The organism is Dactylosporangium maewongense, assembly GCF_039531485.1.
Classification (GTDB): Bacteria; Actinomycetota; Actinomycetes; order Mycobacteriales; family Micromonosporaceae; genus Dactylosporangium; species Dactylosporangium maewongense.
In genome coordinates this window covers 1-57,671 of sequence record NZ_BAAAQD010000041.1, presented here as the reverse complement: position 1 = coordinate 57,671, position 57,671 = coordinate 1, and the positions used below count along the sequence as shown (strand labels likewise).

Annotated in this window: 42 protein-coding genes and 1 pseudogene (1 of these 43 running past the window's edge); 25 read left to right on the top strand and 18 right to left on the bottom strand. The window is 72.2% G+C overall.

Translation table 11 applies throughout. The features are described from left to right. The 10 genes from ABD332_RS53865 to ABD332_RS53820 all read right to left on the bottom strand — a co-directional run. On the bottom strand, positions 1-729 hold the 5' portion of the coding sequence (locus ABD332_RS53865; protein WP_344513855.1) for an MBL fold metallo-hydrolase. It extends 675 nt beyond the left edge of the window; the window shows 729 of its 1,404 coding nt (coding positions 1-729); its start codon is at positions 727-729; the stop codon falls past the left edge of the window. 203 nt (positions 730-932) lie between these two features. Continuing rightward, entirely contained in the window at positions 933-1,628 is a 696-nt protein-coding gene (locus tag ABD332_RS53860; RefSeq protein WP_344513853.1) for a response regulator, read from the bottom strand. Continuing rightward, positions 1,625-1,867: a sensor histidine kinase gene (locus ABD332_RS53855; RefSeq protein ID WP_425552446.1), complete on the bottom strand. Its 243-nt coding sequence runs from the start codon at positions 1,865-1,867 to the stop codon at positions 1,625-1,627. The genes ABD332_RS53860 and ABD332_RS53855 overlap by 4 nt, the downstream gene beginning before the upstream one ends. 144 nt (positions 1,868-2,011) lie before the next feature. Then, positions 2,012-2,701 carry a hypothetical protein gene (locus ABD332_RS53850; protein ID WP_344513849.1) on the bottom strand — a complete coding sequence of 230 codons (690 nt, stop codon included), beginning with the start codon at positions 2,699-2,701 and terminating at the stop codon, positions 2,012-2,014. Between the two features lie 370 nt (positions 2,702-3,071). Further along, complete coding sequence (locus tag ABD332_RS53845; RefSeq protein WP_344513847.1) at positions 3,072-7,070, bottom strand: glycoside hydrolase family 38 N-terminal domain-containing protein; 3,999 nt, start codon at positions 7,068-7,070, stop codon at positions 3,072-3,074. Next, positions 7,067-7,930 carry a carbohydrate ABC transporter permease gene (locus ABD332_RS53840; protein WP_425552447.1) on the bottom strand — a complete coding sequence of 288 codons (864 nt, stop codon included), beginning with the start codon at positions 7,928-7,930 and terminating at the stop codon, positions 7,067-7,069. Before ABD332_RS53840 ends, ABD332_RS53845 begins: the two co-directional genes overlap by 4 nt. Before the next feature lie 26 nt (positions 7,931-7,956). Further along, a complete protein-coding gene (locus ABD332_RS53835; RefSeq protein WP_344513843.1) occupies positions 7,957-8,937 on the bottom strand; it encodes a carbohydrate ABC transporter permease in 981 nt (326 codons plus the stop codon). A gap of 18 nt (positions 8,938-8,955) precedes the next feature. Continuing rightward, positions 8,956-10,221, bottom strand: a complete 1,266-nt coding sequence (locus tag ABD332_RS53830) for an ABC transporter substrate-binding protein (protein WP_344513841.1) — start codon at positions 10,219-10,221, stop codon at positions 8,956-8,958. Positions 10,222-10,756: 535 nt separating this feature from the next. Next, positions 10,757-11,836 carry a hypothetical protein gene (locus tag ABD332_RS53825; RefSeq protein WP_344513838.1) on the bottom strand — a complete coding sequence of 360 codons (1,080 nt, stop codon included), beginning with the start codon at positions 11,834-11,836 and terminating at the stop codon, positions 10,757-10,759. Positions 11,837-11,991: 155 nt separating this feature from the next. Next, entirely contained in the window at positions 11,992-12,438 is a 447-nt protein-coding gene (locus tag ABD332_RS53820; RefSeq protein ID WP_344513836.1) for an anthrone oxygenase family protein, read from the bottom strand. 90 nt (positions 12,439-12,528) lie between these two features. Between ABD332_RS53820 and ABD332_RS53815 the strand changes: the two genes are divergently transcribed. Then, positions 12,529-13,107 carry a TetR/AcrR family transcriptional regulator gene (locus tag ABD332_RS53815; RefSeq protein ID WP_344513834.1) on the top strand — a complete coding sequence of 193 codons (579 nt, stop codon included), beginning with the start codon at positions 12,529-12,531 and terminating at the stop codon, positions 13,105-13,107. A 65-nt stretch (positions 13,108-13,172) separates the two neighbouring features. On the opposite strand, the gene ABD332_RS53810 is transcribed toward ABD332_RS53815, so the two are convergent. After that, a complete protein-coding gene (locus tag ABD332_RS53810; RefSeq protein WP_344513832.1) occupies positions 13,173-14,423 on the bottom strand; it encodes an amidohydrolase family protein in 1,251 nt (416 codons plus the stop codon). A 127-nt stretch (positions 14,424-14,550) separates the two neighbouring features. On the opposite strand from ABD332_RS53810, the gene ABD332_RS53805 reads away from it, so the two are divergent. After that, the gene (locus ABD332_RS53805) at positions 14,551-15,120 is read left to right on the top strand and encodes a MarR family winged helix-turn-helix transcriptional regulator (RefSeq protein ID WP_344513830.1); all 570 of its coding nucleotides are present in this window, start codon (positions 14,551-14,553) and stop codon (positions 15,118-15,120) included. A 25-nt stretch (positions 15,121-15,145) separates the two neighbouring features. Here ABD332_RS53805 and ABD332_RS53800 read toward each other — a convergent pair. Then, positions 15,146-15,802 (bottom strand): annotated as a pseudogene (locus ABD332_RS53800) (NADPH-dependent F420 reductase); the annotation flags it as partial. 102 nt (positions 15,803-15,904) lie between these two features. On the opposite strand from ABD332_RS53800, the gene ABD332_RS53795 reads away from it, so the two are divergent. After that, positions 15,905-16,339 carry a winged helix-turn-helix transcriptional regulator gene (locus tag ABD332_RS53795; protein ID WP_344513828.1) on the top strand — a complete coding sequence of 145 codons (435 nt, stop codon included), beginning with the start codon at positions 15,905-15,907 and terminating at the stop codon, positions 16,337-16,339. A gap of 28 nt (positions 16,340-16,367) precedes the next feature. Here the strand turns inward: ABD332_RS53795 and ABD332_RS53790 are convergent, their stop codons facing one another. Next, positions 16,368-16,979: a TetR/AcrR family transcriptional regulator gene (locus tag ABD332_RS53790; RefSeq protein WP_344513826.1), complete on the bottom strand. Its 612-nt coding sequence runs from the start codon at positions 16,977-16,979 to the stop codon at positions 16,368-16,370. 190 nt (positions 16,980-17,169) lie between these two features. On the opposite strand from ABD332_RS53790, the gene ABD332_RS53785 reads away from it, so the two are divergent. The 9 genes from ABD332_RS53785 (at position 17,170) to ABD332_RS53745 (ending at position 29,528) form a co-directional block, all read left to right on the top strand. Further along, on the top strand, positions 17,170-18,747 hold the full coding sequence (locus ABD332_RS53785) for an amino acid permease (protein WP_344513824.1): 1,578 nt from the start codon (positions 17,170-17,172) through the stop codon (positions 18,745-18,747). Beyond that, entirely contained in the window at positions 18,744-19,541 is a 798-nt protein-coding gene (locus ABD332_RS53780) for an urea amidolyase associated protein UAAP1 (protein WP_344513822.1), read from the top strand. Before ABD332_RS53785 ends, ABD332_RS53780 begins: the two co-directional genes overlap by 4 nt. Beyond that, positions 19,538-20,176, top strand: coding sequence for an urea amidolyase associated protein UAAP2 (locus ABD332_RS53775; protein ID WP_344513820.1), 639 nt, complete (start codon positions 19,538-19,540; stop codon positions 20,174-20,176). The genes ABD332_RS53780 and ABD332_RS53775 overlap by 4 nt, the downstream gene beginning before the upstream one ends. 4 nt (positions 20,177-20,180) lie before the next feature. Next, complete coding sequence (locus ABD332_RS53770) at positions 20,181-23,675, top strand: 5-oxoprolinase/urea amidolyase family protein (RefSeq protein WP_344513818.1); 3,495 nt, start codon at positions 20,181-20,183, stop codon at positions 23,673-23,675. Next, the gene (gene atzF / locus ABD332_RS53765; protein WP_344513816.1) at positions 23,672-25,345 is read left to right on the top strand and encodes an allophanate hydrolase; all 1,674 of its coding nucleotides are present in this window, start codon (positions 23,672-23,674) and stop codon (positions 25,343-25,345) included. The genes ABD332_RS53770 and atzF overlap by 4 nt, the downstream gene beginning before the upstream one ends. Before the next feature lie 90 nt (positions 25,346-25,435). After that, the gene (locus ABD332_RS53760; RefSeq protein WP_344513814.1) at positions 25,436-26,239 is read left to right on the top strand and encodes a TIGR02569 family protein; all 804 of its coding nucleotides are present in this window, start codon (positions 25,436-25,438) and stop codon (positions 26,237-26,239) included. Positions 26,240-26,432: 193 nt separating this feature from the next. Beyond that, on the top strand, positions 26,433-27,431 hold the full coding sequence (locus tag ABD332_RS53755; RefSeq protein ID WP_344513812.1) for a S66 peptidase family protein: 999 nt from the start codon (positions 26,433-26,435) through the stop codon (positions 27,429-27,431). 232 nt (positions 27,432-27,663) lie between these two features. Then, the gene (locus tag ABD332_RS53750; protein ID WP_344513810.1) at positions 27,664-28,719 is read left to right on the top strand and encodes a polysaccharide deacetylase family protein; all 1,056 of its coding nucleotides are present in this window, start codon (positions 27,664-27,666) and stop codon (positions 28,717-28,719) included. Positions 28,720-28,859: 140 nt separating this feature from the next. After that, positions 28,860-29,528 (top strand): hypothetical protein, encoded by a 669-nt coding sequence (locus ABD332_RS53745; RefSeq protein WP_344513807.1) that lies wholly within the window; start codon positions 28,860-28,862, stop codon positions 29,526-29,528. A 64-nt stretch (positions 29,529-29,592) separates the two neighbouring features. Here the strand turns inward: ABD332_RS53745 and ABD332_RS53740 are convergent, their stop codons facing one another. Then, a complete protein-coding gene (locus ABD332_RS53740; RefSeq protein WP_344513805.1) occupies positions 29,593-29,892 on the bottom strand; it encodes a hypothetical protein in 300 nt (99 codons plus the stop codon). Positions 29,893-29,917: 25 nt separating this feature from the next. Here ABD332_RS53740 and ABD332_RS53735 point away from each other — a divergent pair, with 25 nt between their 5' ends. Beyond that, entirely contained in the window at positions 29,918-31,414 is a 1,497-nt protein-coding gene (locus tag ABD332_RS53735; RefSeq protein WP_344513803.1) for a cellulose binding domain-containing protein, read from the top strand. A gap of 87 nt (positions 31,415-31,501) precedes the next feature. Here ABD332_RS53735 and ABD332_RS53730 read toward each other — a convergent pair whose 3' ends face one another. After that, positions 31,502-33,355, bottom strand: coding sequence for a hypothetical protein (locus tag ABD332_RS53730; protein ID WP_344513801.1), 1,854 nt, complete (start codon positions 33,353-33,355; stop codon positions 31,502-31,504). A 326-nt stretch (positions 33,356-33,681) separates the two neighbouring features. Here ABD332_RS53730 and ABD332_RS53725 point away from each other — a divergent pair, with 326 nt between their 5' ends. Further along, positions 33,682-35,187 carry a hypothetical protein gene (locus tag ABD332_RS53725; RefSeq protein ID WP_344513800.1) on the top strand — a complete coding sequence of 502 codons (1,506 nt, stop codon included), beginning with the start codon at positions 33,682-33,684 and terminating at the stop codon, positions 35,185-35,187. Between the two features lie 212 nt (positions 35,188-35,399). Next, positions 35,400-40,823: an AAA family ATPase gene (locus ABD332_RS53720; protein WP_344513798.1), complete on the top strand. Its 5,424-nt coding sequence runs from the start codon at positions 35,400-35,402 to the stop codon at positions 40,821-40,823. A gap of 86 nt (positions 40,824-40,909) precedes the next feature. Here ABD332_RS53720 and ABD332_RS53715 read toward each other — a convergent pair whose 3' ends face one another. Both ABD332_RS53715 and ABD332_RS53710 read right to left on the bottom strand, forming a co-directional pair. Then, positions 40,910-42,520 (bottom strand): hypothetical protein, encoded by a 1,611-nt coding sequence (locus ABD332_RS53715; protein WP_344513796.1) that lies wholly within the window; start codon positions 42,518-42,520, stop codon positions 40,910-40,912. A gap of 65 nt (positions 42,521-42,585) precedes the next feature. Further along, a complete protein-coding gene (locus tag ABD332_RS53710) occupies positions 42,586-44,262 on the bottom strand; it encodes a TOMM precursor leader peptide-binding protein (protein ID WP_344513794.1) in 1,677 nt (558 codons plus the stop codon). 135 nt (positions 44,263-44,397) lie between these two features. Here ABD332_RS53710 and ABD332_RS53705 point away from each other — a divergent pair, with 135 nt between their 5' ends. The 6 genes from ABD332_RS53705 (at position 44,398) to ABD332_RS53680 (ending at position 52,912) form a co-directional block, all read left to right on the top strand. Then, positions 44,398-44,577 (top strand): thiomuracin/GE37468 family thiazolyl RiPP peptide, encoded by a 180-nt coding sequence (locus ABD332_RS53705; RefSeq protein ID WP_344513792.1) that lies wholly within the window; start codon positions 44,398-44,400, stop codon positions 44,575-44,577. 4 nt (positions 44,578-44,581) lie between these two features. After that, positions 44,582-47,185, top strand: a complete 2,604-nt coding sequence (locus ABD332_RS53700) for a lantibiotic dehydratase (RefSeq protein WP_344513790.1) — start codon at positions 44,582-44,584, stop codon at positions 47,183-47,185. After that, positions 47,182-48,123, top strand: a complete 942-nt coding sequence (locus tag ABD332_RS53695; protein ID WP_344513789.1) for a lantibiotic dehydratase C-terminal domain-containing protein — start codon at positions 47,182-47,184, stop codon at positions 48,121-48,123. Before ABD332_RS53700 ends, ABD332_RS53695 begins: the two co-directional genes overlap by 4 nt. Beyond that, positions 48,120-50,642 carry a thiopeptide maturation pyridine synthase gene (locus ABD332_RS53690; RefSeq protein ID WP_344513787.1) on the top strand — a complete coding sequence of 841 codons (2,523 nt, stop codon included), beginning with the start codon at positions 48,120-48,122 and terminating at the stop codon, positions 50,640-50,642. Before ABD332_RS53695 ends, ABD332_RS53690 begins: the two co-directional genes overlap by 4 nt. Beyond that, entirely contained in the window at positions 50,633-50,962 is a 330-nt protein-coding gene (locus ABD332_RS53685; protein WP_344513785.1) for a hypothetical protein, read from the top strand. Before ABD332_RS53690 ends, ABD332_RS53685 begins: the two co-directional genes overlap by 10 nt. A gap of 219 nt (positions 50,963-51,181) precedes the next feature. Further along, positions 51,182-52,912, top strand: coding sequence for a vWA domain-containing protein (locus ABD332_RS53680; RefSeq protein WP_344513783.1), 1,731 nt, complete (start codon positions 51,182-51,184; stop codon positions 52,910-52,912). 24 nt (positions 52,913-52,936) lie between these two features. On the opposite strand, the gene ABD332_RS53675 is transcribed toward ABD332_RS53680, so the two are convergent. After that, positions 52,937-54,400, bottom strand: a complete 1,464-nt coding sequence (locus tag ABD332_RS53675; RefSeq protein ID WP_344513781.1) for an Hsp70 family protein — start codon at positions 54,398-54,400, stop codon at positions 52,937-52,939. Between the two features lie 246 nt (positions 54,401-54,646). On the opposite strand from ABD332_RS53675, the gene ABD332_RS53670 reads away from it, so the two are divergent. The 4 genes from ABD332_RS53670 to ABD332_RS53655 all read left to right on the top strand — a co-directional run. Then, positions 54,647-55,021: a hypothetical protein gene (locus ABD332_RS53670; protein ID WP_344513779.1), complete on the top strand. Its 375-nt coding sequence runs from the start codon at positions 54,647-54,649 to the stop codon at positions 55,019-55,021. Beyond that, complete coding sequence (locus ABD332_RS53665; protein ID WP_344513778.1) at positions 55,021-55,437, top strand: hypothetical protein; 417 nt, start codon at positions 55,021-55,023, stop codon at positions 55,435-55,437. The genes ABD332_RS53670 and ABD332_RS53665 overlap by 1 nt, the downstream gene beginning before the upstream one ends. Next, positions 55,434-55,832 carry a hypothetical protein gene (locus ABD332_RS53660; RefSeq protein WP_344513776.1) on the top strand — a complete coding sequence of 133 codons (399 nt, stop codon included), beginning with the start codon at positions 55,434-55,436 and terminating at the stop codon, positions 55,830-55,832. Before ABD332_RS53665 ends, ABD332_RS53660 begins: the two co-directional genes overlap by 4 nt. Positions 55,833-55,914: 82 nt before the next feature. Further along, positions 55,915-57,671 (top strand): AfsR/SARP family transcriptional regulator (locus tag ABD332_RS53655; RefSeq protein ID WP_344513774.1); only part of this gene is annotated, 1,757 nt, incomplete at its 3' end.

Genomic DNA, 57,671 nt, shown 5'->3' with positions numbered 1-57,671 from the left:
GTCGGCGCCGTCGGCGTTGCGGGCGCCCATGTGGGCGTAGTACGCGGGGTAGGCGTCCAGCCCGGCAAGGGTCGTGGTGACGAAGTCGTCGGCCTCCAGCCGCAGCACCGGGTTGGCGGACCGCTCCCTGCCGATGGTGGACTCCGACGCGTCGGACTGGGTGGCCGAGCAGAAGCTGCCGAACCCGTGCGTGGGCCACACCTGCGCACCGTCGGGCAGCAGGTCGGCCAGCCGGCGGGCGGAGGCGTGCTGATGCCGGGCCAGGGTGTGGGCGTGCTCCTTGCCGAGCAGGTCGGTCCGGCCGGTGGTACCGAACAGCAACGATCCGCCGGTGAACACCCCGACGGGTCCGGTCGGGCCGTGCAGCACGTACGACAGGTGGTGGAACGTGTGTCCCGGCGTTGCCACCACGGCCAGCCGCAACTGCCCGGACACGGTGATCTCGTCGCCGTCGGTGACCGCCACCCGGTGGAAGGCCACCGCGTCGGCCGCCGCCACCAGGTACGCCGCGCCGGTCACCTTCGCCAGAGCCAGCCCGCCGGAGACGTAGTCGTTGTGCAGATGGGTCTCCACGACGTGCGTGATGCGCACGCCGAGCCGGCCGGCCAGCGCCAGGACGCGGTCGATGTCGCGCTGCGGGTCGACCACCACCGCGACCTGGCCGTCGTGGGCCAGGTAGCTGCGGTCACCCAGGGACGAGGTCGCCACGACCTCGACGTCGATCGTCATCGCGTTTGTCACCTTTCGTCGGTCACCGGAACTCCTCAACGATACCCCCGGGGGTATGCGCGGAACGCACGCCCGCCTCGGCTCCAATATACCCCTGGGGGTATCAAGCAGCGTGTGGAGATCGTCACCCTCGGCGGCATCCCCGCACCTGGGCGCGGTAGTGCCAGCGCTGGAGGCGGCGAAACACGGTCCGGAGCGGCCTGCTACCGGCTCGCGCTCCCGGCGTCGTACCCGTCGGGGGTGACCAGGCCGTTCTGGTAGGCGAAGACCACCAACTGCGCCCGGTCCCGCGCACCGACCTTCGCCATCGCGCGCGCCACATGGGTCTTCGCGGTGAGCGGGCTGACCACCAGGCGGACCGCGATGTCGTCGTTGCTCAGTCCGGCCGCGACGAGTTGCACCACCTCCCGCTCCCGGGCGGTGAGCAGGGCCAGCTCCGGCGGCTCGGGCCTCCGCCTGACCGCGGGCTGCCCGGACTGGACCGAGCGGCGGATCACCGCCCGAGTGACGCTCGGCGACAGCAGCGCGTCGCCGCGGGCCACCACGCGCACCGCCTGCACCAGTTCGTCCGGGTCGGTGTCCTTGACCAGGAAGCCGCTGGCGCCGGAGCGCAGGGCGGCGAACACGTCGTCCTCCTCGGCGAACGTGGTCAGCACCAGAACCCGGACCCCGGACAGCTGGGCGTCGCCGGTGATCAGTCGCGTGGCGGTGACACCGTCCACATCGGGCATCCGGATGTCCATCAGCACGACGTCCGGGCGCAGCTGCCGGGCGAGCGCTACCGCCGTGCCTCCGTTGCCGGCCTCGCCCACGACCTCGATGTCGGGCACACCCTCCAGCAGTGCCCGGAAGCCGGCCCGCACCAGGGTCTGGTCGTCGACGAGCAGCACCCGGATCACGACACCCCACCTTCCGGCGCCTGCGGCGCATCCCGAGGCAGTATCGCCCGAACCTGGAAGCCGCCGCCCGGCCGAGGCCCGGCCGTCAGCCGTCCACCCAGCGTCTCGACGCGTTCCCGCATGCCCTGCAGGCCGCGCCCACCGCCCGTCGCGTCCAGCGGTGCGTCACCGGCGTCGTGGCCCGGCCCGTCGTCGCGCACCTCGACGGTCACCGACTCGGGCGTCGCCCGCAGCAGCACCTCGGCGCCGGCCCGCTGCCCGGCTGCGCATCAGCGCGCCGAGCAGGATCGCCACCGCGATCGTCGCGGCCTGCGGCAGGAACGCGGAAAGCACGTCCAGCGCCGGCATCCTCCGGTGCGCGATCAGCGCGATGGCACCGGCGCTCAGGAAGAACACCGGCACCGGCACCGCCCACCACAACCGCCCGGCGCGGGTCGCGTCGCACAGGGGCACCGCGAGCACCAGCCCCGGCGGGAAGCCCGGATAGTTGAGGGCGTAAAACAGCAACAACACCGCCGCGACCACGTACAGCGCGACCGTCGGATAGCGCCGGCGCCGAGCCACCTCGGCAGCAGTCCGGTGCAAAGCGCGCTGAGGGAGACCACGGCGGTGAGCGCGGTGATGCTCCACACGACCGGCGTGCGCCCTTGCAGCTGGTTCAGTGCCAGCACCGCCGACAGGTCGCCCGCGTCGGACGCTCCGACGAGCGCGGATTCGGCGGCCTGGGACACGAACCCGAGCGCGACGAACACCGTGCCGACGATCGCGATCGCGGTGGCAAGCGTGTCCTGACCGGCCCTACGGATGACCGGGGCCAGGGCCGCGACGAACACGATCGCCGCCAGCAACGCCGCGCCGACGGTGACCTCGCTGGCCACCAGCGCCGACCGGTGCGCCACGTTGAACGCGGCGACAGCAGCGGGGGTGTCCCCGTCCGGACCGAGCCCTTGCAGCAGCCGATGGACCACGTAGAACAGGTCGAAGCCGAATGCCCCGAGGGCCGCCGTACGCAGCGCCCGGCGGCCGGTGGCACCGGCAGTCATGCCGGACGAGGAAGTGCATGCGATGGACATGCCCACGAGACTGTCGCAACCGGCCACCGCGATCGTCCGCCCGCTGGAGACAGTCGGGGAAGCGGCTACTGCGCCGGCGTACTCCGCTGGGAGTAGCCGGCCGGCGTGGGTGCCCGCACTCCCCCGAACAGCAGCCATCAAGAGGCTCGGCGTTGGGTGGTGGGGCAGGGCCTGCCTGCCCCACCACCCGGTCGGTGACCCGCCTCAAGCCGCGGCTATGTCAGCTCGTCGAACCCCGACGGCTGCTCCGTCGTGCCCGACGAGGCCGACGGTGCCCGCCGCGCCGTGCAGCACCTCCTGCCGCCTCGTCCCCCGCGCCTCCACCGCCGTCGTGGCTTCCCCCGGTGGCGCCGACCGCTGACCGCCCGGATCAGGGGGCGGCGCGGACGACGATGCGGACGGGTTCGCTGTAGGCGATCCGGCCGTAGGCGCTGAGCTTGGGCTGGGCCCAGAACTCCCCGGGTGGCGTCCCGACCGGGACGGTGACCGGGAACTCGACGCTCAGCGTGGACCCGGGCGCGACGGTGAGGCCCTGGATCGGCTCGCCCGTCAGCGGCCAGATGTAGTGCGGGGTGATGAGCTGGGCGTGCCCCCGCAGCGGCGTACGCAGGTCGTGGCTCACCCGCACGCGGACGTGACCGCGTGCCCCGGGGGCCAGGGTGAGCTCCGTGACGTCGGCGCTCGCGTGCAGCAACGGTCCCGGCGCGGGCCGGCCGACGGGCACGACGAGGGTGTCCTGGAGCTGCTGGCCCTGGTGGGTGATGCTCGCCGCGACCGCATACCAGCCGGGCTCGGCGTCGTCGGGAGCCGTGACGGTGACCGGCACGCTGACGTGGCCATCCGCGGCGACGGTCACGGACCTCGACCGGGGGGTGGCGGTCCACCCCTCCGGCGCCTCGACGAGCAGGTCCCCGTCGTAGCCGGCGTCGGTGTCGTCGCAGACGATCTGCGCGCACAGCCGGACGCCGTCCCCTGGCCGGTCGTCCGGCCGGAGGGTGAGCGTGACCGGCAGGTTCCCCATGGGGGCGGGGCCGCAGTTGTGCAGCCAGTAGCGGGTGAACACGGGCTGCACCGGTTCGGTGGCCGCCGCGAGCGGCGTCCCGCCCCGTTCGGCGCGAGCCGGTGACAGGGCCAGCGACGTGATCCGGTACCCCTCGACGTCCAGCCGCAGCTGCCGGCCGTCGTGCTCGACGGGCGCGCCGGAGCGGTCGAGCAGGTCGGCGGTCGCGGCCGCGGCGATACCGGCGGCGAGGCGGATCGCGACGCTGCCGGACCGGCCGTGCGGCTCGTAGCCATGGACGATCAGGCTGCCGCACGGGTCGGCGGGCACCGCGGAGCCGGTGGCGAGCGGCTCGCCCCGCGGTTTGACCGCGGTGACGACGAAGTCCCCGGCGGGCTCGACGCTCAACAGGGATCCGGTGGCCGGCAGCGCCCCGTCGCCGTCCGGTGCGGCGGTCGCGGCGAGCGGATGGTTGACGGACTCGCCGGCGGCGACGAACCCTGCGGCACGCCATCCGCCGGCGCCGCTCACCAGGTGGTACTCGAAGCGCCTGCTGGTGAGGTGCTGGAAGCTGCGCCCGCCCGGCGCGTTGAGGTCCGGGAAGTTGATCGCGGTTCCGGTGGGCCAGCCGGTGCTCGCGCGGGTCAGCGACATGTTCAGCGTGCCGTCGGGCTCGACCGCGAAGCCGGGGGTGCCGCGGTTGAGCAGCGCGACGGCGTAGTCCTCGACGGCCGTCTCGCCGTGGTGCAGCTCGGACGGCTGCGTCACGTGCACGTTCGCGTCGCCGAGGTCGTCGAGGAGCCCGGCGAGGGCCTTCCGTTCGGCGTCCGCGTCGGTGCCGGCGACCAGCAGGACGGGCAGGTCCCGGATCGCGCGCACGTCGGCGCCGGGCCGCCAGACCTCACCGAGCGGCCGCTCGGCCGGGATCCAGAGGCGGGCCGTGCCGGTAGCCGCGAGCTGGGCGGCCAGTTCGGCGGCGTACGGCGCCGGTGCCCGGTCGAGAAGCTCGGCGACGAACCCGTTGCGCTGCGGGGTGCCGACCGCCACGCGGCAGTCGGGGAGGTTGGAGTCGGTGTCCAGCGCGCCGTACCGGTTTCCCGTCGCTCCCGTCACGGTGGCGGTGACCCCCGCCCGGGCCAGCGCGACGGCGAGCCGCCGGGTCGACGGCAGGCCCTCGTCGCCGTCGGGGACGACGAGCTCGGCGATGGACACCGCACGCGAACGCTCGGAGCGTTCCTCTGGAGCGTGCAGACGTACAGTCAACGCCGCGCCGAGGCCGAACCACTGGTGCGCGGTGTTGTCCAGGGTCCGGGGGTGCTCCGCCGCGTCGGCGTCGAGCAGGGCGTAGCCGCGGCCGATGACGGCGGCGGCGGTCTCGCTGACGGGCATGCCGCCGGGGACGTCGCAAGGTACGCGCACCCGCAGGAGCCGGTCGGTGGCGGCGAACCCGTCGATGTTCGTGGCGAAGTCGATGCGGTCGATGCCGTGCCACAGGGTCGTCTGCTGCGTGTAGCGGCATCCGTCGACCTCCGCGGTGGCCGTGACGCGCTCGCCGATCGGGCAGCGTTCGACGGTGACGGTCGCCGCGGTGTCCGTGCTGCGCCAGGCGACGGCGTGTGGGAGCAGGTGCCACGGGCCCTCGCCGAACTCGGGGTGGTCGCGGTGCTCGGCGACGCAGACCAGCTCGTTGCCGACCCGGCCCGGCGGGAGGAGGTCCCGACCGGCGGCGAGGTCGGTGATCTCGGTCAGGGCGCCGCCCCGCGCGGGATCCGCCCGGACCCGGTAGCGGTCGTTGGCGATGCCGGTCGCCTCGGCGAGTTGCGAGACGGCGCGCCACGTGGACGCCGACGGCTCCGTGGTGCTGGGCAGCAGTCGGTAGGTGCGGTAGCCCATCGACGGCACGTCGCGTGCGACCCACCGCAGCAGCGCCCGGCCCGGCCGGCCGTCGGCGGCGGGCGTGAGGGCCTCGGTGAGGTACGGGACCGGGACCCCGCCGTCGTCGGTGAGCGTGACGCCCGCCGCCGGGTCGAGGTCGATCTCCAGGCCGACGGTGTCCGTCCGGGGGTGCGCGAGGGGGTTGAACACGACGACGGCCGTGCCCTCCCCGCGGGTGTCGACGTGCCGGGCCAGGTGCCGGCGGGCCGACCGGTCCACGCCGGCGGCCAGGTCGTGCGCCTCGCGCCAGCCGGCGACCAGGTCGAGGTAGACCTGGTCGGACTGGGTGCCGGTGACCGCGTCGTGGTGCGCGCCGAACAGCAGCAGCCGCCACGCCTTGTCGACGGCCGCGGCGGGGTAGGCGGCGCCGTGCAGCGCGGCGAACGTGGCCCACTTCTCGGCATCCAGCAGGAGCGTCTCCACCAGGCGGTGGGCCTGCTTGGTGTCGATCGCGGTGACGTCCTTGCCGGTGTAGATCGGGTTCATGTCGCGGGTCTGCGGCGTGGCGTGCACGCCGCGCGCGGCGAGCTCGTCCCGCACGGCGGCGAAGAAGTCGCGTGGCAGGCCGTACCGCAGCCGCACCTGCGGAAACCGCTGCTCCCAGGCGGCGTGCAGGTCGGTGACCCAGCGCATGGGAGGGCTGAAGTCGCTGCCGAGCGGGATCATGACGTTGCGGGTCGCGGCGGCCGGGCTCAGCTGGGTGAACAGCTCGTGCAGCTCCCCCGCCGCGGTCTGCGGGTCCTGGGCGGCGTCGAGGCTGAAGCCGGCCGAGTAGTGGCCGGCCATGTAGTGGGTGAGCAGGCCGTCCCCGCCGGGCGACACCCACTCGAACTCGGTGGGGAACTGGACCGGCGCGAACGGCTTGCGGTGCTCGCGGATGTTCCAGCTGGTCAGCATCGGCCCCCACTGGTGGTAGGGGCCGCGGGCGAACGCGATCGAGGTCAGCCCCGCGCCGGCCATCACCTGCGCGAACTGCGGATCGTGGCCGAAGACGTCCAGCTGCCACGCGGTGGCCGGGACGCCCCCGACGACGTGCCGCTGGAACCCGGTGCCGTGCACGGCGTTGCGGATCGTCGTCTCGATGCCGGTGAGGTTGGTGTTGGGTTCGTTGTAGGTGCCGCCGACCAGCTCCAGGCGGCCGTCGGCGATCAGTCGCCGGATGAGCTCCCGGTCCTCGGGAAAGGTGTCCCAATACGGCTTGAGGTAGTCGACCTCGGCAAGGATCACGCTGTACCGCGGATCCTCCTGGACCTTCGCCAGGTGCGCCTTGACGAGGCTGAACGCGCTGTGCCCGGGCCAGGCGTAGCGCGCCTGGCCCTCGTCGGCAGCCTGTTGATCCTGCGGTTCGTCCCACGTCTGGGTGTACGCGGACTGGGTGTTCCACCACACCGGGTCGTAGTGGAAGTGCGGGATGAGCCAGACCGTCCAGGTCACGCCTTCACCGCCCCCTGCATGATCCCGCCGATGATCTGCTTGCCGAGGAAGAGGAACACCAGCAGCACGGGCGCCGTGCTGATCAGGGTCCCGGCGAGCACGAGCGAGTAGTCCATGTAGTAGCCACCGGCCAGTGTGGACAGTGCGACCTGGGCGGTCGGGTTGCTCTGGCCCAGCGCCAGCAGCGGCCAGAAGAAGTCGTTCCAGGCGTTCATGAAGGTGAACAGCGCGAGCACCGCGGCGACGGGCCGCGCCGCCGGCAGCACGACGTGCCAGTACAGCCGGTGCGTCGAGCATCCGTCCATCCGGCCGGCCTCCAGCAGCGCGTCGGGCAGCGCGTCGGAGAGGTACTGGCGCATCAGGAAGACGCCGAACGCGGAGGTGGCCGCCGGGACGATGACCGCCTGCAGGTGCCCGGTCCAGCCCAGCCACTGCGACATCATGATGTACAGCGGGATGATGCCCAGCTGGACCGGCACCATCATCGTCACGAGCAGGAACCCGAGCAGGGCGTTGCGGCCGCGGAACTTGAGCTTCGCGAACGCGAAACCGGCCAGCGTGCTGGTGAGCACGACGCTGACCGTGACCACGGTCGCAACGATGATCGAGTTGAGCAGTGCGAGGCTGAAGTTCGCCTGGGTGTACGCCCGCTGCAGGTTCTCCCACAGGTGGCTGCCGGGCAGCAGCCGGGGTGGCCAGCTCCCCGCCACGGAGTTGTCGTTGGATGCCGCGACCACCGACCAGTACAGGGGGAACGCCGACACCGCGGCGATGAGCCCCAGCAGCAGGTAGGTCCTCTTTCCGGCGCGGCGCTGGGCCGGCGCCGCGGTCCGCCCGCGGACCCGGCGGCCGCCGGTCATGGCACGGGAAACCGGGATCAGGGTCGTCATGAGGAGCTCCGAATACGTCGGGACAGCAGGTAGTTCACGCCGACCGCCAGCACGATGATCATGAACATGGCCCAGGAGACCGTGGCGGCGTAGGAGTACTTGCCATGGGTCCAGAACTGCTCGTACACGTACATGGCGAGGGTCTGGAACTGGCGGGAGTCGCCGCCGGTCGGGCTCATGCCCGGGTTGAACATCAGTGGTTCGGTGAACAGCTGGATCGTGCCGATGGTCGACATGATCACGCTGAAGATGATGGTCGGGCGCAGCGCCGGGACGGTGATGGTCCGGAACTTCCGGAACTGGCCGGCGCCGTCGAGGTCAGCCGCCTCGTAGAGGTCGTCCGACACGGCCTGCAACGCGGCGAGGTAGATCAGGGCGTTGTAGCCGGTCCAGCGCCAGGTCAGGATGACTGCCAGCGCCACCCACGACTGCCAGGTGCCCGCCTGCCAGTCGACCTTGCCCAGGCCGACCAGGCTGAGCACCCAGTTGATCAGGCCGACGTCCCGCCCGAACAGCTGGGCGAAGATCACGCCGACAGCGGCCACCGAGGTGATGTTGGGCAGCAGCACGCCCATCCGCAGCAGGGTGCGGCCTCGCATCTTGCGTTGCAGCAGGTGGGCGATCCACATCGCGAGCAGCAGCTGCGGCACGGTGCCCAGCAGGCCGATCACGGCGGTGTTGCGCAGCGCGTTCCAGAAGAAGTCGTCGTGGATGAGCCGCACGAAGTTGCCCAGCCCGACGAACGTGTCGTCACTGCCGGGGATGTCCCGGTTCCACTGGGTGACGGCCATCCAGCCCGTGTAGAGCAACGGGAACAGCCCGAACGCCGCGAACACCACGAAGAACGGTGCGATATAGAGGTACGGGGTGCCACTCACGTCGAACTTGCGGCGCAGGCTCGGCCACCGCTCGACCTTCTCCGGCGGCGCGGCCTCCGGTCGCTCGGGCAGCACCGGTGGGGGTGCGATCACTGCCATCAGGCTCGTCGTTCCTTTCTACGGCTCGGTGGCATTCGCGACGTCCTTGAGGACCTGGCGCCACGACTGTTCGGGTCGCTGCTTGCCCTTGTCGACCCGGTTGATCCCGAGGCCGATCAGCGGGCCGATGTCGCCGTCCTTGGGGCCCTGGTACTGCGGCCGCAGGGTGCTCGCCGACTCGGTGAAGATCCGGCCGGTGGGCGCGTCGTTGAAGAACGCGTTGCTGTTGCCGAGCACCGCGGGGTCGTCGTACAGCGCCGCCTGGCTGGGCAGGTGGCCCTGGGTGCGGAAGATCCAGCTCGCCTGCTCGGGTGCGGTCAGGAACCTGGCGAGCTCGGCGGCCTCCTTGCGGTGCTTGCTCTGCTTGGGCACGGTCAGGAACGACCCACCCCAGTTGCCGCTGCCGCCGGGGACCTTGGCGATGTCCCACTTGCCGCTGGTCTGCGGCGCGTTCTGCTTGATGGTGTCGGTCATCCACGCCGGGCAGGCCACGGTGGCGAACGACCCCCGCTGGAACCCGGCGTTCCACTGCTGGCTGAACGTCGCCAGCTTCGCCGACTGGCCCGCCTGCACGGCCTCGACCGCGAGGTCGAACGCCTTCTTGACGGCCGGGTTGTCCGCCACCACCACCTCGTTGTCGGCGTTGGTGTAGCCGACCGGCGCCTGGTTGATGATGGCGTTGAAGACGTTGGAACCGGAGTCGAACCAGGCGACGCCGTCGGGCGCGTTGGCCTTGAACCGTTTGCCGGTCGCGATGTACGACTGCCAGTCCGGCCACAGCGCGGCCACCTCGTCGCGGTCGGTCGGCAGGCCGGCCTGCGCGAACAGGTCCCGGCGGTAGCACATCGCCAGGCCGCCGACGTCCGCTCCCAGCCCCATCAGGCTGCCGTCGGGGCCGGTCGCCTGCTGCGCCTTCCACGCCAGCCACTGGCCCGGGTCGGCGCCGTAGTCGCGGAAGTCGACGAACTTGTCGGACATGACCTTGAACTGCGAGATGTAGCCGCCGTCGATGGCCTCGATGTCGCCGGTTCCCGATCCGCCCAGCAGGTGCGCCTGCAGGTTCTTGTGGTGGTCGTCGTACGAGACCACGTGCTCGACGATCTTGACGCCGGGATGGCTCTGCTCGTACTTGGTGTACAGGTCGCGGTAGCCCATGTCGCCGAAGATCTCGACCACGAGCTGCGTCTGGCCCGGCTTGACGGCACCACACGCGCCGACCGAGGCGACGAGCGCCAAGCAGCCCAGCATCAGCGCGGTCAACGCTGCGGGCCTGCGGGTACGCATCGGATCTCCTTCAGGTGTTCGGACTGCTGGCAGGATCGGATGCGAGGAACGCAGCGCGCGGTAGCGCCACACGACGAGTGCGTCATCGAATCCGGGATCGGCCGAGGGCCGTCGCCGGCCCGGTCGACCCGGGCACGGGCGCGAGGCCGCGGCGGAGGCGCTAGCAGGACGACGGCTTCGTGCAATGCGGTCAAAGCGCAGTGCACCCGGCCTCGCGGCGGCGGTCGACGCCGGCCGCAGCGAACTTCGCGGGAGCGGCACCAACTGCCGGAAACCCTAGCCCGCTCGCTTTACGCGTGTAAAGACCGAATTAAGGAAAACTTTAGCTTTGTCCGCTTCGCAACTATTGCGCATTCAAGTTCGAGCACCGTCAAGGAACCGCCCGGACACTGGACCGCGTGCGGCTACTCGGCCGTCAGGAGGTTCGCAAACGGCCGTCCGGCCGGCCCGGAATGACACCTGGCACCGTGTCATGACCGCGTTGCAGACGGCGGCCGAGGTGGACGTCGAGCCGGACGATCACGCCCTCGGCAGGTCAAGAAGGAACGGTGTAGCCGTCCGCCGGCGCCGGGTCGTCCGCGGGCCGTGGATCGACCGCCGTCCAGGACTGCGAACTCTGATACAAGGGGCGGCTGGCCGGTCGCAGGAACCGCTCGCTGCGCGGGTCGGCCAGCCCGGCGAACCCGCCGAGGGTCGCCGCGATGCCGGCCACGACGGTCACGAGCATCAGGGTGCCGGTCAGCTTGAGGTCGCTGTCGATGAAGGCGAGGCGCAGGCCGGTGGCGGTGGTGCGGGTGGCCCAATACAGGGACAACACCTGCAGGAGCAGCAGCAGTACCCCGGCGATCCGGGCGATGTGCGCCCCGCCCGGCCAGCCGCTCCCGGCGACCCACGCCGCGAAGCACGCGCCGGCGGCCGCGACAGCGATCGCGCCGGTGCCGGCCAGGAAGATGAGACCGGCAACGCTGGTGAGGTCCGCCAGGTCGCCGTCCACGAGGTCGTCGATGTTGATGTAGACGGGCCCGGCAAGACTGAGCACGCCGCCCACCGCGAACCGTGCCGCGGCCGCCCGCAACGGTGCCGGCGGTCCGGTCCGGCCCGCCTGCGCGATGCCGGCCTGGTCGACGCCGTCGGCCACGAACGCCTGACGGGCGGCCGGGACGCCGAGGCTGACCGTCGCCCCGGCCAGCGCGATCATGGCCACCAGCACGCCGAGCACACCGGCCCACGCCGGTAGGCCGATTCGCACTTCGAAGTCCCAGATGGCCAACAGGCGCCCGCGATTGGCGTACTGCACCAGGGTCACGACGGACCCGACGCCGCACAGCCACACGAGCGCGGCGCGCCCGGCGTCACGGCCCGCCAGCACCAGCCCCGCGCTCACGAGCAATCCCACCACCAGCAGGGTCGCCGGCAGCATGGCCTCGAACACGGCGGCGGTGAGGAGGTCCTCGAGCACGTCGGCGGGGAGGTCGGCGCCGATGTCCCGGGCCAGGACCACGTGGGTGTCCCGGACTCCGACGTAGGTGCCGTAGAGCAGGACCGCCAGGCCGAGGACGGCGAGCCCCACCGCGGTCAGCCCGAGGGCGACCGGGGTGCGCGATGTCTGGGACATCCGCGCACGGTACAACCCGCGAGGGTGCGGACGCCGTCTGCGGTGATCAGCGCCGCGCGGACCGTCAAACGGTGGGATCCGGTCAGGCCGCGCGGATCGCGGCCTGACCGAGGGGCGTTGCCGGGATCGCAGTCGTGGGACCGGGGGCGGCGGCATCAGGCGAGAGCGACGACCAGCAGGGTGAAGGCGGCGATGATGACGGCGACGCGGACGTAGTGGTAGCGGTTCCACCGCTGCAGCTGCTGCTTCCAGTCGGCGGGCCGGTTCTCGGGGGTCCAGGTCTTGTTCCGGTTGTTGATCGGGACGAGCAGCAGGATCGACATGACCACGCTGACGATCAGAAGGCCGGCGGCGGTGACGACGAGTCCGGCGCCGTGGTCCTGCCACCGGGCCGCGGCCCAGACGGCACTGAGCAGGACCGAGCCGATGTACCAGAACGGCATCAGGGCGCCGAGCATCCGGCCGCCGTGGGCGTGGCCGAGCTGGCCGGCGTCCCCGGGAAGTGCGTCCAGAATCCGGCTCATGATGAAGGCGACGGAGAACTCCACCCCCACCATCAGCCCGACGATGACGACGGTGACGACCGTAAGTGCGTTGAGCATGACTGACCCTCCGAAATCTAGCACTGCTAGCTGACGAAGCAACGCTAGCAATGCCACTGCTCGATTGTCTAGCAGTGCTAGGATCGGGTCATGTCGACGCAGGAACGCAAACAGCGCGAGCAGGCGGTCCGCGAGCGCCTCATCGTGGCGACCGCCCGCGAACTCGCCGAGCAGCAGGGCTGGGACGCGGTCACCACCCGCCGGCTCGCCGAGCGCATCGAATACAGCCAGCCCGTCCTGTACAGCCACTTCCGCGGCAAACGGGAGATCATCGGCGCCGTCGCCCTGGAAGGCGCCACCGAGATGGCCGCGGCGATGCGGGCCGCGACCTCCGCCGAGGACGACCCGCGCGCCCGGGTCACCGCCCTGGCCCGCGCCTACCTCGACTTCGCCGCGCACAATCCCGCGGTCTACGACGCCCTGTTCCAGCTCGACGGCGGTCTGACGTACGCGCAGGAGGACACTCCCGAGCCACTGAAGGACGCCTTCGCCGCGCTGATGGAGAGCCTGAGCGAGGTCGCCGGCGACGGCGTCGACCCAGGGCTGTTCACCGAGGTGTTCTGGGCGTCCCTGCACGGCCTGGCGACCCTGACCCGCGCGGGCCGCCTGCTACCCGAGTACGCCGAGCTGAGGGTGCAGCTGCTGGTGGACCGGCTCGCCGTGATCTGACACACCGTCGTCGGCCGGCGCGACGAGGACGTGGCGCTCGTCGAGCACGGGCTCGCCGGCCTTGTTCAGTCGATCGTGAGCTGGGTGGGGGTGCCGCGCCGCCAGACCGTACGCAGGTTCAGCGTGTCACCGATCCGGGTGGTGGGGTCGCCGTCGACGAGGAGCAGGTCCGCGCGCAGGCCGGCGGCGATGCGCCCGCGGTCGTCGAGTCCGAAGCGGCGAGCGGGTGTGGATGTCGCCGCGCGTAGCGCCTCGAGCGGGGTGAGGCCGGCCCGGACCAGGTACTGCAGCTCGTGGTGGACGCTCGCACCGTGTGCCACTCCGGCCATGAAGGGCAGCGGGAACGGGACGGCGTCGGTTCCGACGAGGATGTCGACGCCGGCGTCGTGCAGTGCCTTGACCGAGTGCAACACGTCCTCCAGCCTGCCCTGCGGATACCGGTTGTAGCTGCCGCGGAGGAGGTCCGTCCAGGCCTCGCCGAGGCGGGCGGCGACGCGGGGATCGTCGGCCAGCGCTGATGCGGTGATGCCCATCATGGACGCGTCCAGCACGACGCACGGGACGACGAACACGCCGGCAGTGGCGATCCGTTCGATGACGTCGTCGGTGTGTGGCTGGTCCATGAACAGGTGGGCGAGACCGTGGACGCCGGCGTCGACCGCCATCCGGGTCGCGTCGACCGTGAGCGCGTGGGCAAGGGTGAGCATGCCGTGCCGGCGCGCCTCGGCCACGCCGGCGTTGAGGGTGGCCTGGTCGAGCATCGGCAGTCCGGGGTGGCCTTCCACGGAACCGTCGTCGACCATGAACTTGATGTAGTCCGAGCCGGCCGCGATCAGCTGAGGAATGAAGCCGGCCGCTTCCTCCGGCGTGGTGGCGAACGGCATCAACGGCGCCGGTCCGTCGTGTCCACCGTGCTGGTCGTCGCCGCCGGGTCCAGGGCCGAAGTCGAAGTCGTCCGGGAACAGTTCGCTGGGGTGACCGCCGGGCGGGGTGATGCCGAAGCCCGCGGAGCGCACGTCCGCGAGGGTGTCGTCGCCGATGATGTGCGACCGGTGGGGCCGCGTGTTCATGCCCTGCATCTCGAGCTCGGTCGTGACGCCGAACCGCAGCGCCAGGGCGAGCGCTTCATCGGAGCTGTGGGTGTGCGCGTCGATCAGGCCCGGCAGCAGCGTCGCCCCGGACGCGTCGACAATCTCTGCCGCGGCCGGCGGTTCCCCGCCGACCGCGGCGATCCGGGTGCCGTCGATGACGACCGTTGCCGATTCGAGCACCTTCTCACCGTCGAACACCCGCGCGTTCGTGATGGCGGTAACCATGCCGTACCTCGTCTCCTGGACTGTTCGAGCAGTTGGCTCACAACGTGCCGAGCCGAAGAATAGTGCGGTTCAGCAATTATGTGCAACAGTGCACACATGTGCTCACCGGCACTTCCTCGCGTAGGCTATGCCGGTGACCAGCGAAAGCGCGCTCGAACAGCGAGAACGGGACCTGTTGGATGCGGTGGGCGGGGCGTTCGCCCGGATGCGGCGACGCACCATGCAGGCCCCGGTCGACCCGCCGAGCGGCCGTAAGGACCTCACCCGCAACCTGGTCCTCAACCTCGTCGAGGAAGCGCAGCTTGCCGGCCGGGAGATGACCGTCGGCAACCTCGCCGACCACCTCATGGTCGACCCTTCCGTGGCCAGCCGTATGGCCAGCGACTGCATCACCCACGGCTACCTCGTGCGCGCGGCCTCACAACGAGACGGCAGACGCACCATCATCCAGCTGACCGACGAAGGCAACGCGCTGCTCGACCACTTCCGCCACCAGCACCGGCAGGCGTTCGAATACATCACCCGCGACTGGCCGAAGGCCGAGCAGCTGGAGTTCGCCCGCCTGCTCATCAAGTACGCCGAAGCCACGTCCCGCCTCCCCGAACCGCCCGGCAGTGACGACAGCGACAAGCCAAGCCGCTCCGGCGAAGGCGCGCGCAGGAAGAGCACGGCAGCGAAGACCGATTCCGCCGATTGACGACACGGCCCCGCGCCCTGCGACCTCAGCGAGGCGGCGCCTCTGCCGGAAGGGGGAACGCGGTGCGCGGCTGCTGGCCTGCCCACCACAGCCCGATCGCAAGCGCCGCTGCCGCCTCCAGGTAGGCCGCTCGTGCCAGCCCGCCGCAGGGCGCTGGCGTGCAGCCGATCGAGCTGATCAGGGTCTCCGTCGCCGCGGCTGCCTCGGCGTGGTCAGCGCAGTAGGGCACGGCCAGTGGTACGCCCTCGAAGGTTGGCGGACGCAGTGTCCAGATGCTGACGTGGCAGAGGTTGAACACCTTGACCACGTGCGCGCCGGGCGCGGCGCCGGCGAGTTGCCGCGCCACAGACGTCGTGCCGCCGGTGTTGAGCATCAGCCCGTCGCTGGTCGGCACGAGGGAGTTGGTGCAGTCCATGACCGTCCGACCGGCGAGGCTCCCGGCAAGGCTGCCCACCAATTGCGGCGCCTCTGCCGCCGGAACCGCGACGAGGACGGCATCGCCGTGGCCCGCCGCGTCCACGAGGCTGCCATGCCCGGCGGCGCCGATGCGTCTGGCGGTCTGCTCCGCCCGCCCCTGACTCCGGCCACCGATCACCACCTCGTGTCCGGCCACAGTCCATGCGCCGCCAAGTGCCGCCGCCATACCGCCCGTGCCGAGGATGCCGATTTTCATCCATCTGCTCCGTTTCCCGCTCCGCGGCTGCTCGGTTCAGGCAGCCGTGCAGGACGATAGGCAGGCCGATGCACACCGTATGGTGTGCAATACATCGGGCAGGATGGGCGCATGGGTGATCCCGCCGACCAGCTCGACGACTACACCTCCGACTGCCGGGCCCGCGTGGCATTCGAGGTGCTCGCCAACCGCTGGGACAGCGTCGTGGTCTTCACCATCGCCGCTTACGGTCCGATGCGGCCGACGGCACTCCTCACCCGGATCGGCGGGATCAGCCCCAAGGTACTCAACGACGCGTTGCGCCGGCTGGAGTACAACGGCCTGATGGAGCGCCGGCCGTACCCGGAAGTGCCACCCCGTGTGGACTACGCGCTCACGGAAGCGGGCAACGCGCTGCTGGAGCCGATGCAGGCAATGGGTGCCTGGGCCAGCCGGTACGCCGATGCGGTCCTTGACGCTCAGGAGCGGTTCGAGGTACGGGAGGCGTACACCCGACCCGGAGCCGCTCGGCGTCGCCGCATCTCACTCCCCGGCAACGCCGAGTAGCTGCCACAGCGAAGGGAGTGGGTGCCGGTCAGCGAGGGGAGCCGGCGAGGCGCAGGGCCGCGTCGGCGACCGACTGGCCGAGCTGGTCCGGCGGTGGCAGGGCCGGCAGGTCGCGGCGCATGCCGATGACGCTCTCCACCATGCCGAAGACCAGGTCGCCGGTCACGTCCGCCGTGGGGGTGCCCGCGACGGCGGCGACCAGGCGGCGGTACGCGGACCTGAGCTGCTCGCGTTCGGCACGGAAACGGGTGAACGGTTCGGTCGCGATCTCCGGCAGGGCGTACAGGATGCCGACGTTCCATCGTGCGCCGAGCAGGATCCCGACGTCGTACCGGACGAGCGCCTGCAGGGCGTCGGCGGGGCTCAGCGCCTGCTGGGCGAGTTGCTCGGCGTAGGTCAGCGACGGGCGGACGGTCGATTCGAGCAGCTCGGCCAGGATCTGTTCCTTGGTGCTGAAGTGGTAGTACAGCGACGCCTGCCGCACCCCGACCATCTCGGCGATCATGCGGGTCGAGGTGGCGGCGTACCCGCGTTCGGAGAAGAGCTCGGCCGCGGCGTCGAGGATCTCCTCGCGGGCGGTGCCGGCCGGCAGGCGCCGGGCTCCGGAGCGGGGACGGCCGACGGAAGGTGCGGAGCTCACGCTCGCATCGTCGCACGCAACCGGGGTCCGGGGCGATGTGAGCGGGACGTAACCGCGCCGAGACGTCCGGCAATCGAACGTTTACGACGGAGAAACGCCTGTCGATCTCACGTCGAGAAATCTGTCACTCGACAGGTATTCGGGCGGCGGGACCCCCAGACCCGCTGCCGCCTGCGTCGAGGAGGCGGTCTTGTCCACTACCCCCACCCTGGCGACACCACCGGCGAGCGATCGAGCCGACGCCGCGGATCTCCGTGGCTTCGGCTACCGGCCCGAGCTGCGCCGCAGCATCGGCAGCTACGCGTCGTTCGCCGCCGGGTTCTCGTTCGTCTCGATCCTCACGACGGTCTTCCAGCTCTTCGCCTTCGGGTTCTCCTTCGGCGGCCCGGCGTTCTTCTGGACCTGGCCGCTGGTCTTCGCCGGCCAGTTCATGGTGGCGCTCAACTTCGCCGAGCTCGCCGCCCGCTACCCGCTCTCCGGCTGCATCTACCAGTGGTCGCGGCGGCTGTCGAACGCCACGGTCGGCTGGTTCGCCGGATGGGTCATGATCGTCGCGCAGATCGTGACGGTCGCCGCCGCCGCGATCGCCCTGCAGGTCGTGCTCCCCCAGATCTGGTCCGGCTTCCAGCTCGTCGGCGGCGACCCCGCGCTCACCTCGACCAGCGGCGCCACCAACGCCGTCGTCCTCGGCTCGATCCTGATCGCGTTGACCACGCTGGTGAACGTCATCGGCGTGCGGCTCATGGCGATCGTCAACAGCGCCGGCGTGACCCTGGAGATCATCGGCGTGGCGGCCGTCGTGATCCTGCTGCTGTTCAACATCGAGCGCGGGCCGGGCGTGGTATTCGACACCGGCGGGATGGGCAGCGGCCTGTCCTACGTCGGGCCGTTCCTGGTGTCGGCGCTCATGGCGGCGTACGTGGTGGTCGGCTTCGACAGTGCCGGCGAGCTCAGCGAGGAGACCCGCGACCCGCGGCACATCGCGCCACGCACGATCCTGCGGGCGCTCGCCGCCTCCGGCATCGGCGGTGGCCTGATGCTGCTGGTCGCGCTGATGTCCGCGCCGAGCCTGACCGACGGCCGGCTGGCCACCGAGGGCCTGCCGTACGTGCTGACGAGCCGCCTCGGTGAGGCCGGCGGACGGATCCTGCTGATCGACGTGGCGATCGCGGTCGCGGTCTGCACCCTCGCGATCCAGACCGCGGGCAGCCGGATGATCTTCTCGATGGCGCGTGACGGCGTCCTGCCGTTCTCCGGCGCGCTCAGCAAGGTCAACCCGCGCACCGGGACGCCGGCGTGGCCGGCGATCGTCGTCGGTGTCGGCGCGGCCGCGGTCCTGCTGGTCAACATCGGCCAGGCCGCCCTGTTCACCGCCCTGACCAGCGTCTGCATCGTCATGCTGTACATCGCCTACGCCCTGGTGACGATCCCGCTGCTGATCCGGCGCAGCAAGGGCTGGCCGGCCGGCGAGGAGGCGGCCGCCACGGAGCGCGGCGGCAAGCTGTTCTCCCTCGGGAAGTTCGGCATCGTCGTCAACGCCCTCGCCGTCGTCTACGGCATCGGCATGATCCTGAACCTCGGGTGGCCCCGGCAGGAGGTGTACGACCCGGCCGGCGCCCACTGGTACCTGCACTACTTCCCGCTGCTGTTCGTCGGCGCCGCCCTGCTCGCCGGTGCCGCCGCGTTCCTGCGCCACCGCGCCAAGGTCGCCGCCTTGCACCCGGAGCTGGCCTTCACCGCACCCGTCGTCGCCGGAGAGACGGCATGAGCACCGCGACCACCGCTGGGGCGCGGGCGCACGCCCGCGCCCAGGGCGGGACCGTCGTGGAATGCATGCCCACCGTCCCTGCCGGTGAGGGCCTCAGCTGGGCCGAGACGATCCCGGGTGGTGGCTACGCCGGCAAGCGGCTCGCCCGCGGCACCACGCTGCAGCTGACCGACCTGCACGGCGACGCCTGCGTGTCGGTGCTGCTGTTCAACGCCGACGAGCCGTGGGAGCGCCTCAACGTCGCCGACACGGTCAAGGTCCTGTGGCAGGCGTACATCGGCGAAGGGCACCTGCTGCTGTCCGACCAGGGGCGGGTCCTGGCCTCGGTGACGGCCGGCGCCCCGGACCGTTCGGACACCTTCTGCGGCACCTCGACACTCGCGAGCAACACCGGCAGGTACGGCGGCGGCGCGCCGCACACCGCGACACCGGCCGGGCGGGAGCTGTTCGTCCTGGCCGCCGCCAAGCACGGCCTGACCCGCCGGGACCTGCCGCCGAGCATCTCGTTCTTCCAAGGGGTCCGCGTCGGCGACGACGGCACGTTCACCTGGCTCGGGTCGGCCGGGCCCGGGGCGACGGTCGAGCTGCGGGCGGAGCTGCCGCTGATCGTGCTGCTGGCCAACGTGCCGCACCCGCTCGACCCGCGGGAGGCGTACACCTGCACACCCGTCCGCGTGCAGGCCCGGCCCGGCGCACCCACCGCGCCCGCGGACGCGCTGTGGTCGCGGTCGCCGGAGGGCGAGCGCGCGCTGCTCAACACCGCGGACTACCTGACCGCCCGGGGGATCGAATGACCGTCACCGCAGCGCCGGCGCCGGCCGCCGGCCGGATCGTGCTGGACGAGACCGTCGCGGCGCGCGCGCCCTGGTCGGCGGTGGTGCGCCGCGGCCAGGTCCTGACCATCGTGGACCTGCACGGCAACCAGGCCGTCGACTGCCTGCTCTACAACGCCGGCGACACGGCCGAACGCTATTCGGCGCCGGACACGATCGCCGCGCAGGGCGGCATCTTCCTGACCACCGGGAGCGTGCTGCGCTCCAACGAGGGCCGGGCGCTGATGACCGTCGTCGGCGACGAGGTCGGCCGGCACGACACCGTCGGCGGCGCCTGCAGCCGGGAGTCGAACACCCTGCGCTACGGGCAGCACACCAAGCACCAGCACGCCTGCGTGGAGAACTTCCTCATCGAGGGCGCCCGGTGGGGGCTCGGCAAACGGGACCTGGTCAGCAACATCAACTGGTACATGAACGTGCCGGTCGACCCGGACGGCAGTCTCGGCATCGTCGACGGCATCTCCGCGCCCGGCCTGCGGGTCGCGGTGCGCGCCGAGATGGACGTGCTGGTGCTGGTGTCGAACTGCCCGCAGATCAACAACCCGTGCAACGGCTTCGACCCGACGCCGGTCCGCATGATCGTCACCGAGGAGTAGCCGCGTGTTCGACACGCTTCTGGTCGCCAACCGCGGCGAGATCGCCTGCCGCATCATCCGCACCGCCGCCCGGCTCGGCCTGAAGACGGTCGCGGTCTTCTCCGACCCGGACCGCGGCGCTCCACATGTACGGCTCGCCGACCAGGCGGTGCGGCTCGGCCCGGCCCCGGCCCGGCAGAGCTACCTGCTGGTGGACCGCGTGCTCGACGCGGCGCTGTCCAGCGGCGCCGGTGCGGTGCACCCCGGCTACGGGTTCCTCTCCGAGGACGCGGCCTTCGCCACCGCCGTGGAAGCGGCCGGGCTCGCCTTCGTCGGGCCGACACCCGCGCAGCTCACCGCGTTCGGCGCCAAGCACACCGCACGCGAGCTGGCCCGCGCGGCCGGCGTACCGATGATCGAGGGCACCGGCCTGCTCGCCGGTCTCGACGAGGCACTCGCCGCCGCCGACCGGATCGGCTACCCGGTGATGGTCAAGGCGACCGGCGGCGGTGGCGGCATCGGCATGCAGGCGTGCCACACGCCGGCCGAGCTCGCCGCCGCATTCGACCGGGTGGAACGCCTCGCCCTGGCCAGCTTCGGCAGCGGCGGCGTCTTCCTGGAACGCTTCGTGCAGCGCGCCCGCCACGTCGAGGTGCAGGTCTTCGGCGACGGCCGCGGCCGCGTCGTCGCGCTCGGCGACCGAGACTGCAGCCTGCAACGCCGCAACCAGAAGGTGATCGAGGAGGCGCCCGCGCCCGGCCTGTCCGGCGCGGTCCGCGAGCGGCTGCACAACTCGGCGGCGGCGCTGTGCGCGTCGGTGAGCTACCGGTCGGCGGGCACCGTCGAGTTCGTCTACGACGCCGAGCGGGAACAGGCCTCCTTCCTCGAGGTCAACGCGCGCCTGCAGGTCGAGCACCCGGTGACCGAGGAGGTCCTCGGCGTCGACCTGGTCGAGTGGATGCTGCGCCTGGCCCAGGGCGACGACGACGTCCTGGACACCCCGCGCCGGGGCGGTGCCGGCGCCGCCGTCGAGGCCCGCGTCTACGCCGAGGACCCGACCCGGGAGCATCAGCCCAGCGCCGGCCTCGTCACCGACGTCGCGTTCCCGGCGGGCGTGCGGGTCGACGGCTGGGTCGAGGCCGGCACCGAGGTGAGCACGGCGTACGACCCGATGCTCGCCAAGGTCATCGTGACCGGGGCGACCCGCGACGAGGCGTTCGCCAACCTCCGCGACGCCCTGGCCGCCACCCGCGTCGACGGCATCGAGACGAACCTCGGTCTGCTGCGGGCGGCGGCCGGCAACGGCGACGTGCTCGCCGCCCGGCACTCGACCGCGACCCTCGCCGGCGTGCACGACACGGAGTCGCGCATCGTCGTGGAGCGGGCCGGCACGCTGACGGCCGTGCAGGACTGGCCCGGGCGCACCGGGCTGTGGGAGGTCGGCGTGCCACCGTCGGGGCCGATGGACGACCTGTCGTTCCGGCTCGGCAACACGGCGCTCGGCAACCCCGAGGGCGCCGCCGGGCTGGAGTGCACCGTCGACGGGCCCGCGCTGCGGTTCACCGCCGACACCACGATCTGCGTCACCGGCGCCGCGATGCCCGTCACCGTCGACGGCGTCCAGGTGCCCCAGTGGGAGCCGGTACGGGTGCGCGCCGGCTCGGTCCTCGACGTGGGCCGGGCGACCGAGGGCGGGCTGCGGGCCTACGTGCTGTTCGCCGGCGGCCTCGCCGTCCCGCAGTACCTGGGCAGCGCGGCGACGTTCACGCTCGGGCAGTTCGGCGGGCACGGCGGCCGGACCCTGCGCCTCGGCGACGTCCTGCGCACCGCACCGCCGGCCGGCGCGACCTCCGCCGCCGTCCCGGTGGCGCAGCGACCGGTGATCCGCCGTGACTGGCAGATCAAGGTGACCGAAGGGCCGCACGCGGCCCCCGAGTTCTTCACCCGCGAGGACATCGACGCGTTCTACGCCGCGCAGTGGCAGGTGCACTTCAACTCCGCGCGCACCGGCGTCCGGCTGGTCGGCCCGAAGCCGCGGTGGGCGCGCACCGACGGCGGCGAGGCGGGGCTGCACCCGTCGAACATCCACGACACCCCGTACTCGGTCGGCGCCGTCGACTTCACCGGCGACGTGCCGATCCTGCTCGGCCCGGACGGGCCCAGCCTCGGCGGGTTCGTCTGCCCGGCCACCGTCGTCACCGCCGAGCGGTGGAAGCTCGGCCAGCTGGCCCCCGGCGACACCGTGCGGTTCGTGCCCGTGTCCGACCTCGACTTCACACCGCTGGTGCGACCCGTCGACGACGGCATCCTGGCCCGCGACGACGACGTCACCTACCGGCGGTCCGGCGACGACAACCTGCTCATCGAGTACGGCCCGATGACCCTCGACCTCGGCCTGCGGCTACGCGCCCACGCCCTGATGGACCGGCTGCGCGCCGAGGGCCTCGACGGCGTCGTCGACCTCACCCCCGGCATCCGCTCGCTGCAGGTCCACGCCGACCCCGCCCGCCTGCCGGTGCGCAGGCTCCTCGGCCTGGTCCGCGCGCTGCAGGCCGACCTGCCCGCCACCCGCGACCTGGCCGTGCCCAGCCGGACCGTGCACCTGCCGCTGTCCTGGGACGACCCGGCCACCCGCGAGGCCATCGCCCGCTACATCAACGGCGTCCGCGACGACGCCCCGTGGTGCCCGTGGAACATCGAGTTCATCCGCCGGGTCAACGGCCTGGCGTCCGTCGACGACGTCCACCGCACCGTCTACGACGCCAGCTACCTCGTCCTCGGCCTCGGCGACGTGTACCTCGGCGCACCGGTCGCGACCCCGCTCGACCCGCGGCACCGGCTCGTCACCACGAAGTACAACCCGGCCCGGACCTGGACCCCGGAGAACGCCGTCGGCATCGGCGGCGCCTACCTGTGCATCTACGGCATGGAAGGCCCCGGCGGCTACCAGTTCGTCGGCCGTACCGTGCAGGTCTGGTCCCGCTGGCGGCGGGAAGCCGGCGACCCTTGGCTACTGCGTCACTTCGACCGCATCCAGTGGTACCCGGTCGGCGCCGAGGAACTGCTCGACCTGCGCGCCGACGTCGCCGCCGGACGGCACCGGCTGCGCATCGACGACGGCACCTTCCGTCTCGCCGAGCATGAGGCCTTCCTGGCCGACAACGCCGCCTCGATCGCCGCCTTCCGGGCGACGCAGGCCGCCGCGTTCAGTGCCGAACGCGACGCGTGGGCGGCGGCGGGCGAGTTCGACCCCCGCCCCGAACCGCCGGCGCCGCCCGCCGCCGGTGCGGTGTCCGTGCCGGACGGCGGCGCGCTCGTGGAGGCGCCGTTCGTCGCCAGCGTGTGGCGCGTCGACGTGCGCCCCGGCGACCGGGTCACCGCCGGGCAGTCGCTGCTCGCCCTGGAAGCGATGAAACTGGAGAGCGTCGTCACCGCGCCGCGGGACGGCACCGTCACCGACATCCTCGTCACCCCCGGAGCCCAGGTCGCTCCGGGCAGCCCACTGGTGGTGCTCGCATGAAACCGACCGACCGCGTCCGCGCCGCCTACGCACGCCTCGCCCTCGGCGAACGCCCCGAGGCATGGATCACGCTGCGCCCCGAACGCGACGTGCTCGCCGACGCCGCCGCCGTGGAAGCCCGGCTCGCCGCCGGCGAGCACCTGCCGCTGGCCGGGCGCCTCGTCGCGGTCAAGGACAACATCGACGTCGCGGGCCTGCCGACCACGGCGGGCTGCCCCGCCTACGCCTACCAGCCCGAATGCAGCGCCCCCGCCGTGCAGCGCCTCGTCGACGCCGGCGCGCTGATCCTCGGCAAGACCAACCTCGACCAGTTCGCCACCGGCCTGGTCGGCACCCGCAGCCCGTACGGCGCGGTCCGCGACGTCCGCGACCCCGCCCGCGTCTCCGGCGGGTCCAGCTCCGGCTCCGCCGTGGCCGTCGCGCTCGGCATCGCCGACCTGGCCGTCGGCACCGACACCGCCGGCTCCGGCCGCGTGCCCGCCGCGTTCCAGGGCATCGTCGGCGTCAAACCGACACCGGGACTCGTCCCCACCGACGGGGTCGTGCCGGCCTGCCGCAGCTTCGACTGCGTCACCATCTTCGCCCGTACCGTCGCCGAGGGAACGCACGCCATCGCCCTCATGAGCGACCCGGTCCTCCCCGCGGACGCACCGCTCGCGGCGCCGCCACACCCGATCGTCGCGGTGCCGGACCGCGACGACCTGACCGGCCTGTCACCGCAGTGGCTCGACGCGTTCGAACAGGCCACGAAAACCCTGGAGACCCACGGCGCCCGGCTGCGGCCGATCCGGCTCGCGCCGTTCCTCGCCGCGGCGAGACTGCTCTACAACGGCGGGTTCGTCGCCGAACGGTACGCCGCCGTCGGCGCCTTCATCGACGGGCACCCCGACGACATCGACCCGACCGTCCGGGCCATCATCGGCGCCGCCCGCGACATCCCCGCCCACGTCCTCGTCGCCGACACCGAACGGCTCGCGCACCTGCGCCGCGAGGCCATGACCGCATGGGGCGACGCGGACGCGCTCCTGCTGCCGACCAGCCCGATCCACCCGACGATCGCCGAGGTCACCGCCGACCCGATCGGAGTCAACGCCACCGTCGGCACCTACACCAACTTCTGCAACCTGTTCGGCCTCAGCGCCGTCGCCGTGCCCGCCGGTGAGGCCGGCGGCACCAACTTCGGCGTCCAGGTCGTCGCCCGCGGCTTCGCCGACGCCGTCGCCGCCGACATCGCCGCACGGCTGGCCGGCGAGGCTCCGACGGGCGCGCACCGGCGGGGGCTGCCGATGATGGTGGTCGGCGCGCACCTGACCGGGCAGCCGCTCAACCACCAGCTCACCGAGGCGGGTGGCCGCCTGCTCCGCCAGGTCCGCACCGCACCGCAGTACCGGCTGCACTGCCTGACCACCGAACCGCCGAAACCGGGCCTGGTCCGCGTCCTCGACGGCGGCGCCGCCGTGGAGGGCGAGCTGTGGGAGCTGCCGCCCGCCGCGGTCGGCCCGTTCCTGGCCGCGCTGCCCTCCCCCATGGCGCTGGGGAAGGTACACCTCGACGACGGCTCGACCGTCACCGGCTTCCTGTGCGAAGCCGTCGCCGTCGCCGACGCCCCCGACATCACCGCCCACGGCGGCTGGCGCGCCTACCTGGCCTCCCTGCGGCAGCACCGATGAACACGCCCGGCGTTGCATGTGGCATGAGCGGATGTCTTCCTCGCTCAAATCGTGTCGATAGAACGATCGAGGGCGTCTACCGTGCACCGGGTGTCTCGTGATCACCCTTCATCGACCGTCCTGCACGCCTTCGGTGTCGACGGGCCTGCCCGACGGCTGACCGGCGGGCAAGGCACCTCGTGGGCTGCGGACCATGTGGTACTCAAGCCGGACGGGGGTGCCCTGCACGAATGGCTGGGCGATGCGTTCACCGACGTCACATGTGAAGGTTTCCGGCTTGCGGCGCCGGTCCGTACCCGTGACGGCGCGTGGAGCGTGCAGGGGTGGTCGGCCACGCGATGGGTCCAGGGTGGCGAACCGGACTACACCGCGGTATCGACGTGGCAGGAGATCCTCACGGCCGGCCAGGCGTTTCACCGGGCGGTTGCCCATCTCGGCCGGCCGGTCTTTCTCGATACGCGACGGGACTGGTGGGCACAAGCGGACAGAGCGGCCTGGGCAGAACGGGCTATCCGGTTCGTACCGGAGTTCGCCGCCCTGGCACGACGGCTGGAGGACGCACTGCAGCCGTTGGGGCGCCCGCAGCTCGTGCACGCGGACCTGACGAAGAACGTCTTGTTCGCTCCGGGGCTCCCTCCGGCCATCATCGACATCTCGCCCTACTGGCGGGCGCCCGCGTACGCCGACGGGATCGTGGTGGCTGATGCGCTCTGCTGGCACGACGCACCGTCGTCTCTGTGGGAGACGGTGGATGTATCGGCAGCGGCGGTAGCGCGCGCACTGCTGTTCCGGATGGCCACGACGAACGAGCGCGTTTTGTCCGGAGGCGAGGGAGTCGACCTGCAGGACGAAGCTCGGCGGTACGGTCTCGCGGCCGCAGCCATCGGTCTGTGACCCGTCAAGAGGTCCCCAGCTCGCAGGAGCGCGTACCGGTCTGCCTACCCTCAACCGGCCGAGGATCTACGGAGCTCGCATCGAGCACCCGAAGATCATGGACGAACGTCGCTGCGAGTCACGACTGCACCGAAACTGAGCCAGAGCCTGGAAACGTGTCGCGGGTTGTGGTGCGGATGCGGATACTGCATCGGTGACCGGCTCCGCTTCGCCTCAGCCGCTCCGGCCTCGTGCGCTGAGACCCGGCGATCTCGTCGTCATCGCTTCGCTGTCCGGGCCGCTGCCCGCGGCGTACGAGCGCAACGTCGCGCAGACGGAGGTCGCGCTCGAGCGGATGGGGTTCCGCGTGCGCCGGGCCCCGCTGCTGGAAGCCGGGCGGCACCGGTGGTGGAGCGCGGCGACGCCGGCGGAGATCGCCGCGGAGCTCAACGGCCTTCTCCGTGATCCTGAGGTGCGTGCGATCATCGCGAGTGACGGCGGCCAGACGGCGTTCGGCTACCTCGACCTGATCGACATCGAGGCGATCAGGGCCGATCCGAAGCCGATCCTCGGCTACAGCGACATCTCCTTGCTGCATCTGGTGCTGTACTCGCGCACGGGCCTGGTCGGGTTCCATGCCGACATGGCCGTGCCCGGCTTCGGCGGCAACTGGCAGACGGCGCCGGCGACCCGCCGGGCGGAGCTCGAGAAGCTGTACTCGAGGCTGCTGACCGACACCGCGGCGATCGGTCCGCTGCCTGCGAGTTCGTCGTGGGAGTGTTGGCGCGCCGGGCGGGTCGAAGGCCCGCTGATCGGTGGGGTGATCAACCGCATCGCGCTGGTACAGGCGACGCGCTTCGCGGTGCCGCTCGACCGGTTCGACGGTGCCGTGTTGTTCTGGGAGGAGATGGGCGGCCAGGCGTCGCACGTGTGGAGCTATCTGCAGGTGATGCGGCACGGCGGCATCCTCGATCGGATCTCCGGCATGGTCGTGGGCGTTCCGCGCGAGATCGCCGGACTCGACTCGACCGAGGCGTCCCCGACGCTGTCCGAGATCGTCCTCGACGTGCTCGGCGACCGTGACATCCCGGTGCTCGGCAACGTCGAGTTCGGACACGCCGGCCCGAACCTGCCGATGCCGGTCGGCATCCGTGTCGGTCTCGATGCGCAGCAGCGGACACTGTCGCTGCTCGAACCGGCGGTGCGCGGCTGAGCGCTCACGCCGGCGTTCGGCCCGTCCCCCCGTTACCCCCCATGGCGCCGGGAAAGGTACACCGCGACCGTCACCGGTTCCCGTGCGAAGCCGGCACGGTCGACGCCGCGCTTTTCGAAAGCTTTGACACCGCCGTGAAGGTCGCCCAATACTGGCGCCATCGACACTTGTCAAAGCCGGACGCCGACCGGTTCGTCGCACGCTGCCCAAAATGAGGAGGAACGCGCGCACCATGAACACGCGTAGCCGTCTGCTCGCCACCGCTGTCGCCGTCTCGGCGGCCGCGGCCCTCTCCACGTTCGTCGCCTGGGCCGCCACCCCGGCGAACGCCGCGACCTGTAACGGGTACGTCGGGCTCACGTTCGACGACGGCCCGGGCACCAACACCGGCAACCTGCTCAACGCCCTGCGCCAGAACGGGCTGCGGGCCACAATGTTCAACGAGGGCCAGTTCGCCGCCCAGTACCCGGCCCAGGTCCGCGCGCAGGTCGACGCCGGCATGTGGGTCGGCAACCACAGCTACACCCACCCGCACCTGACCCAGCAGAGCCAGGCCCAGATCGACTCGGAGGTGTCCCGCACCCAGCAGGCCATCGCCAGCGCCGGCGGCGGCACCCCGAAGCTCTTCCGGCCCCCGTACGGCGAGACCAACGCCACCGTGCAGTCGGTCCTGTCGCGCTACGGCCTGACCCAGATCATCTGGGACGTCGACTCGCAGGACTGGAACAACGCCAGCGTCGACGCGATCGTCCAGGCCGCCGGGCGGCTCACCAACGGCCAGATCATCCTCATGCACGACTGGCCGGCCAACACGGTCGCCGCCATCCCGCGCATCGCCCAGGGCCTGGCTGCGCGCAACCTCTGCGCGGGCATGATCTCCCCGCAGACCGGCCGGGCGGTCGCCCCCGACGGCACCAACCCGACCACCCCACCGCCGACCACCCCGGGCGGCGGCACGTCGCAGCCGCCGACCTCTCCCCCTCCGGCGGGCGGCGCCTGCTCCGCGACGTACGCGGTCACCAGCTCGTGGCAGGGCGGATTCCAGGCCTCGGTCACGGTGCGCGCCGGGAACGCCGCCATCTCACGGTGGACGGTCAGGTGGACGTTCGCCAACGGCCAGGCGATCACACAGCTCTGGAACGGCACGCTGAGCACGTCCGGCTCGGCCGTCACCGTGACGAACGTGTCGTACAACGGCGCCGTCCCGGCCAACGGCACGACGTCGTTCGGCTTCACCGGCACCTGGAACGGCACGAACGCCGTGCCCACGCTGACCTGCACCGTATAAACGCGACTACCGGGGCGGGCGCCTCACCTCGAGGCGCCCGCCCCGGCAGTGGGGCCGGGTCTCAGGTCGGTCCAGTTTCACGTTGACGATGTGGGCAGTCCGACGGCGATGAGGCGCTGGGGACCTGGAACGATCCTCGAGTGGCCCCTGACATCCGCCGTGCGCCCAGTCTGGACGAGGTTCGGCGCTACCACCTGGACCGCCTCAACCAAGCGTTGCGCCGCCCGAGCATGTGGGGTCGGGAGCTGTCCATCCGCTTGCTCATGGACGACGTCGCCTTTGTCGACGGGACAGACGAGCTGTGGCGGCAGGAACACGATGACCTTCGGGTCCGAGGTGCGTTCAACCCGCTTGGTGTGCACGGGGCGTTCACGGCGATCCTGCCCGGCTACCAGGACGACGGTGCGGCGGTAGCCTCTGTCTACGCCGACATAGCGTGGCGACTCGGCTGGCTGACCGTGGATCGGACCCTGCCCGACGACGAACACCAGCAGCTGAGCGCTGAGACTGATCGATGGAGTGGCCGGGACCGGCAACTCGATGAGATCGTCGCCGAGCTCGGGCCACCGTCCGTCCTGTTCGGCGGCAGCAACCCGCGTTACGCCAAGACCCTCGCCTATGCCGCCGCGTCCGGCGCCAGAGGCTTGGTCTGCCTGCACTTCGCAAGCACCTACGACTGGAACGCGCCTCAGCCGCAGCCCGAGGCGCAGCCCGTCCTCGTGGCGGTCCGGTACGGCACCGGCGCCTTCGCCGACACGTTCACCTTTACCCCTGCGGGTTCCGCCTACCGCCATGACCGCGAGGTTTAGCAAGCTCCAAGCACCGGCAGCGTAGGCCGCGTCCACGTGCAGGTCTATCGGGTCCAGTCGCGGGTCAGCACCGACCGGGGCAGGTAGCCGGACTCGATGTCGATGTCCCAGCCGGTGCCGCCGGGCCCGCCTCCTGCTCGGCATCGACCAGCGCCGCCACCCGCCGCGGGAAGTCGTCGGTCGCCGCGACGATCCGCTCATCGGCGACCATGTGCCGGTTGATCCGAATTGTCATCGCAACAGTATGGCCGTGAACGTTTCCCGGCGGCGGGCCGCGTCGCCGCTGCTGAACGCCGTCCGGATGCATGATCCGGTCGCGGCGGCGTGCGCGCCCGGCGGCATCGGGGCAGCATTCGAAGCGCATCGACAGTCATCGAGGAGGAGCGCCCATGCGATCAGCGCGGATATGGTCCCGTACGACGATCGTCACGGCCGCCACGGTCATCGTCGGGTCGACCGGGGTGCTCGCGACGACGCTGGCCGCGCACGCCGCCGCCGGATGCCGCGTCAAGTACACCGTGACGAGTCAGTGGCAGGGCGGCTTCGGCGCGAGCGTGGACGTCACCAACCTCGGCGATCCCGTCACCAGCTGGCGGCTGACCTGGTCGTTCGCCGCCGGGCAGACCGTCACGCAGCTGTGGAACGGCACGGTGAGCCAGTCGGGGTCCACGGTGACGGTCACCAACGCCGCGTGGAACGCCGCCCTCGGCACCGGTGCCACCACGAACTTCGGCTTCGGCGGCACCTGGAACAACGCGTCCAACCCGGTGCCGGGGACCTTCGCGCTCAACGGCGTCGCCTGTACCGGAAGCACGGCATCACCGACCGCCTCCGGTAGTGGCCCGGCGGGGACCGTGCTGGACCAGGTCAGCACCGTGGGCCGGGTCCGAGCGGCCGGGACCGCCGCGCAGTTCACCTGGCCCGGCACGTACTTCGAGGGCCGGTTCCGCGGCACCGGCGTCGGCCTGGCGCTCAACGACGCCGACAACGACTACGTCGTGCAGGTCGACGGCACCACCGTGGCGAACCTGGTGACGCCGGGCCGGACCACGTACTGGGTGCGCGGCCTGCCGGGCGGCGAGCACACCGTGCGGCTGGCGAAGCGGACCGAGAGCCCGTGGGCCGCGGGCGAGTTCGGCGGCCTGGTCGCCGACACCGGCGGCGCGATCCTGGCGAAGGCCGGCCGGCGCAGCCGCCAGATCGAGTTCATCGGCGACTCGTGGACCGCCGGCTACGGCAACATGTCGACGACCCGCGACTGCGCCGGCAACGGCGGCGTGACCCGCAACTCCAACGCCGACGCGTCGTTCGGTGCACTGACCGCGAAGGGCCTCAATGCCGATTACCAGATCATCGCCTGGTCCGGCATGGGCATGGTCCGCAACTACGGCGGCCAGAACACCGCGTACAACTTCCCGGCGAGCTACTACGACAAGGACCTGCAGGCGCTGTACAACAGCGGCGTGTGGCCGGTGCCGAGCACGTGGCGGCCGCAGGTCGTGGTGGTCGGCCTGGGCATCAACGACTTCTCCATGGCACTGACCTCCGGCGAGAAGTGGTCGACGACCGGCGCGCTCGCCGCCGACTACCGCGCGGCCTACCAGACCTTCATCGACAGGCTGCGGACCCGGTACGGCACGAGCACGCACATCGTGCTCGCATACCCGGACCTGACGTACATGACGACGGCGTTCGCCGACTCGGTCCAGCAGATCGTCCAGGCCCGCAACAGCGCCGGCGACGCCCGGGTCTCGGCGCTGTACTACGACAACACCGCCCTGGGGCTGGACCTGCTGGGCTGCGACTGGCACCCGTCGCGGCACGACCACCAGGTCCTCGCCGCCGCCCTGTCCCAGCACCTGTCGACACTCCCCCTGGCCTGGTGACCGACCGCCGACAAGGACGTGCTGCCGGGTCGCCGTCGGGGTTCCCGGGCCTGCTCGCCTGGGCGGCCGCCGGCGCGCGTTGCCGGGCTACTGCTTGACGTAGTCGGTGCCGTTGTAGCGGTACGTGGTGGTGTGGATGGTGCCTTCGGCGCAGCTCGGTTCGCAGTCGTTGAGCTCGCTGCGGACGGTGTAGGTGCCCTTGGCCGTGTCCATGACCAGGCGAGCGCTGTAGAACCGCTCCTGGTAGCCGGATTCGGCGTCGGGCAGGGTCGCGAAGTCCTTCAGCCCGCCCGCGACCGGCCGCAGAATGATGACGCCGTTGAGGCGGCCCGGGTTGAAGTTGATGAAGACGTTGCCGGTGGCGTCCATGCCGGGGTCGGCGAAGGCCACCGACTCCCACTGCCTGTCGTAGTCCTTGCGCCAGACGACCTTGCGCTGGGCGTCGAACGCGATCAGGTCGGAGCTGCCGTAGCCGCCGGCGCCGCCGGTCGGTGACAGCGCGACCACGAGGGTGACGACGCCCCAGGTCGGATGCAGGAACGCGAACTGGCCCTTGACGCGGCAGCCGGGGCAGTTGTTGGCCCGCAGGTCGGCGTCGGCGACGGTGGCGGCCTTGAGGCGGATGACGACGTCGTACACCGGATCGCTCTTGCCGCCGAAGCCGGCGAACTGGTCCCACAGCTCTCGCAGGCCGGTGACCAGCAGGTTGATGCCGGTGAGGATCAGCCCGACGGCCGTGCCGACCATGTTCAGCAGCACCCCGGCGGCGAAGACCTTCACGTCCTTCAGCTGCGCCTTCATGATGCCCGGCAGGCAGCCCCAGACGGCCTTCGTGACATCGAGGGCGTTGGTCTCGTTCATCTCGGTGAGGTCGGAGACCGCCTTCGTACACTCGATCAGCCCGTCGATGGGCTCCGCGTTCGCGGTGCCGCCGAGCAGCAGGAACAGCCGGTCGATCGTTCCCTTGGCGGCCTTGGCCAGCGTGTCGCTCGCCGCCTTCACCACGGCGTAGTACACCTGGATGCCGAAGACGATGGCCGAGATCGCCCAGGCGAGGATCGACATCTCGGCCGTGACCCGGCCGGTGGAGTTCTCCGGCACCTCGAGGGTCAGCGTGTCGCCGCCGTCGACGATCCGCGACGCGGTGCCCTTCGGGGTCACCGCCAGCATGCCGAGCGCCCGCGCCGCCGAGTCGGTGCTGAACCCGTGCGACTGCCCGTCGACGACCTTCCACGCGGACGGGTACGCGATCTGCATGAACGTGCGCGAGTTGTTGGCGATCCGCACCACCCGGCGGCCGTTGTCGACGCCGAAACACCATTTGACCCGGTCGCCGCCGTCGCTGGTGACCTCGACGCCGGCCGGCCGGGCGGCCTTCTCGTCGCCGCAGCGCGGCTGCGCCACGCCCGAGCGGCCGGTGATGTAGTTCTTGAAGTCCTCGCCCCGGTCCTTGATCCACTTCTTGATGTCGAGGCCGCCGAGGAAGCCCCCGGAGAAGTGGTCGACGGTCGCGGAGATGCCGCTCTCCCCCGCGGTGTATGTCGTGGGCACCCAGCGCCAGTCCCCGGCGGCGTCCTGCCAGACGACGACCGGTGTGAGGGTGCCGTCCTTCACCGCGGCCGGCGCCTGGAACGTCACTGTCGCCGGCTGCGTCAGCCCGCCGGGCAGGTCGACCGCGACGGCCGGTCCGGCGACCGTCATCCCGTCCGGCGCCGCCGGCGCCTCGCCGCCGACCGCGAGCTTCGCGACGACCCCGTCCTTGGCCGCGCCGTCGGGCAGCACCACCTGCACGTCGGCGACCGACAGGGTGGTCGCCGCCCCGGCCTTGACCTGCGCGCTCACCTGCGCCGCCGGCGGGGCCGGCTTCTTGCGGCCGGAGCAGGCGGTGGTCGGCGCGACCACCACGATCACCGCCACGACCGCGGCAAGCACGCGCCTCATGGAGCCGACGTTACGGCCCAGCCCGGCCTCGCCGGATCACCGCGAACGATGCGTTCCCCTGCCCATGTGGGGCGACTTTGCTGCCCTGACAGCGTGGTGTCGTAGAACGTCAGAGGTTCCGGGGAGCGGCCGGGTCGTCGACACTGTGAGTGCGACCCCGTTCCCGCGCCGGGGCCCTCGAATCCCCCGGGGACGGACCCACAATAGGAGTTCGGAACGTGGTGAGCCAAGCACGGCCCGAGTCCGCGCAATGTGCCACCCAGTGTGGTCGAGGCCGAGTTCACCAACCCGGGAACGACCGGCGCGCGGATCGCGTCTGATCGCCCATGAGGAACGTTTCGGTGACGCTGGCGTGGCTGACACATCCCGTGTCCGCCGTCGCGGTGCTCGTGCTGCTGGTGAACGACCACCTGCTCAAGGCGGCCGCGCCGGGCGTGGTGACCGGCAAGCTCAGCGACGTCGCCGGTCTGGTCTTCGCCCCGGCACTGGTCGCGGCGCTGTGCTGCCTGCTGGTCCCCCGCCTTCCGGCGCGATGGGCGGCGGCCGGTTCGACGGTACTGGTGGGCGTGGCGTTCGCCGCGGTCAAGGCGGTGCCCGGCGGTGCCGATGTCGCGTCGGCGGCGTGGAGCGTGATCCGCCCGTCGACGATCCTCGCCGACCCCACCGACCTGCTCGCGCTGCCCGCGCTCGGGATCGCCTGGTGGGTCCGGGGCCGGACCCTGACGCCGGTGGTGTCCACTCCGGTCGCGCGCGGTGTCCGCGCCGCCGTGGTGCTGCCGTTCGCGGTGCTGGGCGTCGCCGCGACGAGCGCGCCGGACTACCCGGCGGTGGACCGGGTCGTGGTCGTCGACGGGCAGGTTCGGGCCATGCTGTACAACGCCTTCCACGGCCTGCCCGACGGCGACAGTGACCTCGACGACGCCGCGGCGACCGTCGACGGCGTGACCTGGACCGCCCTCAAGGCGCCCGTCACGCCGGACCTCCCGCCGCGCGCCACGAACGCGTGCGTGCCGGACCGGCCGGACGTGTGCTACCGGGTCGTGCCCGGCCGGCTCGCCGTCGAGGAGAGCACCGACGCCGGGCGGACCTGGCGGATGTCGTGGCAGGTGGCGGAGGGGCGGCGCACGTTCCTCGCCCGGCGCGACAGCGACCTGCGCTCGCCTCGCGAACACCTCAGCGCCGCGGAGGTCGCGATCCTGCCCGCCGACGGCGGCTATCGCGTGTTCGTCGCCAACCGGCGCGACGGCATCGCGGTCCGGCAGCCGGACGGGGCATGGCAGCGCATCGGCCTGTCGTACGCCGGCAAGACCTGGCCGCCGGCGCCGCTCACCGCACCCGGCAAACACATCTGGGCCGAGTACGCCCTCGCCGTCGCGATCGGGTCCGCGCTGTACGTCCTGGGCCTGCTGCCGGCCCTGTCCCGGCGGCGGGTGCTGGCCGGCTTCGCGGCGGGCACGACCGTCCTCGGCGCGATCGTCGTCGCGCTCGCCCAGCTGGTGGACTCGTTCCTGGGTCTCGGGTTCACCCTGATCGGCATGGGCGTCGGCGTCGCCGGCCTCGTGTGGTGGATCGCCACCGTCGCCGGCGACCCACGACCACGGCCGTGGCTGTGGCCCACGCAGGCGGCACTGGCAGCAGCCGCCGCCGCGGGCGTCATCGCGACGTTCTACGGCTGGTCGGCGGGCCACCCCGACGCGTACTCCACGGCGGCCGGCATCGCCGGCGCGGTGACCGGCGCCGCCGTGGCAGGCACCGTCGTCCTCGTCCTGTTCGGCCGTGGCCCGGCGGCCCGGCCCGAGCCCGAATACGAGTGGACCACCAGCGGCGGCTGACCTCATCGAACGGTGCCGCGGCCGGCGGTTTCACCCACATCGCGTCCGCGTGAATAGTCGGCTTCGCCCGGGAACAGGATCTAAGTACGCTTTGAGGTGGATCGGATCGTGCCGGGAGGTGTCTGATGCAGAACGGCGGGATGCTGCGTGGCCGCGATCCACCCGGTCGGATCGAAATACTGTACGAGAGCGAGCACACTCGGGTCACCCGGTTGCTCGTCGCCGGGCGCACGGTCATCCGCAAGGAGTTCTCGGGACCGGACGCGGACCGGCGGGTGCGGCACGAGGTGGCGATCCTGGGGCGGCTGCGCGGCGTGGTCGGTGTCCCACAATTGCTGGAGGCACCGCGGTGCCCGGGGTCGGTCGTGGTGGAGGATGTCGCCGGCACGAGCCTGGCCGGGGCGGCGAAGCCGCTGGCGGCCGATGACCTGATCGGGCTCGCGGTGAAGCTGGCCCGGACGGTGGCGGGGATGCACCGCCGGGGCGTGATGCACCGCGACATCACGCCGGCGAACATCGTGGCGTCCCGCGACGGCGCCCTCTGCCTGGTGGACTTCGCGCTGGCGACGTCGATCGCCGAGCTTCGTCCCGGGTTCACGCACCACACCGAGATCGCGGGGACGTTGGCGTATCTGGCGCCGGAGCAGACCGGGCGCACCGGCCGGCCGGTGGATCAGCGGGCCGATCTGTACGCATTGGGCGCGACACTGTATGAACTGGCGACGGGCGCGCCGCCGTTCGGCTGGGGTGACCCGCTGCGGCTCACTCATGATCATCTGGCTCGGGTGCCGGTGCCGCCGGCGCAGGCGAACCGGACCATCCCGGCGCCGCTGTCCGAGATCATCATGCATCTGCTGGAGAAGGAGCCGGACAAGCGGTACCAGACCGCGGAGGGCCTGGTCCGCGACCTGGAGCGGCTACGGGACGCCGACCCGCGCGCGGCGACGATGCGGGTCGGCGAGCGCGACGTTCCGCCGCGGCTGTTGCCGCCGTCACGGCTGGTGTGGCGCGATGCGGAAGTGGCGGTGCTGACGGCGGCGTTCGAGGAGGCGCTTACGGGCCGGTGTCAGGGTGTGCTGATCTGCGGGGCGCCAGGGGTGGGAAAGACGGTGCTGGTCGATGAACTGCGGCCGGTGGTGACCGGCCGGGACGGCTGGTTCGTGGCGGGCAAGTTCGACCAGTACCGGCGGGACCTGGAATGCGACGCCGTGCACCAGGGGTTGCGGGCGGTGGGTCGGCTTCTGCTGGCCGAGTCGGAGGACGAGCTGGCCGACGTCCGCAAGCGGATCCTGGCGGCGGCCGGCGCGAACGCGGGCCTGCTGACCGCGGCGGTGCCGGAGTTCGCGGCACTGCTGCGGGTGCCGCCCGATCCGGGGGATCCGCTGACCGCGCAGGCGCGGGCACAGCGGGTGGCGTTCGACGTGTTGCGCTCGGTCGCCTCACGGAAACGGCCCGTGGTGATGTTCGTCGACGACCTGCAGTGGGCGGGACGAACGGCGATGGGCTTCGTGGACCTGGTGCTGAGCGCGGAGCCGGTCGACGGTCTGCTGCTGGTGGCCGCCTACCGCGAAGGTGACGTGGACGCGGTGCATCCGTTGGCGGCTGCGCGGACCCGGTGGTGTGACCGGCCGGAGGTGCGGGACCTGCGGCTGGCCAACCTGCCAGTCGCCGGCACGATCGCCATGGTGGCGGAGATGCTCCACGTGGACAGGGCCGCGGCGGCGAGCCTGGGCGAAGCGATCAGTCCGCACACGTCCGGTAATCCGTACGAGACGGTGGAGGTGCTCAACGCGCTGCGCCGTGACGGTGTGCTGGTGGCGGGGGCCAGGTGGCGGTGGGATGCGGCGCAGGTGCGCGCTCACCTGGACCGGCCGGAGGTTGCGGGACTGTCGGCGGCGCGGGTCGATGCCATGCCGGCGCAGACCCGGCTGATGGTGGAGGCGATGGCGTGCCTCGGTGGGCGGGCCGAGCTGGGCGTGCTGCAGACCGCCGTCGGCGAGCCGGCGGAGGTGATGGAACAGCGACTCGCGGCCGCCCTCAACGAGGGGGTGCTGGTGTTGGAGCCCGGAGTGCGGGAGGCGGTGCTGTTTCGCCACGATCGGATCCGTGAGGTGGTCCTCCGCGGGGTGGAACCGCGCCGGCGGCGCAGCCTGCAGTTGGCGATGGCGCGGCGGCTGGCAGCGGTGGCGGAGCTGTTCGCGGTCGCAGCGGAACAATACCTGCCCGTGGTCGATGCGGTCGACGACCCCGCGGAACGGCGCCGAACGGTGGAGCTGTTCCGGCGGGCCGCCGAACAGTCGACGATGATCGGGGAATACTCGCTGGTGAACGCGCTGCTGACGGCCGCGCTGCGGCTGATCGGCCCGGACGGGACCGCCGCGCTCGTCGAGGTGCGCACCGGCCGGCACGCCGCCCTGTACAGCCTGGGGCTCCTGGAGGAGGCGGACGAGGAGTTCCGCACGATCCAAGGGCTGTGCCCCACCCCCTTGGAATGTGCGCCCGCCACGGCGGTGCAGGTGCGCGGCCTGACGCACCGCAACCGCTACGTCGAGGCGATCGGGCTCGGCCTGGAGTCACTGCGTGAGCTGGACAGCGCCGTGCCGACCGCGGACCGGCTCCCGACCGAGCTCGACCGCCGGTTCGACCTCATGTACCGGTGGCTGGAGCACGAGGACGCCGTGGACGAGCTGACCCGGCCGGAGGTCACCGAGCCGGTGGTGCTCGCCGTGGCCCGTCTGATCAACGCGATCCTGCCGGCGGTCTACTTCGCCGCCGACCACGCCAGGCTCGCCTGGCTGAGCCTGGAAGCGCTGCGGATCTGGATCGAGCACGGCCCCGCCGGCCCCCTCCTCGGCCCGGCGAGCCACGTCGGCTTCGCCGCCGTGTCGGTGCGCGGCGACTACGCCGCCGCATACCAGGCGATGCATCGAATCCTGGCACTGGGCGAGGCCCGCGGCTACGAGCCCGACACCTCGCAGGTGCGCTTCCTGTCCACGCTGCTGAGCTGCTGGTTCGAGCCGATCGAAAACGGTGTCCGCGCGAGCCGGCGGGCTCGTGCAGGCCTCGTCGCGGGGGGCGATCTGGCCAACGCCGGATACACCTACTACCTGGACATGGTCGGTCTGCTGGACTGCGTGCCGTCGCTGGACGTCTACGTCGCCGAGGTGGAGGCCGGGCTTGCCTTCGTGCGGCAGACCGGCGACGAGCACATCGGCGAATCGTACGACAGCTACCGGCGACTGGCCGGTGTGCTGTGCGGCGAAAGCGCCACCATCGCCGGTGCGACGTCCCCCACCGACAGGTACGCCGAGAGCCCGTGGGCGCTGTTCCACCTCCAGGTCACCCGCGCGATCGCCGCCGCCATCCTCGATGATCTGGTCGGCCTCACCCGGTGCACCGCGGCGGCGATGCCCTTGCTGTCGGCCGCGGCCACCTTCTACCCGACCGCCGCCGCGCACGTGCTGCGTGGACTGGCCCTCGCCGGGCAGGCCCGAGCCGGCCACACCGGAGAGCGCGACGGTCTGCTGTCCGAACTGGACGAGGTGACGCACTGGCTGGCAGCACGCGCCGCAGACGCGCCGGCCAACTTCCTGCACTGGCTACGGTTGCTCGAGGCCGAGCGGGCCTGGGCCGTCGGCGACTTCGTTGCCGCCGTCCACGGCTTCGACGCCGCCCGGCACGAGGTCGCCCGCCACGTACGGCCATGGCATCAGGCCCTGATCACCGAACACGCCGCCCGCTTCTACCTCGCCCACGGCGTCGAACACGCCGGCTTCGAACTGCTCGCCGCGGCCCGTCAGGAGTACCTCGCCTGGGGCGCGACCGCGAAAGTCGACCAACTGGACTGGGCCTACCCGGCGTTGCGACCGCACGACGAGCCGATCGACAAGCACGACGCCCGCCACCCCGGCGACCTTCTCCAGCGTCGCCCCACCATGACGACCGGAACCGTCGACCTGCTCGGCATCCTGTCCGCGTCGACGGCGCTGAGCTCCGAGACCAGCACCGAAGGCCTGTACTCCCGCCTGGTCCAGGTGCTCTCCGCGATGACCGGCGCCACCGGAGTGCACCTGCTGCTGTGGAGCGACGACCGGGACGAATGGATACTGCCCGCGCCCGGGGATGGCTGCAGCATCATCCCGGCCAGCGGCGCCGGTTATGAGCACACGGCGCCGATGTCCGTGCTGCGATACGCCGAGCGGATGCGTGAGCTGCTGGTCGTGGGCGATGCCACCCGTGACGACCGCTTCGCCCGGGACCCGTACTTCACCGGCCTCAGCTCCTGCTCCCTGCTGGCCGTGCCCATCCTCAACCGCGGCATGCTGCGGGCGGTGCTGCTGCTCGAGAACCGCCTCATCCACGGCGCGTTCACCGCCGAACGGCTCGACTGCGTCAGACTCATCGCCGGTCAGCTCGCCGTGTCGCTCGACAACGCCCACCTGTACACGGCCTTCCGCCGGATCGCCGACGAGCAGGCGGCGTTGCGGCGGGTGGCGACGCTGGTCGCCCGCGGGGCGGCGCCCGATCGCGTGTTCGCCGCGGTGGCCGACGAGGTCGGCGCGCTCTTCCACGCCGACGGCACGTCGATCCTCCGATTCGAGCCGGACGGGGAGGCGACGGTGCTGGGAGGCTACGGACTCAAGCAGACCGCACCGGGTTGGCGCGGCAGGCCCGACCCCCGCACCGCCATGGCGACGGTACAGGCCACAGGTCATTCCGCGCGCCGCGACGTGGACAAACCGGCGTCAACGACGCTGCCCGGGATCGAGCCCGACATCTGCTCCATGGTCGCCAGTCCGATCGAGGTCGAGGGGCGGCTCTGGGGCGTCATGCGCGTCGGGTCGCGCCGCCAACGGCTGCCCCACGACACCGAGCAGCGGCTGGCCGACTTCACCGGGCTCATCGCGACCGCCATCGCCAACGCTGAGAGCCGGACCGAGCTCACCGCGTCCCGAGCGCGGATCGTCGCCGCCGCCGACCAGACCCGCCGGCGCATCGAGCGCGACCTGCACGACGGAGCCCAGCAGCGGCTGATCTCCCTGGCCCTGCAGCTGCGCACCGCGCAGGCGGCGCTGCCACCCGAGCTCGACACGCTCGCCGAACAACTCGACCGCGCCGTCGCCGGGGCGACGGGCGCCGTGGACGAGCTCCGCAAGATCTCCCGCGGCATCCACCCGGCCATCCTGACAGAATCCGGCCTCGGCCCGGCGCTGCGCACGCTTGCCCGCCACGCACCGATCCCCGTCGACCTCGACATCCGCATGGAGGGACGGCTGCCCGAGCACATCGAGGTCAGCGCGTACTACATCATCGCCGAGGCAGTCACCAACACGGCCAAACACGCGAACGCCTCAGCCGTCACCGTCACCGTCGAAACCGACACCACCGGCGGCGTCCTGCGCATCGTGGTCCGCGACGACGGCGTCGGCGGCGCCGACTTCACCCGCGGCACCGGCCTGGTCGGCCTCAACGATCGCGCCGAAGCGCTCGGCGGCCGGATCGTGCTCCACAGCCCGCGCGGAGCCGGGACCACCCTGCGCGCGGAGCTCCCACTCACCCCGGCCGAGTGGGACGCCGGCCGCCGATCCGCGTCGGGCAGGATTCGCTCACCCGGCGCACCCGCGGATTGCGGGTGACGCCGGCGCCGCAACGGCAGCCGTGGCGGGCACACCGATGCCCATGGCAGCGACGACGTGCGTGACCAACGGGGCTGCGCTGTTCGTCAAGATCCCGGTCGACGGCACATGAGCAGCACCCGCACGACCGTGAGGCCCGTGCGGGCGACGTCCACCGGGGTGATGTCGGCGAACCACGCGTCCCGGTGCTGTTCGCGCAACCACCGCTCGGCGGCGGGGAGCAGGGCACCGGTGTCGAGCACCGGGTGTGGCCGGCCGGTGCCGGCGAGTTGCCGCGGGCCGAGCAGCGACAGCAACGCCTGCGTCGCGGCCGCCGCCAGGTCGTCACCCCAACCCACGGCCGGCGCCGACCGTGGGACCCGCGCCACCACGACGGGGATGGCCGCGCCGGCCGGCACGGACAGCCGGACGGGCAACCCGGCCCGCGCGGCGGTGCGCACCAGCAGTTCCAGGATGTCCGGCCGGCTCGCGCCCGCATACAGCGCCGCCGGCTCGACGGGACGGCCGGGCCCGGCTCGGGCCGCATCGCCCGCGAGGACGTGGCACAACCCGGCGGTCACCGCATCCGCGAGGCCGGCGCCCACCCCGACGCCCGCCCTGGACTGACCCGCGGGTGAGGATGCCGGGTCGCCGGTGAACGGCCTCCGGGCCGGTGCCCACCGCAGCGGCAGGTCGGGGAGGACCGCCTCGGCGTAGTGGGCCACCGCCGCCCGGACAGCGGCGTCCCGGGCCGCATCCACTGTGGACGGATGGTAGGCGACGAAGGTCTGTGCAGGGTACGCCAGACGGACGGCACCGACCCGCAGCGGCAGTTGCGTCGCCGCGTCGTCGGTGAACCCGGCCAGGACCCCGACGTGCGATGCGACGAGATCCGCCGCCGTCGCGGCGGCCGCGCCACGGGGATGGGCGCAGCCGGGGTGCGGCAGCAGCCGCTCCCGGTGGGTCTCGCAGGTGGCGAGGTCGAGGACCAGGACCGCCGGGAAGGGCCGGCGGCCGCCCCTGACGGCCGCCAGGACCTCGGCGGCGAGCAGCGTCCCTGCGATCGCGGCACGGGCGCCGTCCGGCGCGGCCGGGGCCACGGTGCCAGGGTCACGGTTCGCGAGCAACCGCAGCCGCGTACAGCTCGGGCAGGGCCCGCCATCTTCCCCGGTGGTGGCGCCGATGACCACGACGTCGGCGCCGACGAGTGCCGCGACCGTCACCTCGCCGGGCGCCTCGTGCGGGCCCCCGATCGGCTCGACCGTGACGATCGCCGTGTACCCGTGGCCGGCGGCTTGCCCCGATACGAACCTGAGCGTGGCCGGGTGACCCGTTGCGGCTTCGGCATCGAGGGCGGCGCGGTCGCGGCCGGACAGGTCGGCCGCGATGTCGATCGCCGGCATCCCCGAGCGCAGCAACGTGCGAGCGGCCGCGGCCACCATGGGTGCCGCCGCGGGCCACCGGCTCCTCAGCAGCACCCGGTGGCGGCGCGGGTCCTCAGCCGGCGAGGCGCGGTTGTCCTGCGCCACGTCTCGGGCACAGTCGTGGCGCAGCAGCAGGGCGGCGAGTTGCACCAGTGTGCGCTGCTCGTCGGTGGGAAGGCCGGCGCAGAGCCCACGGACCGTCGACGTCCCGTTGAGCCGGGGGGCGATGCGCTCGAGCGTGGCCGCTGCCTGCCCCCGGACGAGAAACGCGGTTTCCCCGCGCCGTATCAGCATGCCATCGGCTGTCCGGGTGAGCCGGACGTCAGCGCGCAGGCGCAGGCGGTCCTCGGGCGTCACCGTCATGACAGAGGGTGCGGCACGTGGTGCGGGCCCTCCGACGGGGGCGCGGCGGCGTGCCGCAATGCGGTGCTGATCCGGGTGAGCCCTGGTGCGCGTTGCCGGGGGCCGAAGTCGAGCGGCACCAGCCCCGGGGCGATGACCCGCGCCGAACGCAGGCCCAGCCGCCGCTGCTCCACTGTGGTCAGGTCCACGACGATGACGTCCGAGCCGGTCTCCATGACCGCACCGGCACAGGCTTGCAGGTCTTCGAGCAGGTCCATGTCGGACGGTCGGGGCCATGGGCGCGGCGCCCCGGGGACTTCGTGCCGGTCGCCGAGCAGGAACCCGGCGTACGCCATCGCCGCGGGGTCGGCGAAGAGCGCGGCGTGGTCGGCGGCGGACTCGACGAGGCCGTGGTCGCGCCGCATGGCGTCGATCCGGCCGCGCTGGGCGAGGGCGCGTTCGCGGACGGCCGGCACGAGCGCGGCGAGTTCACCGACGGCGCCGGCGACGGCCGAATCCGGGTCGAGACCGGCTGCGGCGGCGAAGCACAGCGCCGGTGCCGCACCGCCGGTGGCGACCGCGACCGCCGTGACCACCGGTGCCGGCAGGTCGATCCTGGTGTCGAAGAGGCGTACCTGGTGTCCGCCTGCGGCGAGGCGGTCGATCAGTGCGCCGACGGCCGGATCCGTGACCGTGCCGGGCGCGAGTTCGGGCAGGTGCGCCCGGCCGTACCACGCGATCAGGAACGCGTCTCGTTCGATGAGCTCCAGCAGGCCGTGCAGGGCTGCCTCCTCGAGGCACGTGCCGATGGCGCAGCCGTTCGACGTCTCCCGGGGACCCGCGAGGAAGTACGCCATCCGCTCAGGCACGAGGACCGGCGCATCGTGGCGCAGCGAGTGTCCCGGTACCCACCGGATCGGTGACCGCGGGTCGAACGACGGCCAGTCGCCCGGAACGGCACGTGCGGCGACGCGTTCGAACGTGTCGACGACGACCGGGGCGGTGCCGGTGTGCCATGCGGCCGCGGTGCGTTCCAGGCCCTCCAGGAGCGCGGCGGTGCGGCTACGGCCGTAGCTGCGGGCGTGCCCGCTCCACATCACCGGGATGACCCGGTTCGCTCCGCTGCCGGAGCCGGCCAGGGTGCCGCCGACCACCACGGGGACGATCGGTGCGTCGGTGAGGGCGACGGCGGCTGGGCCGAGGGCCCCGCACACCGGGTTGACCAGTGCCCGCTCCGGCAGGTGGACGGCGTCGAGATCGCGGAGGCGGGACGCCGACATGGACGGTTTCGGCCGTGGTACGAACCGGATCGGGTCGGCGGGAGCGGGGGTGCCGCAGGCCGGGCAGGACGGGTCGGGCAGCAGTTCGTGGCGCTGGATGTCGAGGGTCTCCCAGGCCAGCCGGAACACCGTGCCGGCGGCGACGACCGCGTGGAGGTGGCGGATCAGTTCCAGGACGGCGGGGGTGAGGTGCGGCCAGGGCCCGGGTGTCCAGCTCGCGGCGTCGGCGGCCAGGCGCAGCGGGGCCGGTTGGAGGCGCTCCCGGCGCAGCGCGAGGCAGGTGTCGCAGGAGCCGATCAGGACCGCGTCGTCGGTCAGGTGCACCGTCGCCGCCGGGTCGGTGCCGAGCACGCCGACCACGGCCTGCGGCACGTACGACTGGATCGCGGCGACAGCCGTCACCAGTCCATCCATGACGCGCATTCTCACCGGCGACGATCTGGGGGAACCACTAGATCCAGCCAGCGTGACGGCCGAACCGGGCGGTGATCCCCCACCGTGGGCATAGGTCGCCCGGGCACGGGCCGACCACCGCTGAGGAGGTAACAGATGCAGTCAACGGAAGGCCTGACCGACTCCCGGCCCGAGCTGCGGTTCGAGCTCGACGAGGTGCCGATGGACATCTTCGACCTGGCCGAACAGGGCCTGACGGTCGAATCACTCACCGCAGGGCACGGGCTGGGCGAATTCGGCGCCTCGTCGGTGTTCTCCTGCTCGTCCTCGTCCTGATCCAATGACACGACCGCAGGCCCTGACCACACGGACGGTCGCCGGCTACGCTGTCGAGCAGCCGGTGGTGGTCCGGGTGGCGGGCCTGCCGGTCGATGTCCTGTCCGCGATGCGGTTCACCCGTACGGTCGCTGCCGTCGACGCACTCCTCGACGCGCAGGACCGGGCCCGGCGCACGGCACAGGTGCTGTCCGAGGCGCTGTACCCACTCGTCGGTGACCCGGCCAACGCCGCCCTGAAGACCCGGCTCGTCGCCCTGCGGCGGGCCATCCACCAGGACCGGCGACTGCCGGAGCACGTGTGGAACGCGGAGATCCGCGGTGCCCTGCCCGTACCCATGGTCTGCCGGATCGACGCGTGGCACGCGGAACGGGCCGCCCGCATCGGCGCGGAAGCCGACCTTGAGCCGCTCCTCGGCGTCGAGGCCGACACGGTCGCCGCCCGAATCCGGGACGCGGCCGGCCGCCCGGAGTTCCGCCGGGCGTTGGCCCAGGCGAGTCCTGACCTGTCGGCCGCGTTGGAGCGCTGGCTGCGGGACGGTCACCGGCCCCGCGCCCGGACGATCGGCGGGTTGGTCGCGTTCCTCGGCCGGGCCGCCGCGAAGACCAGCCCATACAGCTCGTTCGCCCGGATCGGCCTGGCCCACGTCGACGACACCGGGCCGTCGGCGCCGGCCGGCGCCCACCCGGTGCCGGCGTCGTCGGTGCTGGAGTTCGACCGGGTGCTCGTCGCGCGGCTGGTCCGCGCCGTGTCGACCCGTCCCGACCTGGCGGCGACGCTGGTGCTGCGGGTCAACCCCAGCCTGCACCGGGCCGGCGAGACGCTGCGCTTCCTCGGTACGGGCGAAACGATCGTCACCATGGCCGCCGCGCCCGCCGTGCTGGCCTGTCTCGACGTCGTCCGCCACCGGCAGGCCACCACCGCCGACGTCGTGCGGCACCTCGCGGCCACCGGTGCGGCGGCCGCGAAGGTCGGCGTCTTCGTCGACCGGCTCGTCGCCGTGGGCCTGCTGGAGGCCCGTCCGCCCGTGCAGGTCGAAGGCGCGGAGCCGCTCGGCGCCCTGGCCGGCTGGCTCGAAGCGACAGGTGCCGACGTGCGGCTGCTGCGCGAACTGGACCGGCTGATGAGCGTCCCGACACGGATCGGGGACCACACCGAGCTCGCCGCGCACCGCGAACGGCTCGCCACCGCCGTCGCGCACACCGTGCGGCTCGGCCACGACCTCGCCGTGCCGGACTGGCCGGACGCCGACCGGCTCGACCGGTTCGTCTGCCACGAACACGTCGTGGAAAGCGGCGCGCCGGCCCGGCTGGACGCCCGCGCGTGGCGGCCGGTGCTGGACGACCTCGACGTCGTCCGGCGCTGGCTCGGGCTGCACGACCCGATGCTGCCGACCCGTCTCGCCCTCGCCGACCGCTGGGCGCCGTGGTTCGGATCCGCCCCCGACATCGCGTTCCTGGACCTGCACGAGCGCGTCCAGCGGGAGCTCGCCGCGCGGACCCCGCTGTCCGCGTACCTCCGCGGCGACTACACGGTCGGCGCCGCGGACCTGGCGACAAGCCGGGTCGAACGGCACGCGCGGCTGCACGCCCTGCTCACCGAGTCGATCGCGGAGCTCACCGGACCGCAGCGGGTGGACCCCGAGCTGGTGCGGCGGCTGACCGCGAGCTGGCCGGCCTGGGTGACCGCGCCGGCGTCGATCACCTGCTACGGCCAGGCCGTCCCCGGCGCCGACGGGCCACGCCTGGCGGTCAACGTCATCACCGGCGGGCATGGTCGCGGGCGTGGCCGGTGGGCGCACCTCGCCGAACGCGCGACCGGCACGCCGGTCACGGCCCCACCGGCCGCGGACCGGCCCGACGGGCCGATCGTCGCGGAACTGGCCGGCCTGTTCGGGTCGGCACTCAACCTTCATGTCGCCCTGTCGACCCACGAGATCTCCTACCCCGGCACGGAGGACACCCGCCCGCCGCGGCACCGGATCGCCCTCGGTGCGCTGCGGGTCCGCCAGGATCCGGGAACCGGGCTGCCGCAACTCTTCGACGCCGCCACCGGCCGCCAGGTGATCCCCGTCCACGCGGGCATGATGGCCGACCTCCTGCTGCCGCCCGCCGCGCGGTTGCTGCTCGCCGCGTTCGGCCCGGCATACCTCGTCCACCCGGCCTGGCCGGTGCTGTGCCCGCTCCTCGACCCGGCGACGGTCACCGCGCCCACACTCCTGCCCCGGGTCGAGGTCGGACGTGTCGTGCTGCAACGGGCCCGCTGGCTGGTGCCTGCCGCCGCGGTGCCCCGGCAACGCCCCGGCGACACCGGCGCCGGCCACCTGCAACGGCTGCTGGGCTGGCAACGCGAAACCGGCATCCCCCGCGCCTCCTACGTGCGGCTGTGGGACCCCGAGCAGGTCTGGGGCCAGCGGGCTTTCACGAAAGCCCGCAAGCCGGTGTACGTCGACCTCGCCAACTGGTACGCCGTGCAGAACCTCGACCGGCTCCTCGCGGACTGGTCCGGCCTGGTCACGTTCGAAGAGCCCCTGCCGGCACCGCAGGACGCCGCCGAGCGGGTCGCCGAGCTCATGTTCGAACTGACCGCAGTGGGGAGCACCGAGTGAGCGGACACGACTGGCTCAGCATCCACCTGTTCCAGCGCGGCGACCTGGACCCGCTGCTCATCGACCTCGTGCCCGCCCTGCTCGACGAGCTGCGCGAGGAGAAGCTCGCCGAAGACCTGTTCTTCCTGCGGTACTGGGAAGGCGGCAACCACCTGCGGCTACGCGTCCGCCCGGCGCCCGAAGCGTCGCGACGACGGCTCGCGGCGCGCCTCGGCGGCCGGTGCCGCGACCACCTGAGCGGCCGTCCGGTCACCGGCGAGGACTCCCAGGCCGCATACGCGCACCGGGCCGCGCTCGCCGCCCGGTGGGAGGGCCGCTCCGGCTACGCACGCCGGCTACGGCCGGAGAACACGGCCCACTTCGTGCCGTACCGCCGCGAAACCGAACGCTACGGCACGGGCGCGGCGATGGAGGCCGTCGAGCGACACTTCGTCGAATCCAGCCTGCTGGCGCTCCGGGTGCTGCCCAGGACGCCACCCGCCCAGCGCCTGACGGTCGCCCTCTGCGCGATCCTGACCACCTGGCTGGTCTGCCAACCGGATCCGGCGACCCTCGCGCCATTGCTGCGGATCATGCCGGACCCGGTCACCGCAACCGACGACGCGTACGCGCGGCAACATGATCGGCTCATGTCGATCACCGGCCAGGTACGGCGCGTCGTCGCCGGCACCGGCACCCTTCCGCCGGGGCACGTGCTCGGCGGCTGGGCCACCTCGGTGACCCGGCTGCGCGACGGCCTCACCGCAGAGCTGACCGCCGGCCGGTTCGCGCCGCCCGCCGGCGGCTGGGAGGGCACCGGCGCGGCCGGCGACGGCGTGCTGCCGGTCCTCGACATCTGCGCGCATCTGCTGTGCAACCGGCTCGGACTCACGGTCGGACAGGAGGCGTACGTGCGGCACATGGCGGTGCGGGCGGTGCACGAGTTGGAGGCGGCGTGACCGGGTGGCAGAGCGTGCACATCCACTACCACGACGACCCGCGCGACCTGCTGCTCGACGCCGTGCAGCCGCTCTTCGCGCAGGTCGCGCCGCACGCCGACGCCTACTTCATGCCGCACTGGCGGCAGGGCCCACACCTGCGGCTGCACGTCCGCGCACCCGGCGACGTGTTCCGTGACGTCGTCTCCCCGCTGGTCCACGATCGCATCGGCGGCTACCTGCGCGACAACCCGTCACGGACGGTCCTGGACCCGGCCACGGTGCTGGACAGCCACCGGCGCCTGGCCGAGCTGGAACAGGACCCCGGTCCGCTCCTGCCTTGGCCGGCGAACAACACCGTCCTCGATGCCCGCTATGACCGGCGGCTGCACATGCTCGGCAGCGTGGCGGCCGCCGACCTGCTCGCGGAGTTCCACCTGCGGACCACCGCCCTCGCCTTCGACGTGCTGCGGTTGCGCCGCCAGGGCCGCCAGCTCCCCGCGATCGCGTTCGACCTGCTGATCGCCACCGCCGAAGCGCTCTGCGGCGCGGACCTCAGCTGGAGCTTCGTGTCGTTCCGGTCCCACGCCGAGGCGTTCCTGTCGACCTGGCCCGAGGGCGCCGGGCTGCGCCCCGCGTGGGACGGCTACTTCACGGCGAACGCCGGACGGCTCACCGCCCGCGCCGAGGCGGTCGCCGCCGCCGTCCACGACGACGACGGCGACGCCCTCGTCCAACGCTGGGTCCGCACCGTCACACCGTTCCGCGACCGGGCCGGCGCCCTCGTCGACGCCGGCATGATCACACTGGACCCGCCACCGGAGGCGCGCGCCGAACACGCGGCGCTGAGCGCGCAGCTCGGCCGGGCCAGCGCGTTCCACGCGGAGACCGCGGACAGTCCCGAGTTCGAGGCGCACGTGCGGGACACCGTCTGGTTCGCCCAGCACCGCCTGATGCTCAACTACCTGTACCTGTTCCTCACCCGAGTGGGCCTGACCCCGTCGGAACGCTTCCTGCTCTGCCACGTGGCGGCGAACACCGCCGAACGCCTCCACGGCGTGTCCGCGGTCGACGCAGCGCGGCGCAGCCCCACCGGCGCTTCGATGGGCCGTCTCGTCCCGGGCCTGCGCCCCTCGGACGACGGTCCCGCACAGCTCTCCGAGCGCCTCGCCCTGCGCCTCGGCGTGCACGGCGTCACCCGCGACGACGGCCGGCACCACCTGGTGAGCTGGCCTCGGGCGGAGCCGCTCGGCGTCCTCGACGACGGCCAGCGGGCCGTGCTGTGGCGGCTGTCGGCGGGCGGCTGCGACCCCTCGGTGCTGGCCGAGATCGCCGCCGACCATGCCCCTTCCGCACCGGTGGACGGGCTCGTCGACCGGCTGCGCGAGCGGGGCTGGCTGGCCGTCACCGTGCTGCACGGCGGCGTCGCCCAGTACACGGTGGTCCCCAAGGGCAACTGGTGGCCCCTACCACCGGTGGAGCGGTCCGGACCGCTGACCCTGTCCCGGTTCGCGGTGATGCGCCGGGACCACAACGGTCTGCAGCTCACCTCGCCCCGCTCACCGGTCGTGGTCCGGATCCACGCGCCGCAGATCGCCGCGCTCGTCGCGGGCCCGCTCACCACGGACCTCGAAAGCCCGGCGTTGCCCGCCCGTCTCACCGCCGACCTCGCCCGGGCCGGGCTCCTCGTCGGCGCGGGGGACGCCGAGCCGTTCGACGAGGCCCACTGGAGCCCGCACGAACTGTGGTTCCACGACAGCAGCCGCCAGTCGTACGAGCGCGCCGGATCGACCCGGTTCTCCCACTTCGGCGCGACCCTGTGGGCCAAGGACCGGTTCCCGCCCCTGCCCGGCCGACCGGCGCCCATGAGCACCCGCACCGTCGCGCTGGCGCGGCCCGACCTGACCCGGCTGCACCAGACGGACCCGACGCTCACCGGTGTCCTGGAGGGGCGCCGTTCGATCCGCGCGTACGCCGAGTCGTCGCCGGTCACCATCGAAGCGATCGGCGAGCTGCTGTTCCGCTGCGCCCGGGTGCGCTCCACCGACGACAGCCAGGGATGGGACACGTCCGATCGCCCGTACCCGGCCGGTGGCGCCGTCCACGAACTGGAGCTGTACCTCGTGGTCCGCTCGGCGGCCGGGCTGGAACCCGGCATGTACCACTACGACGCCTTCGAGCACCAGCTCGAGGTGCTCGACGCCGCCGAACCGCCACGCCGGCGGCTGCTGCAGGCCGCCGCCCGCGCGATGGGCGCCGAGCGGCCGCCCCAGGTGCTGATCGTCATCGCCGCCCGCTTCGGCCGGCTGATGTGGAAGTACGAATCGATGGCCCTTGCGCTGACCCTGAAACACGTCGGCGTGCTCACTCAGACGCTGTACTCGGTCGCGACCGCGATGCGGCTGGCCCCGTGCGCCGTCGAGGCGGGCGACACCGACGCGTTCGCACAGGCCACCGGCCACGACCGCCTGTCCGAGTCGAGCGTCGGCGAGTTCTGCCTGGGCTCGGCGCCGCCCTCCGAGGAGCCACCGTGTACCTGATGATCGTCGCCTGGGACCTTGCCCGCTCCGAGCAGACCACCACGTCGCTGCGCGACTACCTGCGCGGTTACGCCGTGGACGCGTTCACCGGCCTTCCCGGCATGCTGGGCAAGTTCTGGTTCTCCAACGAGCCCCGCCAGATCTGGGGTGCCGTGTACCTGTGGACCACCCTGGCCCACGCCGACCCAGCGCGACTGCCGAGCCGGGCGGTCGAACTCATCGGCTACGAGCCCACGTCGGTCAGCGTCTTCGCGCTGGAGGCCGTGGCCGCGGGCGCGGACTGGTCCAAACTCCTCGACGGCGGCGTCGTGCACGCCTGAGGGGCTTCCGGCCGGCTCGACCGAGCGCTTCCGGCTCGGTCGAGCAGTCCCTCGCCGGGAGCGGCACCGGGCCCGTCCGGCGGATGGCGGCGATGTTGTAGCCCTCGGTTACGATGCGGGGCTCAGCTGGTGAACAGGAGATCGTCGATGGGAATTGTCGCGGGGGCACGTACGCGAATGCCGCTGGTGATTGCGGTGATCGTCGGTCTGATAGCCGTCTTGGCGACGTACGTGGTGCTCCGTCGCGACGCCGGGGAGGCGGGTGCCGACAAGCGGGCCGGCTGTGAACCCATCGAGGTCAGTTCGTCGACCGAGAAGGCCGACCTGATGATCGAGTTGGCGCGCCGGTACAACGCCTCCGACACGCTGTACGGCGGCAAGCGGTGCGCGTCGGTGACCGTGCACCGGCTCACGTCCGGCGCGGCGGCGCAGGCGCTTGTCTCCGGGTGGGATGAACAGCGCGACGGTGGGCCGCCACCACAGGTGTGGACGCCCACCGCATCGCTGTGGCTCCAGTTGGCCCGCCAGCAGGAGACCGCCGGCGGCAAGCAGGTGGTGCCGCCGGCAGGCACGCAGATGCCGTCGATCGCGCAGAGCCCGTTGGTCATCTCGATGCCGAAGCCGATGGCCGAGGCGTTCGGCTGGCCGAACCGCGAGTTCGGGTGGAGCGACGTGCTGGCGCTGGCGTCCGATCCGCAGGGGTGGGGCCGGTACGGCCACCCCGAGTGGGGGCGCTTCTCCTTCGGCAAGGACAACCCGCACCGGTCCACGTCCGGCCTGGCCGCGACGGTGGCCACGTACTACGCGGCGACCGGCCTGTCCCGTGAGCTGACGACGGCCGACCTCACCCAGCCCAATGTGATCAACTTCGTTCGCGGGGTCGAAGCCGGCGTCCTGCACTACACCGACGATGCGGTGAAGTTCCTCGCCAACTTGGCCGAAGCCGACGCCAAGGGCGCCGCGATGTCGTACGTGAGCGCCGTCGTGCATCAGGAGCAGCTCACCTTCCTGTACAACAAAGGCAACACCACCGGCGACCCGAAGGTGACAGGCAAGGCGCCCACGGTGCCGCTCGTGCCGATGGTGCCGCGGGACGGCACGCTGATGCTCGACCACCCATACGTGGTGCTGCCCTCGGCCAGTGACGCGCAACGGGAAGCGGCCGCGGACTTCCTCGCGTTCCTGCAGCGGCCGGCCCAGCAGGCGGCGTTCGCGGCGATGGGCTTCCGCGACCACCAGGGCAACGCCGGCCCCGAACTGACGCAGACCCTGCAGATCCCGGCCGGGCAGAAGCTCAGCCTGATCCAGTCACCCGTCGGAGAGGTCCTGGACAAGATCCTCGCCGGCTGGGACGACCTGCGGAAGAAGGCGAGGGTGCTGCTCGTCCTCGACGTCTCGGGCTCGATGAAGGAGAAGGCTGCCGGTGACGTCAGCAAGCTGGAAGCCGCGAAGAACGCGGCAATCGCGAGCCTCGACCTGCTGCATCCCGACGACGAGGTGGCACTGTGGACATTCACGGGGCAGCGACCGAACGGTGCGCAGCCCTACACCGAGCGGCTGCCGATGTCGCGCGTCGGTGACGCGAAGCAGCAACTCACCGGCATCATCCGGGCGCTGAGCGCCGATGGCGGCACGGCCCTCTACCACACGACCCGGGCCGCCGACCTGTACATGCGGGAACGGCTGGACGCCGACCGCATCAACGCAGTCGTGCTGCTCACCGATGGGCGCAACGAGTATCCGGCCGACAACGACCGGGCGAAGCTGCTCCACGACCTGGACGGGTCACCCCTGGAGAACTCGGTTCGCATCTTCGGTATCGCCTTCGGCGAGGAGGCCGACCTGGACACGCTCGAACAGATCGCGAAAGTGTCGCGGGCAGCCGCCTACGACGCTCGCGACCCAGCCAGCGTCGACAAGATCTTCAGCTCGGTGCTGAGCAACTTCTAGTGGCGACGTCTGACAACCGGGTCTTCAGCGGTCGAACACGATACCGAGAGCCACCCGCACCACGTGCACGATCACGGCGACCACGACTCCCGCAGTCAGCACGGCCGTCGTGCCCGCACCGGCGAGGCCGCCGGCCGTGCCGCTCAGGGCACCGAGCAGCACGGCCGCTGCCACGCTCCACGGATCGGTGAGGTGGCGGCGGACCGATCGCCCCCGCCCCGGTTCGACGGCCTCGTCGACGCGCGACGCGCGGCCTGCCGTCGGCGAGGCCGGCGACAGCTGCGTGACCCGCTGCGGCGAGCCCTGCGGCACGGGTGCCGGGCCGGCGGCCGTTCCACGCGGCTGCGCAACGGTCTCCTCTGACCCGGCATCGGCGGGCAGCCTCATCGTGACGCCGGTCGGCGTGCGCTCCTCGCACGCGTCGAGCAGGATCAGTGAACCCTCCGCCACCACGAGCTCGGGCTGCTCCAGAACCGTCGGTGGCATCCCGAACGCGCGGTGCAGCAGCGTCGCGACGAGTGGGACACGGCTCGACCCGCCGACGAGGAAGATGCCACCGACGTCTGACAGCCCGATGCCCGCGCTGCGCACCGCGGCGCGGGTAACCGCGACCGTCCGCGCGATGACCGGCTCGGCGAGCTGCTCGAACTCGTCCCGGCTCACCGGAACGGTCTCGTCCAGGACCGGCAGGTGCACCAGCGTCTGCGAACGCCGGCTCAACGACTCCTTGGCCAGCCGGACGTCTTCCCACAGCTGCCGCTGGGCGCGGCGGTCGGCGGCGGTGGCCGGTTGCCGCAACCGGTCCCAAGCGTCCCGGGCCCGATGCGCGACCAGCCGGCCCAGGTGCTCCACCAAGGCGGCGTCCAGGTCCAGGCCGCCCACCTCGGGAAGCCCTTCACTGGCCAGCACCGTCAGCGCTCCTCCTGGGCCGCGGCGCACCACACTGGCGTCGAACGTGCCTGCCCCGAAGTCGTACACCACCGCGCACTGACCCGCGCCGACCCGGCCGACCTGGCCGAGGAAGTAGGCGGCGGCAGCGATCGGCTCCGCCACGAGCATCGGGTCCGGCAGGCCGGCACGGACGGCCGCCTCGGTCAACCGGCTCAACCGCGACGTGCCCCAGATCTCCGGATGCGTGACCACGACACGATCCGGGAGCCGGCCGACGACCTGCCGCGCCTCCGACGCCACGCGTCCCAGCACGGCGGCGACCAGGTCGACCACGTCGATCTCGTGGCCGCCGAGCAGGACGATCCCGTCTGCCATCCGCCGCTTCGGGTTGGGCTCGTACCGATCCGGCTGCACCCGCGCCGACCGCACGGCTTCGGCACCGGACAGCACGTCGCCGGGGCCTTCCAGGAGCACCGCAGACGGCAGCAACGGTGACCCGTCGAAGAGCAGGGAACGTGCTTCACCGCCGCCGCGACGCACCATGGCCACGGTGTTGAAGGTGCCGAAGTCAATCCCGAGCAGCACGCCGTGAGCCATCGTTGCAGCGTACGCGGCTCCCGCATTCAGTCCCGCCTTGATCGGTGTGTGGGTGCGTCCTCGCAGGTCAGGGGGCCTGTGCAAGGCGGGCCAAACATCGGTGCGAACAACGTCGAAACGGCTGGTCCGCAGGATCGGTGGCGAGGAGGGCCGGGTTTCCGTGGGGGCCCTCCGGACCGGTTCAGTGCATCGGAGGGAGGATCGAGCGTGCTGAGACAGGGCAGAGCCAGGGCCAAGGTGCTGAGGATGCTCACGGCGGCGGTTGTCATGCCGCTGGTGGTGGTGCTGGGTTGGGGAGCCGCCGCGTACGCGGGGACGAACCGAACGGCGGGCTCGCGGGGCGAGGGGGTCCGGGCCATCTTCTACCACGACGGCGAGCACTTCTTCGTGTGCGACGACTCGACAGACGGGCTCCAGGTCTACGGCGAGTACATCTGGAACGACGTGAACTACCAGAAGTACAACGCGCTGGGGGGTGGGACGTGCTACGACCACAACCTGGACTTCCCGGAGAACCGCACCTTCATGTTCCGGGCGTGCCTCGACTACCCGGTGCTGCCACCGCCCGCGCCAGGCCTGCCTGGTGACTGGTGCACGCCATGGGTGGCGGCGATCACCTGATGAGCACCAGGAGCATGCGCAGTCGGCTGGCCCGCATCAGCCTGGTGGCGGGCGCGGCGGGGGCGCTCCTCGCCGGGGTGGCGACGCCCGCCCACGCCGGGGACAACAACACCGGTCGCAACGTGCTGGAGTACGTCGACGTGCTCGGCATGGCCGCCGGTTCGGGCAGCTTCCAGCACATCGGGGACAGCTTCACGGTCTGCAAGTCCGACCGCTGGGACGTCTACATCGAGTTCGAGTACATCAGGATCAACGGCACCCTGCAGCGGGGGACGCACAAGGTCACCGGGCCGGCGCCGTCGTGCGCGACGTACCTGCACGACTTCGGTGAGGAGCGCTTCATCGACATGCGCGTCTGCGCGGACGTCGACAACTTCTGGGACCCGTGTTCACCCTGGAGGCAAGGAATCGTATGAGCATCATCCGGAAATCCGTCGTCGTCCTTGCGATGGCCGGGGCGCTGGCAGCCGTCCTGGCCACCCCGGCGCATGCCGCGATCGGGCCAGACCAGCCCGGCGACTCCTACCAGTCCGAGCTCGCTCAGCAGTCGTTCACCAGGTTCTTCCCGTACGGCGAGCACCTCGAGAACTGCCAGCTCGGCGGGGACACCTCGTACGTGGAGTTCCAATACACCGACGCGGCCACCAACCGGACGGTCCAGTCGAAGTTGTGGAACCCGGGGCCGGAAGGCAACTGCATCCGCTGGAAGCACCTGGATGCGAAGGAGGACACCGCGTTCTACTTCAAGTCCTGCGTGCGGTACTGGACCGGCGCACAGCACTGCGCGCCTCCGGTGAAGGGCATCAGCTGAGCAAGGGACCCGGCCACCTCGGGGCGGCCGGGTCCCGACCGCGGTCCCGCAAAGATTTCGATGCATCGGTACTGTCTGCGCGGTGGACTACAGGGTGCTGGGACTCGTCGGCGCATGGCTCGACGGCCGGCCTGTCCCGGTCAGTGGCACCAAACCCCGAACCGTCCTCGCGGCCCTCGTCCTCGCCGCCAACGAGCCGGTCTCCGCGGACCGGCTCATCGACGTGACCTGGGGCCCGCGTTCTCCGGCCTCCGCCCAGCGGATCCTCCACCAGTACATCTCCAAACTGCGAGGCCTCCTACCACCGGGGTCGATCGAGCGGCACCCGGTCGGCTACGTGCTGCGAGCGGCCGAGGACGACGTCGACGTGCTGCGCTTCGAGCGGCTGGCCCGGGAAGGCCGGGAGGCCCTGCGCACCGGCGACGCGGCCGCCGCCGAGGGGCTGCTCACCGAGGCGTTGGCGCAGTGGCAGGGGCCGGTCCTCGGCGGGGTCACCGACGAGCTCGTCGTCGCCGCCCGGCCGGCGCTGGACCAGCGGCACGCCGCGGCCCTCGCCGACAGGGTCGACGCCGGGCTCGCCACCGGCCGGCACCATGAGCTGCTGCCGGAGATCGGTCGGCTGGTGGCACAGACCCCGCTCGACGAGCGCCTCCGCGGGCAGCTGATTCTGGCGCTGTACCGGGCGGACCGCCGCGCCGACGCCCTCGCCGCATACACGCAGGCCAGCCGCCTGCTGCGCACCGAGCTGGGCATCGACCCGGGACCGGCCCTGCGCCGGCTGCATCAGCGGATCCTGACCGACGACCCGACGCTGGCCACGGCCGGTGCCCCACAGCAGCGGTCCGAGCACCGCAAAGCGGTCAAGCAGGAGCCGCCGACCCCGCGCCAGCTGCCGGTGGTCGGCCTGCACTTCGTGGGTCGGGGCACCGAGCTGGCCCAGCTGGACGACTGGCTGGCCGCCGACACCGACGGCCCCGCCACCGTCGTCATCTCCGGGATGGCCGGCAGCGGCAAGACCAGCCTCGCCGTGTGGTGGGGACGGCGGGCCGCCGGGCAGTTCCCCGACGGGCAGCTGTACCTCAACCTCCGCGGATTCGGGGCGGAGCCCGAGGCCGGCCCGGCTGAGGCGCTCGGGCACCTGCTCACCGGCCTCGGTGTGCCGCACGGCCAGATCCCGGCCGACGTGCCGCAGGCCGCCTCGCTGTTCCGTTCGGTCACCGCGGACCGGCGGCTGCTCATGGTGCTCGACAACGCGCGCTCCGCCGAGCAGGTGCGCCCGCTGCTGCCCGGCGGCGCCGGGGTCAAGGTCCTCGTCACCAGCCGGGAGCGGCTGCTGAGCCTGGCCGCGGTGGAGGGCGCGCGGAGCCTGCCGGTGGCCGCGCTCGCCGAACCCGACGCGGTCGTCCTGGTGACCCGGATGGTCGGCGCCGAGCGGGCGGTCGCGGAGCCGGCCGCGGTCACCGAGCTGGTCCGGCACTGTGGTGGGCTGCCGCTGGCGCTGCGGATCGCCGCGGTCGACCTGCCGGTGGGGGTGGCGCACCCGATCGCGGAGCGCGCCGGACAGCTCGCCGGCGACGCCCGCCTGCCGGCCCTGCGGACCCGCGACGACGCCGACAGCGCGGTCACCGCCGCGTTCCGGCACTCCTACAGCCGGCTCGGCCCGGCCACCCAGCAGGTGTTCCGGCTGCTCGGCCTGCTGCCGGCGGCCGAGTTCGACGGCGAGGTCGGCGCCGCCGCCAGTCGCCTGCCGGCGGCGGAGGTGGCGCCCCTGCTGGTCCGGCTGACCGACGCGAACCTGCTCAGCACCGTGCGCCCGGGCCGGTACGCGATGCACGACCT

Bases quoted from the DNA above. Each gene is read 5' to 3' on its own strand.
- ABD332_RS53700 (WP_344513790.1), top strand. From the start codon at position 44,582: ATGACACGACCGCAGGCCCTGACCACACGGACGGTCGCCGGCTACGCT.
- ABD332_RS53660 (WP_344513776.1), top strand. From the start codon at position 55,434: ATGAGCATCATCCGGAAATCCGTCGTCGTCCTTGCGATGGCCGGGGCG.
- ABD332_RS53705 (WP_344513792.1), top strand. From the start codon at position 44,398: ATGCAGTCAACGGAAGGCCTGACCGACTCCCGGCCCGAGCTGCGGTTC.
- ABD332_RS53830 (WP_344513841.1), bottom strand. From the start codon at position 10,221: ATGCGTACCCGCAGGCCCGCAGCGTTGACCGCGCTGATGCTGGGCTGC.
- atzF (WP_344513816.1), top strand. From the start codon at position 23,672: ATGAAACCGACCGACCGCGTCCGCGCCGCCTACGCACGCCTCGCCCTC.
- ABD332_RS53795 (WP_344513828.1), top strand. From the start codon at position 15,905: ATGGGTGATCCCGCCGACCAGCTCGACGACTACACCTCCGACTGCCGG.
- ABD332_RS53825 (WP_344513838.1), bottom strand. From the start codon at position 11,836: ATGTCCCAGACATCGCGCACCCCGGTCGCCCTCGGGCTGACCGCGGTG.
- ABD332_RS53670 (WP_344513779.1), top strand. From the start codon at position 54,647: ATGCTCACGGCGGCGGTTGTCATGCCGCTGGTGGTGGTGCTGGGTTGG.
- ABD332_RS53740 (WP_344513805.1), bottom strand. From the start codon at position 29,892: ATGCGCTTCGAATGCTGCCCCGATGCCGCCGGGCGCGCACGCCGCCGC.
- ABD332_RS53805 (WP_344513830.1), top strand. From the start codon at position 14,551: ATGCCGGTGACCAGCGAAAGCGCGCTCGAACAGCGAGAACGGGACCTG.
- ABD332_RS53810 (WP_344513832.1), bottom strand. From the start codon at position 14,423: ATGGTTACCGCCATCACGAACGCGCGGGTGTTCGACGGTGAGAAGGTG.
- ABD332_RS53730 (WP_344513801.1), bottom strand. From the start codon at position 33,355: ATGAGGCGCGTGCTTGCCGCGGTCGTGGCGGTGATCGTGGTGGTCGCG.
- ABD332_RS53850 (WP_344513849.1), bottom strand. From the start codon at position 2,701: ATGTCCATCGCATGCACTTCCTCGTCCGGCATGACTGCCGGTGCCACC.
- ABD332_RS53820 (WP_344513836.1), bottom strand. From the start codon at position 12,438: ATGCTCAACGCACTTACGGTCGTCACCGTCGTCATCGTCGGGCTGATG.
- ABD332_RS53750 (WP_344513810.1), top strand. From the start codon at position 27,664: ATGAACACGCGTAGCCGTCTGCTCGCCACCGCTGTCGCCGTCTCGGCG.
- ABD332_RS53715 (WP_344513796.1), bottom strand. From the start codon at position 42,520: ATGCTGATACGGCGCGGGGAAACCGCGTTTCTCGTCCGGGGGCAGGCA.
- ABD332_RS53775 (WP_344513820.1), top strand. From the start codon at position 19,538: ATGACCGTCACCGCAGCGCCGGCGCCGGCCGCCGGCCGGATCGTGCTG.
- ABD332_RS53675 (WP_344513781.1), bottom strand. From the start codon at position 54,400: ATGGCTCACGGCGTGCTGCTCGGGATTGACTTCGGCACCTTCAACACC.
- ABD332_RS53835 (WP_344513843.1), bottom strand. From the start codon at position 8,937: ATGGCAGTGATCGCACCCCCACCGGTGCTGCCCGAGCGACCGGAGGCC.
- ABD332_RS53735 (WP_344513803.1), top strand. From the start codon at position 29,918: ATGCGATCAGCGCGGATATGGTCCCGTACGACGATCGTCACGGCCGCC.
- ABD332_RS53710 (WP_344513794.1), bottom strand. From the start codon at position 44,262: ATGGATGGACTGGTGACGGCTGTCGCCGCGATCCAGTCGTACGTGCCG.
- ABD332_RS53725 (WP_344513800.1), top strand. From the start codon at position 33,682: ATGAGGAACGTTTCGGTGACGCTGGCGTGGCTGACACATCCCGTGTCC.
- ABD332_RS53840 (WP_425552447.1), bottom strand. From the start codon at position 7,930: ATGACCGGCGGCCGCCGGGTCCGCGGGCGGACCGCGGCGCCGGCCCAG.
- ABD332_RS53815 (WP_344513834.1), top strand. From the start codon at position 12,529: ATGTCGACGCAGGAACGCAAACAGCGCGAGCAGGCGGTCCGCGAGCGC.
- ABD332_RS53665 (WP_344513778.1), top strand. From the start codon at position 55,021: ATGAGCACCAGGAGCATGCGCAGTCGGCTGGCCCGCATCAGCCTGGTG.
- ABD332_RS53780 (WP_344513822.1), top strand. From the start codon at position 18,744: ATGAGCACCGCGACCACCGCTGGGGCGCGGGCGCACGCCCGCGCCCAG.